This is a genomic window from Paracoccus sp. (in: a-proteobacteria), from assembly GCF_046289755.1.
GTDB lineage: Bacteria > Pseudomonadota > Alphaproteobacteria > Rhodobacterales > Rhodobacteraceae > Paracoccus.
Genome location: NZ_JBKBVD010000019.1, coordinates 1 through 55,279 on the forward strand (window position 1 = coordinate 1; position 55,279 = coordinate 55,279).

Consider the following 55,279-nt stretch of genomic DNA (forward strand, 5'->3'; position numbering starts at 1 on the left):
GATCTTCGCCCACTGGCGATCCGTGATGATGTAGCGGTCAACCGGCATCCAAACCTCCTATTTGGGAAGTTTGAATCAGAAATCAGAACACTTGGGAATCCTGATACTCAACAAGCCCTAGGCCGCCGGTCCCCATTTCGCAAAAGCAGCGGCCAGTTCGGGGCTGTCGGCCATGGCCTCGCGCGGGGACAGGCCCCGGCTGGCGGCGTCCCATGCGGCGCGGATCGCGCGCACGCCTGCCGCCGCACCGCCGGGATGGCCATGGATGCCGCCGCCGCCCAGATACATCAGATCCAGCGTCTGCCCGGTGCGTGCCCATGTCTCGAAGGCCTGCCCGCCCCATTGGCCGGAACAGACCACCGGCAGCGCCCGGTCGGCATCGGAAAAGATCGGCGTCGTCACATCGGCGAAGGACTGCACGAAGCTGTCATCCCCCTCCCAGTATTTCGCGGCGATGCCGTTGATCTGGAACTGATCCACGCCCAGCAGCCGCCAGATCTTCTGATAGGGGCGGAAATCATAGCCCATCCCCGGATGCCGGGTCAGCAGATCCCAGCCGTTGCGATGCGCGTGCAGGCACAGGGCGGAGCGCTTGCGCAGAAACGCCATTCCCCCCGGCCCGATGGAATTGATGTTGACGACAGCCGCCGTGCCGCCCTGCGCCACGACATGATCGTGGCGGCGCATCATCACGTCGGGATCGGCAGCCGAGATGCCGAAGGCATACATCACCTGCTTGCCGGTCCGCTCAGCATGATCGCGGATCACCGCCATCACCGCATCGACCCGCGCGTCAAAGGGCGCATAGGCGGGGTTCATCATCTTTTCATCATCCTTGATGAAATCCACCCCCGCCGCGCACAGACCGGCCACCACCTGCGCGGTCTCATCCGGGGTCAGCCCCAGCGAGGGTTTGATGATCGACGCGATGATCGGCCCCTTGTTCACGCCGGTCAGGCGGCGCGAGCCGTCGATGCCGAATTGCGGCCCCGGATGGCAGGCGAATTCGGGCGGCAGGTCCAGATCCAGAATGCGGATGCCGGTCAGCCCGCGCGCGGCAAAGACACCGCCAAGCGTCACCGTCATCAGCGCGGCCATATCGGTGCCGATGCTGTCCAGCGGATAGGCGATCACCACCCGCGCCCGCTGGAACGGGCCGGGATGGTCGCCCGCCTCGGGCAGTGAGGGGCGGGGCGCAGGTTCCAGCAGGGTCACCTGTTCGACGCGGGCGGCGTGGCGGGCGCGCAGGGCATCCGTCTCGCCGGGCAGTTCGGTGAAGGTGCCGGTGGACTGGTCGGCGGCGATCTTGGCCGCCATGGCCTGCGGGTCGCCGGGGGTTTCGATCAGATAGGTGACGCGGATCATGCTGCTCATGCCGGGGTTCCTTTTAACTGGGTCGTGTGCCGGGGGCCGCCGCCGTCGCGGATCCAGCCGAAATAATCCACCGAGCCCATCTGCCCGCCCTTCAGCGCGATTTCCAGCCCGTCATGCGCGCCCTCGCCATGGCCCGCACACAGGGCCGCGCCGGGGATCGTGGGCGCCAGTGCGGTCAGCGCCTGCAGGCCCAGCTGGCGCATCGCATGCCCCGATGTGTCCCCGCCCGAGATCACCGCCCGGCGGAGGCCGGACCCGCGCAGCACCCCGTCCAGCACCCGGCCCAGCCCCTCGCCGATGCGGCGGTTGGCGGCCTCGGGCGGCAGGCCGCTGGCGGCCAGCGCGGCGCGGAAAAACGTGACCTGCGCGCCATCATGGCCCGCGGCGGAATGGACCAACGGGCTGGCGCCCTCGCTGGCGGCCTGCAGCGCGGCGCGGGTCAGGCGGGTCACCTCGGCGGTCAGATCCGCCTCGCTGCCGCAGGCCGCGCGCGCGTCAAAGCCCAGAACCGCAAAGCCGTTCTGCCCGGCCCAGTCCAGCTGCGCCGCCGTCACCGGCGAGACCGAGCCCGACACCGCCGCAATCTGCGCCACCGCGCCCGCCGAGCCGGGCGGGGGAACCACGGCAATCTCGCCCGTCTCCTGCCAGTGGCGCACCAGCGCGTATTCGACGCCCTGACTGCCCGCCACCAGCCCCATCCGGTCGCGGTTCTGCCAGATCAGCCGCCCCGCTGCGGCCTCGCTGGCCGCGTCCATGCAATCGACCGACAGGATGCGCGCGCCATCTGCCAGCGCCGCCTCCAGCCGCGCCTGCGGATCGCCCGCCAACGCCTCAAGGTCGATCAGCGCGCCGGGCAGGTCGGTCTGCCCCGCCAGATGCGCCAGCAGATCGGATTCCGCCATCGGCGTGACCGGGTGATGCGCCATGACCGGATGGCGATCAAGGCGGAACACCCCCTCGGGCGTGCCCGCGAAGAGATGCCCGAAGGCCTGATAGCGCCGCATCGCGGGCGCCGCCGTCAGCAGCGGCACCGCCTGCGCCGGGCGCACAGCCAGCCCCGCCGCGATCGCAGCCCCGATGGACCCCACACCGGGCGCGGAATCGAAGGTCGAGCAGATCTTGTAATGCAGGATCGCAGGCGCCAGCGCGTCCAGAAAGCCCAGCAGCGGCGGCAGGTCGCGCGCCATCCGGTCCGGCGCATATGTCCGCGCCGTGGTGGCAAGGCCGATCCCCGCGCAACCCGCGAACCGCGCCAGCAGCGCCGGCGGGGGCAGTTCGGTGAACAGGACCGAGGGCAGGCCAGCGAATTCCAGCACCTCCATCACCGCAGCCGCGCCGGTGAAATCATCGCCCAGCCACGCCACCCTCGGGTTTTGCCCCATCGCCCCCTCCATCGCGCTTGACAAGTTCGTTTGATTATCATCTCATCATACCAGTTACGCAAGACGATTCCTGCTGGGAGGGGAAAGATGACCAAGATTGCTCTGCTGGGGGCGGGCGGAAAGATGGGTGTGCGGCTGGCCACCAACCTGGCCCGCACCGATTTCGAGGTCGCCCATGTCGAGGTCAGCCCCGTCGGGCGCGACCGGCTGAAGGCCGAGGTCGGCGTCGACTGCATCGACCGCGCGGTGGCGCTGGAGGGCGCCGAGGTGGTGATCCTGGCCGTACCCGATACCGTGATCCGCGCCGTCGCGGCCGAGGTCGTGCCCACCCTCGCGCCGGGCACCATGGTCGTGGTGCTGGACGCCGCCGCCCCCTTTGCGGGCCATCTGCCGGAACGCGCGGATGTCACCTATTTCGTGACCCATCCCTGCCACCCGCCGATCTTCAACGACGAATCCACTCCCGAGGGCCGGGCCGATCACTTCGGCGGCGTCGCGGCACAGCAGGGCGTCGTGAATGCGCTGATGCAGGGCCCGCGCGAACATTACGAACTGGGCGAGCGCGTCGCCCGCGCCATCTATGCCCCCGTCGCGCGCAGCTATGAGGTGACCGTCAGGCAGATGGCCATGCTGGAGCCGGGCCTGTCGGAAACCGTCTGCGCCTCGCTGCTGTCGGTCATGCGCGAGGCGCTGGACGAATGCGTCGCCCGCAGCGGCGTCAGCCATGAATGCGCCCGCGATTTCCTGCTGGGCCACATGAATATCCTGGGCGCGGTGCTGTTCAACGAACGCGAGGGCGCGTTCTCGGATGCCTGCAACAAGGCCATCGAATTCGGCAAGCCCATGCTGATGCGCGACGACTGGAAGCGCGTCTTTGACTGGGACGAGGTGACCGCCAGCATCGAGCGGATCACCTGAGCCTGCGCGGCGGGTCGGGGAGGCCCGCTGCTTTTCACACCACAGGGAGGATACTGAAATGAACAAGCTGATGATGACAGGCTCGGTTCTGGCGGCGATGCTGGCGGCGAGTCCGGCGCTGGCGCAGGTCACGATGAACCTGGCCTTTACGCCGCCCTCTGACAGCCATTACGGCGATGCGGGCCGGGCCTTTGCCGACAAGATCGCCGAACTGTCCGACGGCGCCTTCGAGATTTCGCTGCGCCCCGCAGGCGCGCTTGGCGGCGAGCGGGACGTGATCGAGGGGCTGCAGATCGGCACGGTCGAGCTGACGATTTCCTCGACCGGCCCCATCGGCAATTTCGTCCCCGAGGTCTATGCGCTGGATTTCCCGTTCCTGTTCACCGATTACGCCAGCGCGCACGCGGTGCTGGACGGCGAGATCGGGCAGGAGCTGCTGGCCAGCTTCGAGCCGCATGGCATCGTCGGGCTGGCCTGGGCCGAAAACGGGTTCCGCCATATCACCAACTCGATCCGTCCGATCCGCGAACCTGCCGACATGGCGGGCCTCAAGCTGCGCACGATGGAGAACGAGGTCCATATCGCCGCCTTCCGCGCCGCCGGGGCCGCGCCCACGCCGATGAGCTGGACCGAGGTTCTGACCTCGTTGCAGCAGGGCACGATCGACGGGCAGGAAAACCCGATCCCGATCGTGACCGCCAACAACATGTGGGAAATTCAGGACAATATCACCCTGACCGGGCATGTCTATTCGCCCGCCGTGGTCGCCATGTCGGGCATCCACTGGTCCACCCTGACCGAGGAACAGCAGGGCTGGTTCGTTGAGGCCGCGCAGGCCGCAGCGGCAGCCTCGCGCGCCACGGTCGCCGCGAATGAGGAATCGGGCATCGCGCTGATGAAGGAAAACGGCATGGAGGTGGTCGAGGAGATCGACAAGGCCGCCTTTGCCGCCGCCGTCCAGCCCGCCTATGACGAATTCGCCGCCCGCTATGCGCCGGAACTGATCCAGCGCATCCGCGACGCCCAGCAATAAGCCTCCGGTGGCGGGGCCGCGCGGTCCCGCCCCTTTCCCTCGGAGCAGATCATGAAACATGTCGAGGCTTTGGGCGAGGTCATCGTCCGGCTGGCGCATAACCTGGCGGCCTTGCTGCTGGCGGTGGCGACCGGTCTTGTCTTCTTTCAGGTCATCACCCGCTTTGGCCTTGGCCATTCCGCCGGCTGGTCTGAAATTCTGGCCCGCGGCCTGATCATCTGGTCAACGCTGCTGGTCGCGGCGGCTGCCTTCCGGCTGGGCGCCATGATCCCCATCGACTTTCTGCGCGGCCTGCTGCCCTTGCACCTCCAGATCTGGGTGATCCGGCTGGTCACGGTGATGACGCTGACGCTGCTGGTGGTGCTGGTCTGGCAGGGCTGGGCGATGACGGTGCGGGTGCAGGCGCAGCGCGTGGCGATGCTGGGCACCTCGATGAGCTGGTTTTACGCGGCCATTCCGGTGGGGGCGCTGATGGCGATCCCCGGCGTGCTGCTGCGCCATCTGGAACAGGAACGGGACACCCCATGAACGCAGCCCTTGCCACGGCCCTTGTCGGCCTGTTCGCCCTGTCGGTGCCGGTTGCGGTGTCGATTGCGCTGGCCTCGATCATCGCGGTCTATTTCTTCTCGAACCTGCCGCTGCTGGTGGTGCCGCAGCGGATGTTCACCGGGCTGGACAGCTTTCCGCTGATGGCGGTGCCGTTCTTCATTCTGGCGGGCGCGATCATGACGCGGGGCGGCATCTCGGCCCGGCTGGTCGATCTGGTCAAGTCGATGATCGGCAATGTGCAGGGCGGGCTGGCCAGTTGCTGCGTGCTGACCTGCATGCTGTTCGCGGCGATTTCCGGCTCATCCGTGGCCACGACATTCGCGGTGGGCGCGATCCTGATCCCGGCGATGCTGAAGCACGGCTATCCGGTCGGCATGGCGGGCGCGGTGCAGGCATCCTCGGCGGAACTGGGCGTGATCATCCCGCCCTCGGTGCCGCTGATCCTCTATGCCGTCTCGACCGAGACCTCGATCACGCGGCTGTTTCTGGCCGGTCTGGGGCCGGGCCTGCTGATCGCGGCCGGGCTGGTGGTGATGGTGCAGATCTGGTGCCGGGTGAAGGGCTACGGCAAGCAGGACGGCGCCGGGCGCCAGCCGATCCTGCCCGCATTGCGCCGCGCCTTCTGGGCGCTCTTGATGCCCATCATCATCGTGGGCGGCATCTATGGCGGCATCTTTACCCCGACCGAGGCGGCGGCGGTGTCGGTGGTCTATGCGCTGCTCTTGTCGCTGGTCATCTACCGCGAGATGTCGTGGCGCGATCTGCCGGGCATCTTCCGGGCGGCGGCGGTGTCCTCGGGCGCGGTCATGCTGATCATCTCGGCGGCGGCCCTGTTCAGCTTTCTGATCAGCCTGTCGGGCCTGCCCGGCATGGTCGGCAGCTGGGCACAGGACAATTTCGCCAGCGCGCTGACCTTTCTGCTGGGCGTCAACCTGCTGCTGCTGGTCGTCGGCATGTTCATCGAGACCAGCGCCGCGATCCTGGTGCTGGCGCCGATCCTGACGCCGGTGGCGATCAGCTTTGGCATCGACCCGGTGCATTTCGGCATCGTCATCGTGGTCAATCTGGCGCTGGGGATGATCACGCCACCGCTGGGGGTGAACCTGTTTGCCGCCGCGGCGGTGGCTAGGGTGCCGGTGCAGGCGCTGTTCGCCTCGCTGGTCTGGCCGATCCTTGTGGTGCTGACCTCGCTGGCGCTGATCACCTATGTCCCCGCCATCTCGCTGGGGCTGGGCTGGTGGATGATGCCCTAGGGCATCATCTCATCATACCTGTTGACTTGATGATGATTCGGCAGCAGCGTTGGGAGTGTCAGAGAGGATCGGGCAGGCTGCCCGGCTGACCACAGGGAGGATATCATGAAACCGAACCGCAGGCTGACGCTGTCAGCCGTTGGCCTCGCTATGGCCATCGCCATGCCGGGCGCCGCAGCCGCCGAAGGGCTGATCGCCATCATCACCCCCAGCCATGACAACCCGTTCTTCAAGGCCGAAGCCGTCGGCGCCGAGGCCCGCGCGCAGGAGCTGGGCTATGAAACCGTCGTGATGGTCCATGACGACGACCCCAACAAGCAGTCCGAACTGTACAACACCGCCATCGCGCGTGGCGCCAAGGCGATCATTCTGGACAATGCGGGGGCCGATGCGACCGTCGCCGCCGTCCGGCGCGCAAAGGATGCGGGCATCCCCTCGTTCCTGATCGACCGCGAGATCAAGGAAAGCGGCATCGCCGTCAGCCAGATCGTGTCCAACAACTATCAGGGTGCGCAGCTGGGGGCCGAGGAATTCGTCCGCCTGATGGGCGAGACGGGCCAGTATGCCGAACTGCTGGGCCGCGAGGCCGACACCAATGCGGGCATCCGCTCCTCGGGCTATCACGACATCATCGACCAGTATCCCGACATGGAGATGGTCGCCCAGCAGACCGCCAACTGGTCCCAGACCGAGGCCTATACGGTGATGGAGACGATCCTGCAGGCGCAGCCCGGCATCAAGGGCGTGATCTCGGGCAATGACACGATGGCGATGGGCGCATGGGCCGCGCTGGAGGCGGCGGGCCGCACCGATGTGATCGTGGTCGGGTTTGACGGCTCGAACGATGTGCGCGATTCCATTCTGGCGGGCGGCATCAAGGCCACCGTGCTGCAACCGGCCTATCGGCAGGCGCAGCTGGCGGTCGAGCAGGCCGACGAATACCTGCGCACCGGCGCGACCGGGCTGGAAGAGAAACAGCTGATGGATTGCATCCTCATCAACGCGGACAATGCAGGCCAGCTGGAAACCTTCGCGCTGGCCGAATGACGCCGATGCAGTGACGCCACAGGGCCCGGCGCCTGCGCCGGGCCAGTTCAGGATGTGACCGATGACCCATGCCTTGACCGCGCTTCTGGTCGGCACGCTGACCCTTGGCCTGCTGCCCGGCTGCAAGATCGTGCCGAACCCCGACCCCACCGCCGAAGGGGCCGAGGCGCCGATGGATGACGATCAGCGCATGGCCGCGCTGGCCGCGCAGATCTTTGACGACCGCCTGCCCGCGCATGTCAGCGACCATGCCGTCGAGGCCGCCACGCTGCGCGAGGTGCTGGCGCAGGGGCTGGACGCCGCCGGTCAGGTCCATGGCCTGCGCGCCGGGGCCGAGGGCAGTTCGTGGAACTTCATCCTCCGCGCGACGGGCGAGGTGGTCGGGGCCGACCGGGAATCGCGTGCGGCAAGCGTGGTGCTGGACACGGATGGCGACGGGGCGGGCGATCTGACCGTGCAGCTTGGCCCGGTGATCCGGGGCACGGCTTTGCGCGACGCGCTGGATTTTCTGGTCTTTACCGAGTTCCGCGACCAGATCGAATTCGCCAAACTGGCCCGTGCGCTGAACGATCAGTCGCATCAGCGCCTGTCCTTGCCCGAAGGCGATATGACCGGCCAGCGCCTCAGCGTCGAGGGGGCGATGACCCTGCCCTCGGCCGATGCGGCATGGGTGGTCGTGCCGACCGCACTGGCCGCGCCATGACGGTGGGTCTGCAGATCCGCGGCGGCAGCAAGGTCTATCCCGGCACCAGGGCGCTGAAATCGGTGGATTTCGACCTGCATATGGGCGCGGTCAATGTGCTGGTGGGCGAAAACGGCGCGGGCAAGTCCACGATGATGAAGGTCATCGCAGGCGTCGAGCAGCTGACCGAGGGCCGCATCCTGATGGACGGCGCCGAGGTGCGGTTCAGCGGCCCCGACGATGCGCGCCGCCACGGCATCGGGATCGTGTTTCAGGAGCTGAACCTGTTTCCGAACCTGACGGTGGCCGAGAATATCTTCATGGGCCGCGAGAAAACCCGCGCGGGCGTCGACATCGACATGAACGCCCAACGCGCCCAGACGCGGGCGCTGATGGCGCGGCTGGAACAGCCCATCGACCCCGACACGATGCTGGGCGATCTGCGCGTGGGCCAGCAGCAGATCGTCGAGATCGCCAAAAGCCTCGCGCAGGATGCCCGCATCCTGATCCTGGACGAGCCGACCAGCGCGCTGTCCGCCGCCGAGGTCACCATTCTGTTCCGCGTCATCGACGATCTGCGGCGGCAGGGGGTGGGCATCGTCTATATCTCGCACCGGCTGGAGGAGTTGCTGCGGATCGGCGATCACATCACCGTCCTGCGCGACGGCGCCATCACCGGCGCGCGGCCCATGGAGGGCGTCGACCTGGGCTGGATCGTGCGTTCCATGATCGGCGAGGCCAGCAAGGATTACGCCAAGGCCGAGGGTCACCCCTTTGGCCCCGAGATCTTCCGCGCCGAGGATGTCTGCCTGCCCCGCCCCGGCGGGCTGGCCGTCGATCATGTCAGCCTGTCCCTGCGCGGCGGCGAGATTCTGGGCGTCTACGGGCTGATGGGCGCGGGCCGCAGCGAGTTTCTGGAATGCGTCATCGGGCGCCATTCCCACGCCACGGGCCGGCTGTTCATCGAGGGCCGCCCCCTGACCGCGCGCGGCGTCGCCGCCCGCATCCGCAACGGCATCGCCCTGATCCCCGAGGATCGCAAGAATGACGGGCTGGTCCAGATCCTGTCGATCCGCGAGAATATGACCCTGTCCAGTCTGGGGGCGGTCACGACCGCAGGCGTGCACATGAACCTGACCGCCGAACGCCGCAGCGTGACCGCGTTCGTGAAACGGCTGACGGTCAAGATCGCCTCGATGGAAAACCCCGTCTCCAGCCTGTCGGGCGGCAACCAGCAAAAGGTGGTGATCGGCAAGGCGCTGATGACCAAACCCCGCGTGCTGCTGATGGACGAGCCCTCGCGCGGGATCGACATCGGCGCCAAGGCCGAGGTGTTCCGCGTCATGCGCGATCTGGCCGCGCAGGGGCTGGGGATCATCTTCGTCACCTCGGATCTGGAGGAACTGATGGCCCTGTCCGACCGCATCATCGTCATGTCGAACGGCCGCGTCACCGGCCGCTTTGACCGCAAGGACGCCACCGAAACCCTTGTGGTGGCCGCATCGGCCAAAGGCCACGCCCCCACCCCCGCACAGGAGCCCGCCGCATGAGCGATACAGCCTCCCCCGCCCGGTCGGTCCCGCAATCGACGCAGGCCCTGCTGGTGCTGCTGAAGGCGCGGACCTTCATCGCGCTGATCCTGGTCTTTGCCTTCTTCGCCTTTGCCGCGCCGAATTTCCTGTCGACCGCGAATATGGTCATCATGTCCAAACATGTCGCGCTGAACGCCTTTCTGGCCATCGGCATGACCTTCGTGATCATCTCGGGCGGGATTGACCTGTCGGTGGGGTCCATCGTGGGTCTTTGCGGGATGGTCGCGGGCTATCTGATCCTGAACGGCATCGATATCGGGCTGGGCTGGTCGATCCAGTTCAACACGGTCGAGATCTGCCTGATCGTCATGGCCGCAGGCGTGGCCATCGGCGCGATCAACGGGTTTCTGATCACCAAACTGAACGTCGCGCCCTTTATCGCCACGCTTGGCACGCTGTATGTCTGTCGCGGTGCTGCGATGCTGTTTTCGGACGGGCGGACATTTCCGAACCTGTCGGGCAATGCCGAATACGGCTCGGACACGTTCCGGCTGATCGGGGCGGGGAATTTTCTGGGCCTGCCCGTCTCGATCTGGATGCTGGTCGTGGTGGCGGTGGTGGCGGCCTATATCGCGCGGCGCACGCCGCTTGGCCGCTATATCTATGCGGTCGGCGGGAATGAGCGCGGGGCGGCCCTGTCGGGCGTCAATGTCACCCGCATCAAGCTGTTCGTCTATATGTTCAGCGGGCTCTGCGCGGCGCTGGTCGGGCTGATCATCAGCTCGCAGCTGGTGGCCGCGCATCCGGCGACCGGGCAGTCGTTCGAGCTGAACGCGATTGCCGCCGCCGTGCTGGGCGGCACCTCGATGTCGGGCGGGCGGGGGCGGATCGGCGGCACCATTGTCGGCGCCTTTGTCATCGGCGTGCTGTCGGACGGGCTGGTGATGATGGGGGTGTCCTCGTTCTGGCAGACGGTCATCAAGGGGCTTGTCATCATCGCCGCGGTCGTGGTCGATCAGGCACAGCAGAAACTGCAGGCGCGGGTCGCGCTGCAATCCGAGGCGGGGGCATGACATGCTGAAAGGCGCACTGATCGGTTGCGGGTTCTTTGCGCAGAACCAGATGCACGCATGGCAGGCCATCCCCGGCGCGCAGATCACCGCGCTTTGCGACCGCGATCCGGCGCGGCTGGAGGACACCGCTGCCCGCTTTGGCATCACGCGGACCTATGACGATGCCGCCCGGATGATCGCTGCCGAGGATCTGGATTTCGTCGACATCGCCACCACCGTCGCCGCGCACCGCCCGCTGGTCGAAATGGCGGCGCGCGCGGGCCTGCATGTCATCTGCCAGAAGCCCTTTGCCGAAACCATGGAGGATGCCCGCGCCATGGTCGGGGCCGTCGACGCCGCAGGCCGCATCCTGATGGTGCACGAGAATTTCCGCTGGCAATCGCCCATCCGCGCCGCCATCGACGCGCTGCGCGCGGGCGCCATCGGTCAGCCCTTCTTTGGCCGGGTCAGCTTCCGGTCGGGCTATGACGTGTTTTCCGGCCAGCCCTATCTGGCCACCGATCCGCGCTTTATCATTCAGGATCTGGGCATCCATATTCTGGACATCGCCCGCGCGCTGTTCGGCGATGTGACGCGTCTGTCTGCCGCGACCACCCGCATCAACCCCGCCATCCGGGGCGAGGATGTGGCGACGATGCTGCTGGATCATGCCGGCGGGGTGACCTCGGTGGTGGATTGCTCTTATGCGACGCGCCGCAGCCCCGAGACCTTCCCCGAAACCCTGCTGGAGATCGACGGCGATCAGGGCACATTGCGGCTGGATGCGGGTTACCGGCTGGTGATCCAGAACGGCGGCGCGGAAGACGTCCGCGATGTCGCCCCGCCGCTGTTGCCCTGGGCCGAACGGCCCTGGCACAATATTCAGGAAAGCGTGCAGATCATTCAGGGCCATTTTGTCGACTGCCTGCGCACGGGCCGGGCGCCCGAAACCTCGGGGCGCGACAACCTGCAAACGCTGGCGCTGGTCGAGGCCGCCTATGCCTCGGCCCGCGATGGCAGCCGGATCGCGCTGTGATGCGCGCGCTGAATTGCGGCCCCGCGACGGTGACGCTGGAAGAGGGCCAGCTGCGCCATCTGCGCCTTGACGGGGCCGAGGCGATCCGGGGGGTGGTGTTTCTGGTCCGCGACCGCGACTGGGGCACGGTGGTACCGCAGATCAGCGACATGCGGATCGCCTCGGATGCGCAGGGCGCCCGCGTGACCTATCGCGCGACCTATGACATGGGCACCGGGCGGCTGACCGCCGACATCACGCTGACCCTGACCGCCGACAGCCTGACCGCCGAGGCCCTGGCGCAGGCGACAGGCGAGGTCTGGACCAACCGCGCGGGCTTTACCGTGCTGCACCCGATCGAGGGTGTCGCAGGCGCCCCCGTCACCCTGCGCCATGCCGATGGCCGCACCGAACACGCGCGTTTTCCCGGCCTGATCGCGCCATGGCAGCCCTTTCAGGACATCGCCGCCCTGACCCACCGGGCGGGCGGCTGGACGGTCGACTGCGCCTTTCAGGGCGATGTGTTCGAGATGGAGGATCAGCGCCAATGGGGCGATGCGTCCTTCAAGACCTATAACCGCCCGCTGGCGCGGCCCTGGCCCTATCATCTGCCCGAGGAGGCCCTGCGCCAGTCGGTGCAGATCCGCTGGCAGCCCGCCACAGGCGCCGCCCCGCCGGTGCCGCCCCTGCGCGCCACCCATCCCGAGCCGCGCTTTCCACAGACCGCTCTGATCCTGACCGCGCCCGAGGCCCGCCGCGCCACAGCCCATCCGCAGGATCTGACCAGCATCGGCCCGCAGCGCCTGCTGTGCCATCTGGACACGAGCGCAGGGACGGGGCCGCAGGATCTGGCCGCCTTCGCCGCGCTGCAGGCCGCCTTCCCCGATCTGGATTTTGATCTGGAGCTGATCGCCGCCTGCCCGCCCGACACTGATCTGGACGCCGAATTCGCGGGCTATGCGCGGGCGGTGGCGGCGTCGGGGCTGTGCCCGGCCTCGGTCATGGTGACGCCAGCGGTGGACCGGCAATCGGTGCCGCCCGGCTCGGACTGGCCCGCCTGCCCGCCGCTGGAGCAGATCCACGCCGCTGCGCGCGCGGCCTTTCCCGGCCTGCCGCTTGGCGGCGGCAGCGCCAGCTTTTTCCCCGAACTGAACCGCAAGCGCCCGCCGGTGCAGATGCTGGATTTCCTCACCCATGGGCTGTGCCCCATCGTCCATGCCGCCGACGATCTGTCGGTGATCGAAACGCTGGAGACGGTGCCGCATATTCTGGCCTCGGGCCGCGCGATTGCGGGGGCGGCGGAGTACCGGCTGGGCCCCTCGACCATCGCCATGCGCCAGAACCCCTATGGCAGCCGCACGATCCCCAACCCTGACCGCGCCCGCATCTGCATGAGCGATGACGATCCGCGACAGGAGGGCGATTTTGCCGCCGCATGGGCCTGCGGGCTGGCCACGGCGCTGGCACCTGCGGGGCTGACGGTCTGGACGCCTGCCGCGCTGTACGGTCCGCGCGGGCTGTTTGATGCGGGCGGCCACCCCCGGCCCGTTGCGCCGCTGGTGGCGGCGCTGGCGGCCCGCGCGGGCCTGCCGGTCGGGCAGGCGGGCATCCGCGACGGGCTGGCCCGGCTGCATCTGGGCGGGGCGGTCCTGACCGCCAATCTGACGTCGGGGCCGCTGGACGCGGCGCCCGACGGCCCTCTGGCGCCCTTCGGCTGGCGGCTGTGTGATGGCTAGGGGTTTGCGCCCGGCGGCGGCTGCGCCTAGACCACGGGGGCGACAAGGCGATGGGGTCAGGATGAAAAAGGATGAGGCGGCAGGTGGCAGCGACCGGATCGTGCGGCGCAAGCTGTCGGATCAGGTGTTCGAGCGGCTGCGCGAGCTGATGGCCAGCGGTGAATTGCCGCCGGGCGCGCCCATGCCATCCGAACGCGATCTGATGGAGCGTTTCGGCGTTGGCCGCCCCGCCGTGCGCGAGGCCTTGCAGCACATGCACACGATGGGCCTGATCACGATCAGCCATGGCGAACGCAGCCGCGTCAACGAGCTGAGCGCGGGCAGCGTGCTGAGCCGGGTCGATGACGTGGCGCGGATGCTGCTGTCCTCGGAACCCGAACAGCTGGAGCATCTGAAAGACGCGCGCCGGATGTTCGAATGCGGGCTGATGCGCGTGGCCGCCACCTCGGCCACGCCGCAGGATGTGGCCGAACTGCGCCAACTGGTGGCCCTGCAACGCGGCTGCATGGACGATCCCGAGGCCTTTGTCACCCATGACATGGCGTTTCACACCCGCATCGCTGCCGTGTCGGGCAACCCGATCCTGATCGCCACCAGCCAGTCGATGCTGCGCTGGCTGTTTCACTATCACGGCGTGCTGCTGCACTGGTCGGGCAATGAGGACATCACCCTGCGCGAACATCAGCAGATGGTCGACCTGATCGAGGCCCGCGAGGCCGATGCCGCGATCGAGGCGATGAAGGCGCATCTTGACCGCTCAAACATGCTTTACGCGCATGGAAACGGCCAGAACGGCTGAGCCGTTGCGCGGCCAGGGCACCAGAGCTAGGATCAGGGCCAGACCCGCCAAAAGGACGCGCCGCCATGCCCGTATTCAGCAAGATCAGGCCAACCCCTGACCCGGCCATGCCCAATGCCTTTGAACCCTCGCCCCTGTCGCTGCGCCTGTTCACGGATGACGTCTCCAACCTCAGCGGCGCGGAATACCCCACGCCCTATACGGGCGGTCGCTGGAAAATTCTGGTGATCGGCTCGGACCAGCAATATCTGGAAATGGCGGGCGGCAAGCTGTTCTCGACCGGCAACCACCCGATCGAGACCCTGCTGCCGATGATCCATCTGGAACGCGCGGGTTTCAGCTTTGACATCGCGACCCTGTCGGGCGGGCCGGTCAGGTTCGAACATTGGGCCATGCCGCTGAAAGACGAGGTGGTCACCGGCTTTCACCAGCGCCACCTGCCCGCCTTCGAGGCGTCAAAGACGCTGGCGGATGTGGTGGCCGGGCTGGGACCGGACAGCGACTATCTGGCGGTGTTCATTCCGGGCGGGCATGGCGCGCTGATGGGCCTGCCCGACAGCGCCGAGGTCAAGGCCGCGCTGGACTGGGCGGCGGCAAATGACCGTTTCGTCATCTCGCTCTGTCACGGACCGGCGGCGTTTCTGGCGCTTGGTGACGACAATCCGTTCCGGGGCCGCAAGATCGTGGCTTTTCCCGATCTGGTCGACAATCACACGCCCAGGATCGGCTATATGCCCGGCAAGCTGACGTGGAAATTCGGCGAAAAGCTGAAGGCGCAGGGCTTTGTCATCACCAACAGGCTGACCACCGGCGCCACCTGTCAGGATGGCAGGTTGCTGACCGGCGACAGCCCGCTGGCCAGCAATGCGCTGGGAAAACTGGCGGCCTCGGAATTGCTCAAGGCCGCCTGAGGCTTACATATCGGCGTAAAGCTGCCATTCGATGTCGCTGACATGGTCGCTCATGCGGGCATGCTCGGCCTGCTTGATGGCGTGAAAGGCCGCGTGCAGATCGGCGCCCAGAATGCGGCGCATCGCGTCCGAACCCGCAAACGCCGCGATCGCGCCCTCCCAGTTGCGCGGCAGGGCGGGTGCGCCATCGGTCGAGGATTCAGGGCCGGGATCGGCCTGCGCTGCGATCCCGTCCAGCACGGTTCCCAGCGTCACGGCGGCGACCAGATAGGGGTTGGCATCCACCCCCGCCACGCGATGTTCGAAATGGCGCGCGGCGGCGCTGCCGCCGGGAATGCGCAGCGCCACATTGCGGTCATCGCGCCCCCAGCTGTTGGAGGCAGGCGAATAGATCGCCCCCGACAGCCGCCGCCATGAATTCAGCGTCGGCCCCAGCACCAGCATCGTGTCAGCCATCGCTGCCCGCACGCCGCCAATCGCGTGCAGCATCAGGGGTGACGTGGCGCCACCCTGATCGGCAAACAGGTTCGCGCCATCGCCCGGATCGGTCAGCGACAGATGCAGATGCATCCCCGACCCCGACCGCCCGGCAAAGGGCTTCGGCATGAAGCAGGTCCGCATGCCAAAGCGCCGCGCCGTGCTGCGCAGGATCTGCTTGGCCAGCAGGATGTCATCCGCCGCCCGCGCCAGATCGCGGTAACGCAGCGTCAGCTCGAACTGGCCCTGCGCATATTCGGAAATCAGCGTCTCCAGCGGCAGATCGAAACTGGCGGCGGCGGCATAGACGGCGTCGAAAAAGGGCGACATCTCATCCAGCTCATCGACCGACATGCAGTTGGTGGATGACATGCGCCGCCCCCCCAAGGGCGCGCGGGCGGGGCCTCCGGCGGCATCCAGCAGATAGAACTCCAGCTCCAGCGCGCCCATCGGCTGGTATCCCATGGCGCGGGCGCGGGCGATCTGGCCCATCATCGCGCCGCGCGGATCATGCGGGACCGGCGCGCCATCGCGCCCGAACATCTGCAACAGCACCAGCCCGCGCCCGTTGGGCTGGCGCCCCAGAGTGCCCGCCACCGGCCAGCACAGGCTGTCGCCGCCGCCGTCATTCTGGGTGGCGATGGCACCTGCCACGTCATTGCCCTCGACATCCTGCGCAAACAGCGAGGCGGGCATGCCGCGCCCATTGCGGAACAGACCGGCCAGTTCATGGCGGCGGATCATCTTGCCGCGCCCGATCCCGTGCAGATCGGCCAGCGAGATGTCGATGGCCTCGACATCGGGGTTGGCGTCCAGAAAGGCCTGCGCCTCGTCGGTCGGCGCGCCGGTGGGGGACATGGTCATCATTGCCCCCCGACCTGCGCCTGCGTCAGGTCCAGCACGCGCCAGGCCTTTTCGATCAGCTCATCAGCCTCGGCATGGGTCAGGACCAGCGGCGGGGACACCACCATCCGGTCGCCCACCGCCCGCATGATCAGCCCGTTCGCAAAGGCATGTTCGCGGCAGATCATCCCCACACCCATGTCATCGGCAAAGGGTTTTCGCGCGGATTTGTCGGCGCACAGCTGGATGGCGCCGATCAGGCCGGTCATCACCGCCTCGCCCACCAGCGGATGCTCGGCCAGCGCCCGCCATTTGGCCTGCAGATAGGGGCCGATGTCATCGGCCACGCGGGTCACCAGCCCCTCGGATTGCAGGATGCCCAGATTGGCGATGGCCGCCGCACAGGCCGCCGGATGGCCGGAATAGGTGTAGCCATGGGCGAATTCGCCGCCCCTGGCGCTCAGCACCTCGGCCACGCGGTCGGACACGCCCACCGCCCCCATCGGCACATAGCCCGAGGTCAAGCCCTTGGCCATGGTCATGAAATCGGGCGTGATGCCATAGGTCTGGCAGCCGAACCACGACCCCGTGCGCCCAAAGCCGCAGATCACCTCGTCCGAGATCAGCATCACGCCGCGCTCGGTCAGCCCCGCCGACAGTGCGGGCCAATAGCTGTCCGGCGGAATGATGACGCCGCCCGCGCCCATGATCGGTTCCGCGATAAAGCCCGCCACGCGATGCGCGCCGATCCCGTCGACCAGCGCCAAGGTGTCGCGCGCAACCTTCAGCCCGAAATCCTCGGGCGACAGATCGCCGCCCTCGGCCCACCATGCGGGGCGCGGCGCATGCAGGATATTGCCCACCGGCAGGCCGGGCTGCGCATGCATGAAGCCGAAACCGCCCACCGCCGAGGCCGCCACGGTCGAGCCGTGATAGGCCCCCTGCCGCGAGACGATGATGTTGCGGTCGGGCTGGCCCATCACCGCCCAGTAATGGGCGACCATCCGAAAGATCGTGTCGTTCGATTCCGAGCCCGAGCCGGTGAAGAAAAAGCGGTTGATATGGTCGGGGGTGATCTGGGCCAGCAGGCGCGCGGTCTCGATCACCGGCGGGTGCGAGGTCTGGAAGAAGGTGTTGTAAAAGGGCAGCTGCCGCAGCTGACGCGCCACCGCATCCGCGATCTCGTCGCGCCCGTACCCTGCGGCCACGCACCACAGGCCCGCCATCCCGTCCAGGATCCGGTTGCCCTCGCTGTCGGTCAGATGCACGCCCTTGGCATGGGTGATGATCCGCACGCCCTTGGCGTTCAGCGCGCCGGTATCGGTGAAGGGGTGCAGGTGATGCGCGGCGTCCATGGCGCGCAGGTCGTGGGTCGAATTGAGCAGCGTCATGTCAGATCCTCTGATGAAGCGATGGCGGCCAGCGTGTTGCCGCCGTCGACGGGCAGGGCCGCGCCGGTGATGAATTGGGCCGCATCCGACAGCAGGAATGCCACGGCGGCGGCGATGTCCTCGGGGCGCGCGACCCGGCCCATGGGGATGGTCGCGCCGAACCGGGCCAGCGTGGCCGCGCGGGCGGCGCCGGTCTCGCCCACAGCCAGCATCGGCGTGTCGGTGTCGCCGGGGCAGACGGCGTTGACGCGGATGCCCTCGCGCGCGTGGTCCAGCGCCATGCAGCGGGTCAGCTGCACCACGCCCGCCTTGGCGACGCCGTAAGCCACCGCCGACTGTGCCGCGATCAGCCCCCAGTCCGAGGCGATGTTGACGATCGCTCCGCCTCCCGCCTGCCGCATGGGGTCAAGCACGGCGCGCGACATGCGGAACGTGGCGCCAAGGTTCAGGTCGATCACCCGCGCCCAATCCGCGTCCGACGTCTGATCGGCCCGCCCGCGCCCCAGCACCCCCGCCGCATTGACCAGCCCGCTCACCGGGCCAAGGGCCAACGCGGCCTCGATGATCCGGTCGGGCGCGGCGGGGTCCGACAGGTCGGCGGACAGGAACCGCGCATGGGCCGCGACCGCCTCGGGCGCGCGGCGGGCGACCAGCAGCAGCGGCCCCGGCAGCATCGCCGCGATGGCCGCGCCGATGCCGGAGGTGGCGCCGGTGATGATGGTCACGCTCATGCTGCTGCCTCGAATTCGCCATGGGCCAGCAGGAACTCGGCGCCTGCACTGATGTCGCGGCGCATGGCCTCGCCTGCCGCCGGGCCGTCGCCGCGCGACAGGGCATTCGCCACATCCTCGTGGAAATCCAGCTCCAGAATACCCGACAAGGCGCCCTCGAACTTGCCCGCGAACTGGCGCAGGAAGGGGCCGACCTGCAGCCACAGCGTCTCGATCAGAAAGATCAGCGCGTCCGAGCCGGAGGCGCGATAGACCAGAAACTTGAACTCGTAGTTCTGCTCCAGATAGCTGTCGATGTCCTGATCCAGCGCGGCCTGCGTCAGCGCCGCCCCCGCCTGCCGGATCGCGCGCAGATGCGCGTCGGACGCCGCCCCCGCCGCCAGTTCCGCCGCCCGCCCCTCGCATGTCACGCGCGCGGCCATCAGATCGGCGAACCGCGCCCGGTCCATGCGCGGCAGGATCATCGAGCCATTCGGCAGCGCCTCCAGCGCGCGCAGGGATTGCAGCCGCGCCAAAGCCGCGCGCACCGGCATGTCGGAACAGCCCAGTTCGGCGGCGACCTTGCGGGTGGTCAGTTTGCGCCCCGGCGGGATGCGGCCCGCCATCAGCGCGCGGGTCAGCTGGCGATAGACCTGTTCATGGACCGGCACCGTCTCCAGCGCGTCAAGGCCGAGGGGCATGGGGCGCGCCGTCATGCGGCGCCCTGCCAGCCGCTGACGACCTTGACCTCGAGGAATTCCTCGATGCCCCAGACCCCGCCCTCGCGCCCGATGCCGGACTGGCCCATGCCGCCGAAGGGCGCGCCAAAGGGGATGTCGGTGCCATTGAGCCGCACCATCCCCGACCGCAGCCGCCGCGCCACGCGCCGCGCGCGGTCCATATCCGCCGTCCACAGATAGGCGGCAAGACCATAGGGGCTGTCATTGGCGATGGCGATCGCCTGATCCTCGGTATCGAAGGGGATGATCGACAGGACCGGGCCAAAGATTTCCTCGCGCGCGATGATCATCTCGGGGGTGACATCTGCAAAGACGGTGGGGGCGACGAAAAAGCCCCGATCCGAGGTCGTGCCGCCCGCAACCAGCCGCGCCTCGGCTTTGCCCTTGGTCAGGAACTCGCAGACCCGGTCGAATTGCGGGCGGTTGGCCAGCGGCCCCATCTGGGTCGCCGGATCGGCGGGGTCGCCCATGCGCAGGCCCTGCGCCACATCCACCGCCGCCTGCACCGCCGCATCGTAAATGCTGCGATGCACCAGCAGGCGCGAGGGCGCGTTGCAGGACTGCCCCGAATTGCGGAACATCGCCTGCGCGGTGTCGCGGGCGGCATGGGCCGGGGCGTCCTCGAACAGGATGCAGGCGCCCTTGCCGCCCAGTTCCAGACTGACGCGCTTGATGCCCTGCGCCGCCGCCGCCGCCACCGCCGCGCCTGCGCGGGTCGAGCCGGTCAGCGACACCACCGCCACATCGGGGTGGCGCACCAGCGCCTCGCCCAGATCGGGGCCGGTGCCGAACAGCATGTTGAAAACGCCGGGCGGCAGGTCGGCCTCATCCATGATCTGGGCAAAGACCTGCGCCGACAGGGGCGCCAGTTCCGAGGGTTTCAGCACCATCGTGCAGCCCGCCGCCAGCGCCGCGCCGACCTTCAGCGTGATCTGGTTCATCGGCCAGTTCCACGGCGTGATCAGCACCGCGACCCCCATCGGATCGTGCAGGATGCGGTCGGTGCCGTCGCCCAAAGCCAACGGTTCCTCCCATGTCACCCGGTCGATGGCGTCGCGGAAATCGCGCAGATGGCCCAGCCCTGCGCCGACCTGCGCGCCTGCCGACAGGGTGGCGGGCGCCCCCATCTCGGTGGTCATGGCGCGGGCCAGATCGTCCTGATGCGCGACATAGGCGGCGATGACGCGGTCCAGCGCCTGCTGGCACTGCGCGGGCGTGGTCGCGGACCAGCCGGGGAAGGCGCGGCGGGCGGCCTCGACGGCGCGGGCGCCATCCGCAGGCCCCGCTAAGGCGACCTGACCGACCGTTTCGCCCGTGGCCGGGTTCACGATGGGCTGCCAGCCCGCTGCCGCCACGGCCACCCACGCGCCGTCCACATATCCGCGATCCAGTTGCATCGACGATCTCCTCGCTTGTTGCCGCAGATGTCTCATTTTTTGCGATCGCAATCAAGACGGATATTTCACGGACCCACATAAAGCGCTTGCTTTCCTTCCTCAGCTGCATCATTTTTGCGATCACGAAATGAGGGGCGCCGATGCAAGACACCAAGATCGCCATTCTGGGGCTGGGCCTGATCGGCGCCGCATGGGCGGCTTTGTTCGTCCATCACGGCGCGCGGGTCGCAGCATGGGACCCCGATGCCGCCGCCCGCGAGGGGCTGGATGGCCGCATGGCGACCCCCCTGCGCCAACTGGCCGAGATCACCGGCCACACCGCGCGCGGCAGCCTCAGCGTGACCGGCGATCTGGCGACCGCGCTGGACGGCGCCGTGCTGGTGCAGGAAAACGCCCCGGAAAAGACCGCGCTGAAACACGCCCTCTATGCGCAGATCGAGGCGCTGACCGACGCCACCATCGCGTCCTCGGCCAGCGGGCTGTGCTGGACCGATCTGGCGCCGGGGCTGCAAAACCCCGCGCAGCTGATTACCGCGCATCCGTTCAACCCGCCGCATCTGGTGCCGCTGGTCGAGACCTATGGCAGCGACACCGCCCGCCTTGAGCAGGCCGAGGCGATCTATCGCGCCGCCCGCCGCCACCCCGTGCGGCTGCAAAAGCCCGCCACCGGCCATATCGCCAACCGCCTCGCCTCGGCGCTCTGGCGCGAGGCGGTGCATATCGTGGCCGAAGGGATCGCCGATGTGGAAGCCGTCGATGCGGCGCTGGTCCACGGGCCGGGGCTGCGCTGGTCGGTGATGGGCGCGCATATGGCCTATCATCTGGGCGGCGGGCCGGGGGGGATGGCCGCTTATCTGGATCACCTCGGCCCCAGTCAGGAACGCCGTTGGGCCGATCTGGGCACGCCCTCGCTGACCCCCGAGGTGCGCGCCGCGCTGACCCAGGGCATCGAAGCCGAGGCGCAGGGCCGCGACATCCCCACGCTGGAGGCCACCCGCGACACAGCCCTGATCGCCATTCTGCACGCCCGCCACATCACCGGACATCTGTAAAGGACCACCGCCATGAACGACCGCGCCAATATCTCGCTTTCCGATCTGGACCGGGGGGCGCTGTTCCATCCCGTCACCTCGATCCACGACCTGCAGACCAAGGGGCCGGTGATCTATACCGGCGCGAATGGCGTCGAGGTCACGCGCGAGGGGGGCCAGACGCTGATCGACATGGGCGCGGGCCTGTGGTGCGTGAATGTGGGTTATGGGCGGCCCGAACTGGTCGCGGCGGGCGCGCAGGCGATGCAGGATCTGAGCTTTCAGCATTTCTTCGGCGGCGCCTCGGCCGAGCCCACGATCCGGCTGGCCGACCGGCTGCTGGGCCTGTTCAACGAGACGGTGCCGGGCGCCGACATGGCGCGGGTGTTCTTTGGCTGCTCAGGCTCGGACGCCAATGACACGGCGCTGAAACTGGTGATCTATTACAACAACCTGCGCGGCAAGCCCGCGAAGAAAAAGGTGATCTCGCGCAAGGGGGCCTATCACGGGCTGACCTATGCCGCGACCAGCCTGACGGGGATCGAGGGCTATCACACCGCCTTTGACCTGCCGATGCCCGGCGTGCTGCACACCAGCTGCCCGCACCATTACGCCTTTGCCCATGACGGCGAGACCGAGGCCGCGTTTACCGACCGCCTGATCGCCGAACTGGAGGCGATGATCGAACGCGAGGGGGCCGATACGGTCGCTGCCTTCATTGCGGAACCCGTCATGGGCACGGGCGGCGTCTTCCTGCCGCCTGTGGGATATTTCGAACGGGTGCAACAGGTGCTGGACCGCCACGACATCCTGCTGATCGCGGATGAGGTCATCACCGGGTTCGGCCGCACCGGCAACTGGTTCGGCTGTCAGACCTATGGTATCCGCCCCGACATCGTGTCGCTGGCCAAGGGTCTGACCTCGGCCTATTTCCCGATGTCGGCCTCGATCGTCTCGCGCCGCATCTGGGAGGTGCTGGAGGGTGCGTCCGAAAAGATGGGCGCGCTGATGCACGGCTTTACCTATTCCGGTCATCCGGTGGGCGCGGCCATCGCCATGGCGAACCTTGACATGATGGAGGCCGAGGATATGCCCGCCAATGCCGCCCGCCTTGGCCCGGTGCTGCTGGAGGCGCTGCGGGCCAAGGTCGGCGATCACCCGCTGGTGGGCGACATCCGCGGCGTGGGCCTGATGGCGGCGGTCGAATTCGTGGCCGACCGCGCCACCCGCGCCCGCCTGCCCGCCGGGGCGCATAAACTGGTGGCGGGACATGCGATGGCGCAGGGGGTGCTGACCCGCGCGCTGCCCTTCCTGCCGGTCACCTCGATGTCGCCGCCCTTGTCGATCTCTGAGGCCCAGATCGACGAGGCCACCACCCGCTATGCCCGTGCTCTGGACGCCGCCACGCCCGAGATGCTGGCGCTGTGAGGATCGGCATCCTGCGCGCAGGCCGGGTGCCGGATCAGCTGGCGCAGCATGGCGACTACGACGCCATGATCCGGGATCTGCTGTCCGGTCAGGGGTTTGCGTTCCAAAGCTGGGCGGCTCTGGAGGGCGAACTGCCCGCCTCGCCCGGCGACATGGATGGCTGGCTGATCACCGGATCTCGGCATGGCGTTTATGAGGACCTTGACTGGATCGCGCCATTGGAGGGGTTTGTCCGCCTCGCATATGACACGGGCGTGCCGGTCGTTGGCATCTGCTTTGGCCACCAGCTGCTGGCCCGCGCGCTTGGCGGGCGGGTCGAGAAATTCGAGGGCGGCTGGTCGGTGGGGCTGACGCGGCACGATACGGGCGACCACCTGATGACCTGGCATCAGGATCAGGTGATCGTGCCGCCGCCGGGTGCGGTCACGCGGGCCTCGACCGGGCATTGCCGCCACGCGGTGCTGGCTTACGGCGACCGGGCCCTGGGCATTCAGGCGCATCCCGAATACGGGGCCGCGTTTCTGGACGGGCTGCTGCGCCTGCGCGCAAGCGCCCTGCCGCCGGGGCTGGCCGAGGCCGCGCGCGCGCGCCTGCGCGACGCCCCGCCCGATCAGGCGCGCTATGCCGATCTGATCGCTGAATTCTTCCATCGTGACAGGAGCCATGATGCGCATCACCTCTCTGGGGGCCAAGGCCGATCTGCCGCAGCCCCGGCTTGAATTCGCCCTGTCGATCCGCGCCGATCTGGGGCCTGCGGTCGAGTTTACCACCTCGCACGGGATCACCCGCGCCATGTTTCCGATCACCGGCGGAGACATCGCGGGGGATGGCTGGCGCGCCACCATCCTGCCCGGCGGCGCCGATTTTGCGACCCGCCTGCCCGATGGCAGCTATGCCATCGAGGCGCGGTATTTCGCGCGGACCGAGGACGGCGCCATCCTGTCGGTCCTGAATGCGGGGCGGATGTGGGCGCAGCCGGACGGGTCCTATGACGGGCGCACACGGGCCGAGATTCAGGCGCCCGACGGGCCGCAGTCAGCGCTGTCGGATGCGGTGCTGTTCGGCACCGCCCATGCGGCGGCGGGTGACGACGATCATGTCTGGATCGAGCTGTGGCGGGCGGTTCTGTAACCGCCTGCCCCCATCTTACGCCTGATAGGTGATGCGCCCGTCGCAGATGGTCAGGCGCGGCGCCAGATCCGCGATGGCCTCGGGCGCCACCTCATGCGGATCGGCGGGCAGCAGCACCAGATCGGCCAGCATGCCGGGGCGGATGCGGCCCACGCGCCCCTCGGCAAAGCCCGCATAGGCGCCGCGCCAGGTATAGCCCTCCAGCAATTCGTCCAGCGTCACGCGCTGGTCGGGCATGGGCGCGCCCCATGGCTGGCGCAGCAGGGCGGCCTGAATGGAGACCAGCGGCTCGACCGGCACGATCGGCCAGTCGGACGAAAAGCAGAAATCCGCCCCCGCATCCAGGATCGTCCGCCAGGCATAGGCCAGATGCCAGCGGTCGGTGCCGATGGAAGATGCCGCAGGCTCGATCCCCTCGCCGCGCACGCCCGGCGGGTGCAGCGGCTGGATCGAGGCGATCACCCCCAGCTCCGCGAAGCGCGGCAGGTCGGCGTCGGTGATGACCTCGATATGTTCGATCCGGTGGCGGCTGTCGCGGGGGCCATTGGCCTCGGCTGCTGCCTGATACCCGTCCAGCGTGATGCGCACCGCGCCGTCGCCGATGGCATGGACGCTGATCTGCAGGCCGCGACGGTCGGCCTCGATGGCGGCCTTGCGGAAGGCATCCGCCGAGAACAGCGGCGTGCCCTTGTGGCCGGGGCGGTCGGCGTAATCGTCCACGAAAACCGCCGTGCCGCTTTCGATCACCCCGTCCACGAAGATCTTGACCCGGCCCGAGGACAGCATCTCGTCATCGAACTCGGCGCTGATCGCGCTGGCCTCATCCAGCGCGGACAGAGGTTTGTCGGCGGTCAGGTGATAAGGCACCTCGACCCGCGCGGTCAGATCGCCCGCCGCGCGGATCTCTCGCAGCAGGTCCAGCGTATAGTGGTTGCCGTCCATATTGTGGATCGAGGTGATGCCAGCCGCCGCGCAATGGCGCAGACCGGCGCGGATCATCGCCATATCCTCGGCGCGTTCTGCAGGCGTCGGCGGGGTGCCGGGCTCGCGCCCGGACATGCCCAGCATCTCGCGCCCGCCAGAGCTGCGCAGATCCAGCACCGGGCCGAAGGCGCCCTTTTCGTGCAGCGCGCCGGTGGCCTTGCCGTCATCGCCCATGACGACCTCGTTGCCGTCCTCCATCGCGGCGCCATGCAGCAGGCCCGCGCGGTCCAGCGCGATGGTGTTGGCCCATGCGCTGTGGAAGTCGAAGGCCATCACGAGAACGGGGCGGTCTGCGATGATCTCATCCAGCAGGTGCCGGTCGGGTTCGGCGTCGCTGCCCAGAATATCATAGGGCGCGCCCTGACAGATCAGCAGCCCCTCATCGGGATGGGCGGTCGCATAGTCGCGGATCGCGCGGGTCAGCGCCTCGCGGCCCTTTACCCCGGCCAGTTGCAGCAGGGTCAGCCCGGCGCCGCCGCTGAACAGATGCAGATGCGATTCGACGAAACCGGGCAGCAGCGCGCCCCCCTGCGCGTCGATGATGCGGGTGTCGGGACCGGCCAGCGCCATCACCGTTGCCTCATCGCCGACAGCGGCAATGCGGTTGCCCGCGATGGCCACGGCCTGCGCATGGGGGCGGTCGGGGTCCATCGTCAGCACCCGCGCATTGCGGATCAGCAGGGTGGTCTTGTCCATGATCGGACCTTTCGTAACAGGGATCATCTGAGGGTCGGCGCGGCCAGAAACGCGTCGTCAAGGATCTGCCGGGCCAGCGGGCGGATGCGGGCCTGCAAGGTCTGGATATGCGCCTCAAGCGTCATGCCCTGATCGCGGATCAGGTCCAGAAAGGCGGCGTTCCAGACATCGAAGACCAGCCGCCCCAGCTGTGCCGGATCGGGCGCATCGCCGCAGCGCAGGCGCAGGTCATACATCGCCATGAACCCCACGACCGATTCGATCAGCTGGTCGTTGATGGCGGAATATTCGCGCGACAGCTCGGCATTCGGGTGACGGATGACCGAGGCCTCGGCATAGCGCCAGACCCGCTTGCCCGCGATGTCCAGCGTGCGGGCCGAGACCTGGCTCAGCATGTCCACCAGCACGGTGCCGAAATCGGTATCGGTGCGCGGGCGCATGGCGGTATCCGTCTCGCGGAACTTGCGCGAGCCGTCGGCGATCATCGCGATCAGAATGCCGTCCTTGGTCCCGAAATAATTGAACAAAGTGGGCGGCGAGACCTGCGTCGCATCCGCCAGTTCGGCCATGGTGGTGGCGTCGATGCCGTTCTGTGCAAACAGCCGCGCGGCATTGGTCAGGATGTCGGCCCGGCGCTGCGCCTTCTTGCGGTCGCGCAGCCCCGGAGGACTGCCGGGCGGGCTGATCGCATCGTCTGCATGGGACACCGGCTTCTCCATCAAAAAGTTTGTCTCTATAAACTTTTTTATTGACTAAAAGTTTTCTGTCAATACCAATCTGTGTCCAGACCGCATCGTCGGAAAGGCCCCCTCAGATGATTCAGCTTCAATCCGTGTCCAAGATTTACGGCGCAGGTCAAAGCGCCGTCACCGCGCTGTCAGATGTCAGCCTGACGATTGCCGAGAACGAGTTCTTCACGCTGCTTGGCCCCTCGGGCTGCGGCAAGACCACGCTGCTGCGGATGCTGGCCGGGTTCGAGGTGCCCAGCCGCGGCGCCATCGTGCTGGACGGCACCGACATCGCCGACATGCCGCCCAACCAGCGCCCGATCAACACGGTGTTCCAGAACTATGCGCTGTTTCCGCATATGACGGTGGCACAGAACATCGCCTTTGGCCTGCAATCGCTGCGCCGTCCCCGCGCCGCCATCAAGGCCCGCGTGGCCGAGATGCTGGCGCTGGTCGCGATGGAGCATCTGGCCGACCGCAAGATCGCCGCCATGTCGGGCGGCCAGCAACAGCGGGTGGCACTGGCGCGCGCGCTGGCCCCCGAACCCCGCATCCTGCTGCTGGATGAGCCCTTGTCGGCGCTGGACCTGAAGCTGCGCCGCCAGATGCAGATCGAGCTGAAGCGGCTGCAGGCCGAGACCGGCATCACCTTTGTCTTCGTCACCCATGATCAGGAGGAGGCGCTGACCATGTCGGACCGCATCGCCGTCATGGGCGGCGGACTGCTGCATCAGGTGGCCTGCCCGCGCGATCTGTATGACCGCCCCGCCAACCGCTTTGTCGCGGGCTTTATCGGCGAGGGGAATTTCCTGCCGGTCAACATCCTGTCGCGCGATGGCGGGCAGGCGCGGGTCAGTGTCGCGGGCGCGGCGCTGACCCTGCCCGCCGGTGCCCTGCCCGACGACGCGCAGCCGGGGGCCTGTGTGCATGCGATGGTGCGCCCCGAACAGATCCGCCTCTGCGCCCCTGCGGATGCGGGCTGCGGGCTGCATCTGTCGGGCGTGATCGAGAACCTCGTCTATATCGGCACCGACACGCATCTGCATCTGCGGCTGGACGATGGCGCGCAGGTGGTGGCGCGGATCGGCAATGGCGACGCGCAGCTGCGCAGCCTTGCCGCAGGCCACCGCGCCGGTCTGGCCGTGCCGACCGAAGCCCTGCGTCTGGTGCCGGCATGAGCATGGCTGACACCGCCCGCCCGTCCGGGGCCCAGCCCGCCGGACCCCGCCCCGCCGAGGCCCGCCAGTCCCGCCGCGACCGCCGCGCGCGCTGGTTGCTGTCGGCGCCCGCGCTGATCACCATCGGCCTGCTGTCGCTGCTGCCGCTTGCCATCGTCATCCTCTATTCAGTGCTGGAGCGGGGCAATTACGGCGGCGTCACCCCGCAATTCTCGGGCGAGGGCTGGGTCAGCGTCTTCTTTCAACGCGACATTTTCGACGATACTCTGACCCCTGCCGAGGCGCATCTGGCGATCCTGTGGCGCTCGGTCCGGCTGTCACTGATCACCACCGGGCTGACGCTGCTGATCGGCGTGCCCACCGCCTATTTCATCGGCACGCGGCCGGCCCATACCCGCAATCTGTGGCTGTTCCTGATCACCGTGCCGTTCTGGACCTCGCTGCTGATCCGCATCATCGCCATCGGCGAGATCATCCGCCGCGACGGGCTGGTCAACACCGCGCTGCTGCAGCTGGGCCTGATCGACGAACCTATCCAGATGCTGTTCACCGATTTCGCCATCGGGCTGGGGATGACCTATGTCTATCTGCCGCTGATGGTGCTGCCGGTCTATGCCGCCGTGCAGCGGCTGGACCCGCGGCTGATGGAGGCGGCCTATGACCTCTATGCCTCGCGCGCGCGGACCTTCTGGCAGGTGATCGTGCCGCTGATCCGGCCCGGCATCATCGCGGGGTCGATCCTCGTCTTTATCCCGTCGCTTGGCGATTACGTCACCCCGCGCATTCTGGGCGGCGGATCGAACCTGATGATCGGCAACCTGATCGAGCTGCAGTTCGGGCAGGGCCGCAACTGGCCGCTGGGGGCGGCGCTGGCGCTGACGCTGATGGCGCTGATCCTGCTGGCGCTGATCCCCTGTGCGCGGCTGCTGCGCGGAAAGGCGGTGTCCCATGGCTAAGCGCCGCCCGTTCGATCCCCAGACCCTGCCGGGTTTTGCCGCCATCGCCGCGCTGGCATTCGTGCTGCTGTATCTGCCGCTGGTGATCCTTGTCGTCTATTCCTTCAACGCGGGCGATCTGATCGGCCGGTGGGAGGGCATCTCGCTGCGCTGGTATACGCAGGCGCTTGGCAATGCGGCCATTCAGGACGCGGCGCTGCGGTCGCTGGGGCTGGCGGCGGTGGCAGCGGTGCTGTCCACCATCCTCGCCGTTCTGGCCGCGCTGGCCACCACGCGGGCCGACCATTTCCGCCCCCGCCACGCCATCACCGCCGTCATCAACCAGCCGCTGATGGTCCCCGAGATCGTGATGGCGGTGGCGTTGCTGCTGCTGTTCTCGATGATCCGGCAGGCGACCGGGCTGTCGGGGATGGGCTATCTGGTGGCCGCGCATGTGACCTTCTGCATCCCCTTCGCCTACCTGCCGATCCGCGCCCGGCTGGAGGGCATGGACGCCAATCTGGAACGGGCCGCCGCCGATCTTTATGCCAGCCCGCTGACCATCTTCCGCCGCATCACCCTGCCCCTGCTGGCGCCGGGGATCATGGCGGGGTTCATGCTGGCCTTTGTCATCTCGCTCGACAATGTCGTCATCTCGCAATTCGTCAAGACGGCGGGGCAGGAAACCCTGCCCACCTACATGCTGGGCCAGCTGCGGCGCGGCATCTCGGCCGAGATCTATGCCGTCTCGACCATGCTGGTCGGCCTCAGCCTGCTGATCCTGACCCTGTCTTTCCTTGTGAACCGAAAGCGGCCCTAGACCGCGACCCCATCCCGACAGAGGAGACCACCCATGACCAGACTAACCGGCACCCTTGCCTGCGGCCTTGCCACCCTGACCGCCACCGCGGCCCTGGCCGAGGGCGAGCTGCATATCTTCAACTGGGGCAACTACACCCCGCCCGAGCTGATCGAGAAATTTCAGGACACCTATGATGTCCGCGTGACCGTCACCGAATATGACAGCAACGACGCGGCGCTGGCCAAGATCAAGGCGGGCGGCCACGGGTTCGACATCGTGGTGCCGACCTCCAGCTTTCTGCCCATCTGGATCGAAGAGGGGCTGCTGCTGCAGACCCGCCCCGACCAGATGGAGAATTTCGCCAATGTCCTGCCCGAATGGGTCGATGTCGACTGGGATCCGGGCCGCACCTATACCGCGCCCTATCAATGGGGCACGACCGGGATCCTGATCCATACCGGCAGCTATGAGGGCGACATCAACACCTCGGCCATCTTCCTTGACCCGCCCGAAGAGCTGCGCGGCCGCATCAATGTCGTGCCCGAGATGCAGGACGTGATGAACCTGGCGATCATGTATTACGGCGGCGAGATGTGCACCGACGACATGGACATCCTGCGTCAGGTGCGCGACGGGCTGCTGGCGGCCAAGCCCAACTGGACCGGCATCGACTATCCCCCGTTCGAGACCTTCATCAACGAGGATATTCTGGCCTCGACCTTCTGGAACGGCGCCTCGATGCGCATCCGGCAGGCCAATCCGGCATTCGCCTATGGTCACCCGCGCGAGGGCTTTCCGATCTTCATGGAAAACATCGCCGTGCTGGCCGATGCCCGCAATCCCGACAACGCGGCGCTGTTCCAGAACTTTGTGATGGACCCGGAAAACGCCGCGATCATCTCGAACTTTGCGCGCTATTCCAACGCCATCAAGGGCTCGGAGGCGTTCATGGACCCCGACCTGATCGACGCCCCCGAGCTGCACATCCCCGAAGATCTGCGCGCCTCGGCCCAGTTCGCCCGGCTCTGCGCCCCCGCGACGCAGGATCTGTACACCCGGATCTGGACCGAAGTCCTGCGCTGAGGCGATTCGCCCCTTTCTGTACCGTCGCCGCCCGCGCCCGTCGCGCGGGCGGCGTTCGTCATTTCAGCGTCGATTTCTGCCCGAATTGCAGGCAAAATCCGCCCATCCGCACCGCCCGACATGTTTCCTCTAGGTTTGTATCCAATATTGGATACAATTCAGGGAACGACACGGCGCGGCCCACGCGCCTTTTGCAGGGAGATGACGATGACCACCCTTCACGCCCGTTTTCTGTGCGGCCTGTCCGCGATGGCCCTGTCGCTGTCCGCAGGCGCGCTGGCCGCGCAGGATCAGCCCGCCCCGGACCTGCCAGACCGCCTGCTGATCGTGACCGAGGGCGCCTATCCCCCGTTCAACGCCACCCGCCCCGACGGCACGGTCGAGGGGTTCGAGGTCGATCTGGGCAATGCCATGTGCGCGCAGATCGGCATTGAATGCGAATGGGTCACGCAAAGCTGGGACGGCATCATTCCCGGCCTGCTGGCGCAGCAATATGACGCGATCATCGCCTCGCTGTATGTGACCGAGGAACGCAAGCAGCAGATCGCATTCTCGGCCAAATACTATCAGGTGCCCGCGCGGCTGGTCGTGCCCACCGACAGCGATCTGGACATCACCCCCGAGGGGCTGGACGGCGCCATCATCGGCACGCAGCGCGGCACCACATTCGAACGCTTCATCACCGACAATATGCCGGATGCCGATCTGCGCCTCTATGGCACGATGGACGAGGCCTATCTGGACCTGTCCTCGGGGCGGGTCGATGCGGTGATGGGCGATGTGGTCGCGCTGAAGAACGGCTTTCTGGACCAGCCCGAGGGCGCGGGCTTCGAGATGCGCGGCCCCGATTACACCGACCCGCAATGGTTCGGCGAGGGCGCGGCCGTGGCCGTCCGTCAGGGGCAGGAGCCCATCGCGGATGCCTTCTCGGCGGCCATTCAGGCGCTGCGCGAGGATGGCACCTATCAGCAGATTTCCGACAAGTGGTTCGGCGTCGATGTCTATGGCGGCTGATCTGACGTGATCCCCGATCTGCACGGATATGGCGGGCTGCTGGCGCGCGGCGCGGCGCTGACGCTTGGCGTCTCGGCGCTGGCCCTTGTGGGGGTGCTGGTCCTTGGGCTGGCGCTGGCCATCGGGCGCATCTGGGGCGGGCGCCTGCTGCGCGGCGTCATCGGGGTCTATATGACCGTGGTGCGGGGCGTGCCCGAACTGGTCCTGCTGCTGCTGATCTATTACGGCCTGCCGACGCTGGTGCAGGATGCGGCTGGCGCCATGGGCCATGACATGCGGCTGGCGCTGAACCCGTTTCTGGCGGGGGTCGCCACGCTGACGATGATCTATGGCGCCTTCGCCTGCGAGGTTTACCGCGCCGCTTACCTCGCGGTGCCCGCAGGCCAGACCGAGGCCGCGCAGGCCCTTGGCCTGCCGCCGCGCGTGGCGTTTCTCAAGGTGATCCTGCCGCAGATGATGCGGCTGGCGCTGCCGGGTCTGGGCAATGTCTGGATGGTGCTGGTCAAGGCGACCTCGCTGATCTCGCTGATCCAGCTGCCGGAGCTGATGCGCAACGCAGACATCGCCGCGCGCACCACGCGCGAGCCGTTCACCTTCTTTCTGCTGGCCTGTCTGGTCTATCTGGCGATCACGCTGGTCTCGATGGTGGTGCAGTCGCGGCTGGAACGCCGCGCCGCACGTGGCCTTGTCGGAGGGCGCGCCTGATGGAGTTCATCGCCACCAACCTGCCGCGTTTTCTGGATGCGGCATGGATCACCCTGCAACTGGCCGCAATCAGCTGCGCGCTTGGCTTTCTGATCGCGGTGCCGGTGGCGCTGGCGCGGCTGTCCGGGAACCTGATCCTGCGCGCCCTGTCCACCGGCTATGTGATCTTTTTCCGGGGCACGCCGCTGCTGGCGCAGATCTTTCTGATCTATTACGGCGCGGGCCAGTTCCGCGCCCCTCTGGACAGCATCGGGCTGTGGGGCCTGTTCCGCGACCCGTGGTTCTGCGCCATCCTGACGCTGACCCTGAACACCGGCGCCTATACCTCGGAAATCCTGCGCGGCGCCATCAGCGCCATCCCGCGCGGAGAGATCGAGGCCGCGCGCGCCCTGGGCCTTGGCCGCTGGCTGCGGCTGCGGCTGGTGGTGATGCCGCGCGCGATCCGCATCGCCTGGCCCGCCTATACCAACGAGGTGGTCTATCAGATTCAGGCGACCTCGCTGGTCTCGGTCATCACCATCATGGACATCACCGGCGTCGCCCGCGCCATCGGCACCCGCGATTTCCGCTTTTACGAGGCCTTCGGCATGGCCGCGATCATGTATCTGGCGCTGGTCTATGGCTTTCTGCTGATCGCAGGCCGGATCGAGCATCGCCTGACCGCCCATACCCGCCGCAGCCCCGCCCCCGCCCGGCTGATACCAGACCTGACACGCTGACCAAAGGACCCGCCCATGCGCGATTTCCAGACACCCGGCCGATCGGCCGTCCGCACCACGCAGGCGATGGCCGCGACCTCGCATCCCCTGTCCACGCTGGCGGCGCTGGACGTGCTGCGCGAGGGCGGCACGGCGATGGACGCCGCCATCTGCGCCGCCGCCGTGCAGGCGGTGGTGGAACCCCAATCGACCGGCATCGGCGGCGATTGTTTCGTGCTGCATTGCCCCGGCGGGGGCGACCGCGTGCTGGGGCTGAACGGATCGGGCCGCGCGCCCGCCGGGGCCTCGATCGAGGCGATGCGCGCCATGGGCCTGACCGCGATGCCCACCTATGGCCCGCATTCGGTCACCACGCCCGGCGCCATTGACGCATGGTTCCGCCTGTCCGCCGATCACGGGCGCCTGCCCATGGCCCGCCTGCTGGAACCCGCCATCGGTTATGCCGAAGAGGGCTATGTCATCCATGACCGCGTGGCCTATGACTGGCAGATCGCGGCTGCGCGGCTGGCGCTGGACCCGACCAGCGCGGCCACTTTTCTGCCCGGCGATGCGGCCCCGCGCGCGGGCGATCTGCATTGCCAGCCCGCACTGGCCCAGACCCTGCGCAGCATCGCCCGCGAAGGGCGCAACGTGTTCTACGAAGGCCCCATCGCGCAGGCCATGGTCGCGCATCTGCGCAGCCTTGGCGGGCTGCATGATCTGTCCGATTTCAGCGCCACCGACAGCAGCGCGGTCACGCCGATCTCGACGCTGTATCGCGGCTACCGCGTCCATCAGGTGCCACCGAACAATCAGGGCCTGACCGCGCTGGTCATGCTGGACATCCTGTCGGGCTATGATCTGGCAGCCCTGGACCCCGACGGCCCCGAGCGGATGCATCTGGAAATCGAGGCCGCGCGACTGGCCTATCACGCCCGCAACCACCATCTGGGCGATGATGCGGGGATTGTGGACCGTCTGCTGGCGCCGGGTCAGGCGCAGGCGCTGCGCGACCGGATCGCGCCCGACCGCCGCATCGCGGAACTGCCGCAGCCGGAACTGGCTTTGTCCGACACCGTCTATATCAGCGTGGTGGACCGCGACCGCAATGCGGTCAGCTTCATCAACTCGACCTATCATTCCTTTGGCGCCGGGATCACCTGCCCCGAAACCGGAATCGTTTTCCAGAACCGCGGTGCCAGCTTCCGGCTGGACCCCGCCCATCCCAATGCGCTGGCCCCGCGCAAGCGCCCCATGCACACGATCATGCCCGGCATGGTCACCAAAGACGGGGCGGCGGTCATGCCCTACGGCGTGATGGGCGGCGATTACCAGCCTGCGGGGCATGCGCATCTGCTGGTCAACCTGCTGGATTACGGCATGGACCTGCAACAGGCGGTGGACCACCCGCGCGCCTTCCATGACGGGCGCGTGGTGCAGGTCGAACGCGGCGTGCCCGCCCACAGCATCGCGGGCCTGCAGGAGCGCGGCCACGAGGTCACCTTTGCCTCCGAGCCGCATGGCGGTGCGCAGGCCGTCTGGATCGACGCGGATCGCGGCACGCTGACCGGCGCCTCGGACCCGCGCAAGGACGGGATCGCGCTGGGGTATTGACCGGGCGAACCGGGCGGGCCCCTAAGGGTGCAGCCCGCCCGCCATGTCGCGCAGATGGTTGCGGGCGCGCATCAGGTCCAGCACATTGGCCCGCGCGTCTGCGATATGGGCGGTGATGACCACCTCGGCGCGGGCCTCGTCGCGGGCGCAGATCGCCTCGACCAGCGCGCGGTGCTCGGCGCGGGCGGCCTGCCAGTGGTCCAGCGCGGTCAGGTCCATCCAGACATAGACCTGACAGCGGTCCAGCAGATCGTCGATGATCCGCGACAGGATGCGGTTGCCACCCGCCTCGGCAATCGCGCGATGCACATCCATGCCCAGCTGAAACTCGCGCAGTTTAAAGCGCGCCTCGTGATCGGGCAGATCGGCCAGCGCCTCGCATTCCGCCACGATGCCGCGCAGGGTCCGGTGGTCGGCCTCGGTCGCGTGGCGGCAGGCCAGCACGACGGCCTGCACCTCCAGCACCTCGCGCAGCTCGAACGCCTCGCGCGCGGTGCGGACATCGAAGGCCGCCACGGCAAAGCCGCTTTTGGCGCGCCCCTCGACCAGCCCGTCGCGTTCCAGCCGGTTCAGCGCCTCGCGGATGGGGGTGCGGCTGACGCCCAGACGCTCGGCCAGTTCGGCCTCGGTCACGCGGGCGCCGGGGGGCAGCTGCCCGGTGATGATCAGGGATTTGACGGCGTCATAGGTGGAATGTCGTAGCCGGCCACGGCTGATCTGGGTCATCTGCGGGTCCTGCCTGCTGCGCGCCCAGACTAGCCCGGAACGCACCGCCAGAGCAAACCGATACGGGCGCTAAAGTGCCGCGCCGACATAGCTTTCGGCGAAGGCGGCGCGGGCTGCGGGCGAGGTGGCCAGCTGATCCAGCTCGGCCCGCTGCATCTGGCGGTCATAGTCGCCGTGCTCGGGGAAATGGTGCATCATCGTGGTGACCGACCACGAAAAGCGCATGGCCTTCCACACCCGGCGCAGGGCGGTTTCGGAATAGCTTTCCAGCCCGGCGTCAATGCCGTCGCGGTAATGCGCGATCAGCCCGTCGGACAGGTATTTCACATCCGATGCGGCCAGATTCAGCCCCTTGGCGCCGGTCGGCGGCACGATATGGGCGGCGTCGCCGCACAGGAACAGACGGCCCCAGCGCATCGGCTCGCTGACGAAGCTGCGCAGCGGCGCGATGGATTTCTCGATGGACGGTCCGGTGACCAGACCGGCGGCAATACCGGCGGGCAGACGGGCGCGCAATTCGTCCCAGAAGGCCGCGTCGGACCAGTCCTCGACCCGGTCGGTCAGCGGCACCTGAATGTAATATCGGGACAGCGCGCTGTTGCGCATCGAGGCCAAGGCAAAGCCGCGCGGATGGCTGGCATAGATCAGCTCGTCGCAGACGGGCGGCGTCTCGGACAGCACGCCCAGCCAGCCGAAGGGATAGACGCGTTCGTATTCGCGGCGGATGCCCTCGGGGATCGAGCGGCGGCTGACGCCGTGAAACCCGTCGCATCCGGCGACATAATCGCAATCCAGCCGCTGTGTCTGCCCATCCGCCGTAAAGGTCACGAAAGGCGCCTCGCCCTCCAGATCGTGCAGCACGACATCGGACACGCCGTGCAGATGGGTCGCACCGATCGCGTCCTGCGCCTGATACAGATCGCGCGTCACCTCGGTCTGGCCATAAACCATCACCTCGTGCCCGCAGCTTTCGCGAAAGTCGATGCGGATCATGTCCTGATCGTGCGACAGGTAGCAGCCGTGATGCGGCTGGCCCTGCTGGCGCATCCGTTCGCCGACACCCGCCTGTTCCAGCAATTCGACCGTGCCGCGCTCCAGCACGCCGGCGCGGATGCGGGTCAGGACATGGTCGCGCGACTGACGTTCCAGAACCACGGTGGCGATGCCCGCCCGGTTCAGCAGTTGCGACAGCAAAAGCCCCGAAGGCCCGCCGCCGATGATCGCGACCTGAGTGCGCATGGTTCATTCCCCCTGTTCGTGGCCCTCAGAATAGCGGCCCGTGCCCCCTGGACGGAATGGACGATGCGGGCAAATCATGGCACTATCCGGCCATGTCCGCGACCGACCCCATCCCCGCCTGGCAGCTATACGGCGAGCGCGCCCCCTTCCCCGACATCCTGCATCTTGAGCGGGTGCGCGACCGTGCGGCGGGCCTCGACTGGCGCATCAGCCCGCACCGCCACGCGCATCTGGCGCAGGTGTTTCTGCTGGAACGCGGGCGGGCCATGTTTTCGCTGGATGGCGACGGGCAGCAGCCCGATCTGCCCTGCCTGCTGTTCGTGCCGCCGGGCGTCGTGCATGGCTTTGCCTTTGCGGCGGGGACCGAGGGCTGGGTGCTGACCCTGCCCGTCGCCAGTCATCCCGATCTGTTCGCCGACCCGGCGGAACTGGCCGCGCTGACCGCCCGGACCCTGATCGCCCCGGCGTCGCCCCCTCTGTCGCGCGCCTTCGAGCAGCTGGCCGGGGCATGGCAGTCCAGCCGCCCCCTGCGCCGCGCGCGGCTGCGGGGGATGCTGGCGGGGCTGTTCTGCGACATCTTTCAGGGTCGCGCGGCGGATGATGCGCCCGGCGCGGGTCCGACCGACCCGAGGCTGGCGCAGTTCACCGACCTGATCGCACGCCATCATGCGCAGCACTGGACGATCGACCGTTATGCGCAGGCGATGGGCATGTCGCCGCGCAACCTGTCGCGGCTGTGCCGGGCGCGCACGGGCCACAGCCCGCATGCGCTGCTGGAGGCGCATCTGATGCGCGAGGCGGCGCGCCTGCTGGCCTATACCCGGATGTCGGCGCAGGCGGTGGCCTATCAGCTGGGCTATCAGGACCCCAGCTATTTCAACCGCCGCTTCCGCGCCGTCATGGGCCTGTCGCCCGGCAGCTATCGCCGCAAGCTGGAGGAATAGGCGGCAGCAAAGGCCCGCGCCTCGTCCGGGGCGCAGCCCAGGGCGCGGGCATGGGTCAGCGCGGCCCAGTCATGGCCCGGCCATTCCGCGCCCGCCAGATCCAGCAGGTCGCGCCCCTCGCGCAGGGCCACAGCGCACAGCGCGCCGACCCGCGCAGATGCCGCCACGCGGTCCAGCACGCCCGTTTCGGTCACGGCAAAGGCCAGCGCCTCGGCATGGATGGTGCCGTGGCTCGCGGTCAGATCGCGCGCCATCGCCTGCGGATCGGGCGACAGGCGCGCCAGCACATCGGCGGTCAGCCGCAGCATGGCGCCGGTGCTGACGCAAAGCTGCGGCAGGGTCAGCCATTCGGTGAACCACGCCGCCCCGTCGCGGCCCTGCCGGTGCAGGCCCGCCGTGCCAAAGACCGCCGCCAGCCCCATCACCTGCCGCGCCAGCGCCACCAGCGCCGAGGGCCCGACCGGGTTCTGCTTTTGCGGCATGGTCGAGGATGCCCCGGCCCCGTCGATCCGCACCAGCGCAATGCCCGACTGGGTCATCAGCAGCAGATCCTCGGCCAGCTTGCCAAGCGACGCGGCCAGCCCCGCCGCCCAATCCGCCAGATGCCCTAGCCCTGAACGGTCGCTGTGCCAGCCCCGCCCCGGATCGGCCAGATCCAGCGCCCGAGCCATTCCGGCGCGCACCGCAGGCCCCTGCGGCCCCATTGCCGACAGCGTGCCCGCCGCCCCCGACAGAGACACGCGCAGAACCTGCGCGCGCAAGCCGTCCAGCCCGCGCGCGTGATCCGCCAGCGGCCAGCCCCAGCCCGCCGCGACCGCGCCAAAGCTGGTGGGCGTGGCCACCTGCCCATAGGTCCGCGCCGCCATCGGCAGATCGGCATGATCGCCCGCCAGCGCCGCCAGCTGGCCGGTCACGCCTGCCAGCCGCACCTGCCACAGATCCAGCATCGGGCGCAGGCGCAGGGCCAGCCCGCTGTCCATGATGTCCTGACTGGTCGCGCCCCAATGCAGATACTGCCCCTGCGCCGGGTCGATCTGCGCCCGCATCGCCTTGACCAGCGCGGGCACCGGCACGCCGTTCTGGGCCGTCGCCTGCGCCAGCGCGGCCGCGTCGATCCGCAGCCCCTCGCAGGCCGCAGCCAGCGCAGGCCCCGCGTCAGAGGGGATCACGCCAAGCGCGGATTGCGCCTGCGCCAGCGCGGCCTCGACCGCGATCATGGTGTCCAGTTCGGCCTTGGCGGTAAAGAACGCCTCGGTCTGCGGGTCACCGAACAGGGCGGCATAGATCGGGTTCGCGGCAAGGCTGGTCATGGCGCCTCCGGGCAATATCGGGACAGATCAGACATCAAGGAACACCGTTTCCCGGTCGCCCTGCAGGTGGATGTCGAAGTGATAGACCCCGTCGCGCAGGGCCGCGATCAGCGTGTCGCGGCGCTGGGGTTGCTCGATCAGCGCCAGCACCGGGTCGCCTGCATTGTCCTGATCACCGAAATACATCCGCGTCTGCAGCCCGGTATTGATCCCGCGCGAGACCAGCCACAGCGACAGATGCGGTGCCTGCATCCGCCCGCCCGGACCCGGCACCACGCCGGGCAGGATCGTGTCGAAGGCGAATAGGCCGCTGTCGAAATCGGGCACCACCCGCGCCCAGCCTCTGAACCCCTCGGCGCAGCCCTCCTGCCCCGGATAGATCCCGCTCGCATCGGCCTGCCACACCTCGATCAGCACATCCTTGACCGGCGCGCCCATGCCGTCAAGGACGCGGCCCTGAATGCGGACCCGCGCGCCCGGCATGTCGTCGTCGGCGACGGAATGCCCCAACTCGGCGCGATAGATGTCAAAGCCAGCCGCCCCCGGCACCAGCCCGATATGGACATAGGGGCCCGCCGTCTGGGATGGGGTTTCGCGCAGATAGTCCAAGGATTGCGGCATGTCAGTTCCCCTCCGGGCGGTTCTCGAACAGGGTCGAGCGGCTGCCGCGCAGCACGATGTCAAAGCGATAGGCCAGACAATCCAGCGGCACGGCGGCATTGAGGTCCAGCGGCGCGATCAGCGCCTCGATCGCGCGCGGATCGGGGATCGCATTGACGATGGGGCAGCGGGCGATCAGCGGATCGCCCTCGAAATACATCTGGGTGATCAACCGCTGCGCGAAGGCATGGCCAAAGACCGAGAAGTGGATGTGCGCGGGCCGCCAGTTGTTCACCCAGTTGCGCCAGGGATAGGCACCGGGCTTGATGGTGCGAAAGGCGTAATACCCCTCGGCATCGGTCAGCACGCGCCCGCAGCCGCCGAAATTGGGATCGACCGGCGCCAGATAGCTGTCCTTCTTGTGGCGATAGCGCCCGCCCGCATTGGCCTGCCAGATCTCGACCAGCGTGCCGGGCACGGGGCGGCGGTTCTCATCCAGCACGCGGCCATGGACGATGATCCGCTCGCCCACCGGGTCGCCCGTGGTGGCATAGTTGCGGATCAGGTCGCAATCGCCCGCGTCGATGTCGCTGTGGCCAAAGCGGGGGCCGGTCAGCTCCGACACCGTGCCCTCCATCGACAGCAGCGGCAGGCGCGGCGAACGCGCGACCGAGGTTTTATAGTCGGGCGCCAGCGCCGGCGGGTGCCAGGTGCGGTCGCGCTGGAACAGAGCTTGTGTCATGGGTTCCTCCCCTTCTCGTCGGCCTCGGCAAAGATCTCGCGCGCCAGTTTGATCGCGTGATTGGCGCGCGGCACGCCCGCATAGATGGCGACATGCAGCAGCGCCTCCATCACATCGTCGCGGCTGGTGCCGGTGTTCGGGATGGCGCGCAGATGCAGCGCCAGTTCGCCGTCATTGCCCAGACCCGCCAGCAGCGCGATGGTCATCATGGACCGTTCGCGCAGCGGGATCGTGCCGCGCGACCAGACATGGCCCCAGGCGGCATCGGCGATCAGCGCCTGAAAGGGCGCATCGAACGGCGTCTTCTGCGCCTCGGCGCGGGCGACATGCGCGGCGCCCAGAACCCGGCGGCGCGTGGCCATGCCGGTATCGGTCAACTCGGTCGGGGGCAGTTCGGTCATCTTGCGTGGCTTTCCAGAAAGGGGCCGATGGCTGCGGCAAAGGCCGTGGGCGTCTCGACACAGGGCAGATGGCCCGCGCCGTCAATCAGGTGGAAGGCGGCGCCGGGGATCAGATCCGCCGTGGCGCGCACCAGTTCGGGGGGCGAGGCGCCGTCCCCGGACCCTGCCACCACCAGCACCGGCAGGCGCAAAGCCGCCGTGGCCTGCGTCTGATCGGCCGTGGCCAGCGCGCGGCAGGCGGCGATATAGCCCGCAGCCGGGGTACGGGCCAGCATCGCGCGCCACAGCGCCAGTTCGGGCGTGGCGCGGAAGGGGGCGGCGAACCAGCGTTCCATCACCGCGTCGGCAATCGCCTCGGGCCCGCCCGCCGTCACGGCGTCGATGCGCGCCTGCCAGCTGTCGGCAGTGCCAAGCCGGGCGGCGGTGTTCGACAGCACCAGCGCGCGGACCAGATCGGGCCGGTCGGCGGCCAGCCGCTGCGCGATCAGCCCGCCAATGGACAGGCCGACCATGACCACGGGGCCGCCCACCGCCGCGATCAGCGCGGCGGCGTCTGCGGCGTGATCCTCGATCCGGTCAGCGCGACCCAGGGCCGACAGCCCGTGCCCCTGCTTGTCATAGCGCAGATAGCGCAGACCTTGCGGCAACAGCGGCAGCACCGCGTCCCACAGGCGCAGGTCGGTGCCAAGCGAATTGGCCATCAGCACCACCGGCGCGCCCAGGGGGCCGTCAAGAAGGTAATGCAGGGCGCCGTAGGGACGCATCAGGGCTTGCATGTGAACTCCTCCGGTCCATAATCTAGCATGGCGGAAACGGGGGTCATAATGCAAATTCAGCCGCAGTTGATGCCGATATGATTATGCATCCGGGCGTCAAGCTGCGCCATATCCGCGCCTTTCTGGACATCGCGGCCAGCGGCAACCTGTCGGCCTCGGCCCGCGCGCAGGGGATCACGCAGCCCGCCCTCAGCCGCAGTCTGGCGGAACTGGAGGCGCTGCTGGCCACCCGCCTGTTCCTGCGCGAGCGCCGCCGCCTTATCCTGACCGAGGCGGGGGCGCTGTTCCGCGCCCATGCCGCCACCGCCATGCAGGCGCTGGAGGCGGGTGCCGCCGCCCTGCGCGCGGATGCGCCGGGGGGGCGGCTGCGGGTCGGCATCCTGCCCACGGCGGCGACGCGGCTGTTTCCGCGCATCGCGCTGCGGTTCCGGCAGCTGGCGCCGCAGGTGACGCTGGCGGTCGAGACGGGGCCGCATCCGCATCTGACCGCCCTGCTGCGCGCGGGCGGGATTGATCTGATGATCGGGCGCATGCCTGCCGCCGCCGATCTGGCCGGGCTGCGGTTCGATCATCTCTATGAGGATCAGATCGTGCTGGTCTCGCGCGCGGGCCATCCGATGGCGGGCCGCCCGGCGGTCGAGGCGCTGGCCGCCTGCCCGCTGATCCTGCCGCCGCAGGACGCGCTGATCCGCCGCGCGGTGGGCGACTATCTGCTGGCGCGCAACCTGTCGGCGCTGCACCCCGCCTTCGAGACCGCGGCGCTGGCCGTGGGGCGCGGCATTCTGGCGGGCTCGGACGCGCTGTGGTTCATCTCGCAGGGCGTGGTCGCGGATGAGCTGGAGCGGGGCCAGCTGATCGCATGGCCGACCGGCGCGGGCTTTCTGACCGGCGCGGTGGGGCTGACCCGGCGGCAGGCCAGCCCCCCGGACCCGGCGCTGGAGCTGCTGACCCGTCTGGCGCATGACTGCGCCGGGACGGACTAGCGCCGCCCGCTGCGGGCACTGATCAGGGCGACGGCCAGCACCCCCACTGCCACGGCCGCGATCATCAGCGTGGCCAGCGCGTTGACATCGGGGCTGACCCCCAGCCGGACCTTGGAAAAGATCACCATCGGCAGGGTGGATGCCCCCGGCCCCGACACGAAACTGGCCACGACCAGATCATCAAGGCTGAGCGTGAAGGCCAGCAGCCAGCCCGACAGCAGCGCCGGCGCGATCACCGGCAGGGTCACGTCAAAGAACACCCGCGCAGGCCCCGCGCCCAGATCGCGCGCGGCCTCTTCCAGCGCGTCATCCATCCCCGCCAGCCGCGACTGGATCACCACCGTCGCATAGGCCGCGCCAAAGGTCGCATGCGCGGTGATGATGGTCAGCATGCCGCGTTGCCCCGGCCAGCCGGTCAGCCCCTGCAGGCTGACGAACAGCAGCAGCAGCGACAGCCCGATGATGACCTCGGGCATGACCAGCGGCGCGGTGATCATCGCCCCCAGCAGCGGACGCCCGCGAAAGCGCGGGAACCGCACCAGCGCCAGCGCCGCCAGCGTGCCCACCGCCACCGCGATCGTGGCGCTGAAGAACGCCACCCGCAGGCTGAGCCAGGCCGCCGACAGGATCTGCGGATCGCGCAGCAATTCGCCATACCAGCGGGTCGAGAACCCGCCCCAGACCGTCACCAGCTGCGAGTCGTTGAAGCTGAAGATGATCAGCGACAGGATCGGCGCATAGAGAAACGCAAACCCCAGCAGCCCCGCGATCAGGGCGATGCGTGACCGGCGCATCATGCCCCCTCTCCCCGTTCCTGCGCGCGGCGCAGCACCATGATCGGCACGACCAGCACCACCAGCATGACAATCGCCACCGCCGAGGCCATCGGCCAGTCGCGGTTCGAGAAGAACTCGTTCCACAGGACCGCGCCGATCATCAGCGTGTCCGGCCCGCCCAGCAGGGCCGGGATCACGAATTCGCCCACCGCCGGGATAAAGACCAGCATCGAGCCCGCCAGAATCCCCGCCTTTGACATGGGCAGGGTGACGGTCAGGAACACGGTCGCGGGGCGCGCGCCCAGATCGGCGGCGGCGTCCAGACAGGACTGATCCAGCTTCACCAGATTGGCGTATAGCGGCAGGATCATGAAGGGCAGATAGGTATAGACGATCCCGATCAGCACCGCGAAATCGGTCTGCAGCAGCACCAGCGGCTGGTCGATCAGCCCCAGCTTCATCAGCATGTTGTTGATGACGCCATTGGAGCGCAGAAACCCGATCCACGCATAGACCCGCAGCAGGAACGAGGTCCAGAAGGGCAGGATCACCAGCATCAGCAGCAGATTGCGGCGTCCCTCGGGGGCGCGCGCGATCATCCAGGCCATCGGATAGCCGATCAGCAGCGCGCAGATCGTCGCCAGACCCGCGATGCGCAGCGATTCCAGATAGGCCGCCAGATACAGCGGATCGTCCAGCAGGAACTGATAGCTGGCGAAATTCAGATCAATCGACAGCACCCCCTGCGCCCATTCCCAGATCGGCAGAAAGGGGGGCTGGGCAATGGCGGGCTCGGACAGAGAGATCTTGGCGACCACCAGAAACGGGATCAGAAAGAACAGCCCCAGCCAGATCATCGGCACCGCGATCACCGCCGCCCGGCCATGTCGGCGCAGCCACGGCGCCCTCATGTCAGCAACACCACGGCATCGCTGCCGCCCCAGCCCAGATGGACCGCATCGCCCGTCTGCGGCAGATCATCGCCCGCGCGGGTGCGGTTCGACTGCGCCACCCGCAGCACCATCCCCCCCGCGACCGCCACGCGATAGACCGACAGGTTGCCCAGATAGCCGACCCCCTCGACCGTGCCGGTCAGGCGGTTTGGCAGATCGGGCAAGGGGCTGCACGACAGGGTGATCTTTTCGGGGCGGATCGCCACCGCCGCCCGCTGGCCCATGGTGCAGGCCATCCCATGCGCCACCATGATCTGCGCGCCGGTCCGGTCGCAGGTGATCACGACATGATCGACCTCGTCCTCCGAAATGCGGCCCTCGAACAGGTTCACGGACCCGATGAAGCCCGCGACAAAGCGGCTTTGCGGATATTCATAGACCTCGCGCGGGGTGCCGGTCTGCACGATGCGCCCGTCTGTCATCACCCCCACGCGCGAGGACAGGGTCATCGCCTCGTCCTGATCATGGGTGACGATCAGGAAAGTGATGCCAAGGGTTTTCTGGATCTCCAGCAGGTGAAACTGGGTTTCCTCGCGCAGCTTCTTGTCCAGCGCGCCAAGGGGTTCGTCCAGCAGCAGCAGCTTGGGCTTTTTCACCAGCGCGCGGGCCAGCGCGACCCGCTGGCGCTGGCCGCCCGACAGCTGATGCGGCTTGCGTGCCGCGTAATCCGACATCTGCACCATCGCCAGCATGGCGGCGACCCGGTCGCGGATCTCGTCCTTGGGGCGGCCGTCGCGGTGCAAGCCATAGGCGATGTTGCGTTCCACGCTCATATGCGGGAACAGCGCGTAGGACTGGAACATCATATTGGTGGGGCGACGGTCGGGGGGCATCGCGGTCATATCCTGCCCGTCGATGCTGATCCGGCCAGAACTGACCTCCTCGAACCCCGCCAGCATGCGCAGCAGCGTGGATTTGCCGCTGCCCGACCCGCCCAGCAGGCAGAACAGTTCCCCCTGCGCGATGTCCAGCGACACGTCATCGACCGCCATGACCGTGCCGAAGCGTTTGGAGACGTTCTGAATGCGCAGAAAGGGGTGCGGGTCGGGGGCAGGCGCCGGCATGCCGCTCACCGCCCGGTCTTCAGCGTCGTCCAGGCCCGCGTCAGCAGCCGGTCATAGCGCGGCGTATGCGGACGCAGGGTGAACAGCTTGGCGCGCACCGCATCCGCCGGATAGATGCCCGGATCGCCCGCCACCTCCGGGTCGACCAGCGGCGTCGCGGCCATATTGGGGTTGGCGTAATAGACCGCATTGGTCAGGGCAGCGGCCACCTCGGGGCGCAGCAGGTGGTCGATGAAGGCCAGCGCGTTGTCGGGGTTCGGGGCATCGGCCGGGATCGCCAGCATGTCAAAGCCCAGCTGCGCGCCCTCGGGCGGGATGGAGTAGGCGATGCGGATGCCCTGCCCGGCCTCGTCGGCGCGGTCGCGGGCCTGCAGCACGTCGCCGGAATAGCCGATCACCACGCAGACCTCGCCATTCGCCAGATCGCTGAGATATTGCGAGGAATTGAAATAGCGCAGATGCGGGCGCAGCCCCCCCAGCAGCTCCATCGCGCGGTCCAGATCGCCCTGATCCTCGGACGAGGGGTCCAGTTCCAGATAGTTCAGCGCGGCGGCCACCACCTCGGTCGGGCTGTCCAGCACGGCGATGCCACAATCGGCCAGTTTCGCCGACAGTTCGGGGTCGAACACCATGTCCCAGCTGCCGATCTTCTCCGCGTCAATCCGCGCCCCGACCTTGTCGATGTCATAGCCCAAGCCGGTCGAGAACATCAGATAGGGCACGCCATAGGTGTTGCCCGGATCGTTCGTCTCCAGCGCCGCCAGCAGTTGCGGGTCCAGATTGGCGTAGTTCGACAGCTTGTCCTTGTCGATCGGCATGAACACGCCCGCCTGGATCTGCCGCGCCATGAACTCGACCGAGGGAACCACCACGTCATAGCCGGTCGATCCGGTCAGCAGCTTCGCCTCCAGCACCTCATTGGCGTCGAACACGTCGTAATTGACGCTGATGCCGGTCTCGGACTGGAAATCCGGCACGGTGCTGTCGGCGATATAGTCGGACCAGTTATAGACGTTCAGCTGTGTGCTTTGGGCATGGGCGGTCGTCGTCATCAGGGCCAGCATGAGGGCGCAGGATCGGGTCATGGGTCTCTCCGTTGGGGGGAAGCGCCCGGTCCGTCGCCCCTGCGGGGTCGCAGCCGGGCTTTTTATGGATTGTTCAGATGCCCAGCTTGTCGCGCAGGGCGTAATACCACGAGCCCATCACCGAATAGGGCACGCGGAAGGTGCGCCCGCCGGGAAAGGGATACCAGGGTAGGCCCGCGAACATGTCGAACCGGGTCTGATCGCCGTCGATCACCTCGGACAGGATGCGCCCGAAGGTGTGGGTGCCGGTGACGCCATGGCCGCTATAGCCATGCGCGAAATAGGTATTGGCGCCGATCCGGCCCATCTGCGGGACGCGGGTAAAGGACAGGGCGAAATTGCCGCTCCAGCTATACTCGACCTCGATGCCGCGCAGCTCGGGGAAGATGCGATACAGATTGCGGCGCAGCTTGGTCTGGATGTTCAGATCATCGACCCCGCCATAGACCGAGCCGCCGCCGATCAGCAGCCTTTTGTCCGCGGACAGGCGGTAATAGTCGGGGATGTAACGAATATCCTCGACGCAATGGTCGGTGGGCAGCAGGCGCGCGGCCATTTCGGGCGACAGGGGCCGGGTCGCCATGATCTGCGTCGTCACCGGCATCACGCGCCATGTCAGCGTCGGCACCACATCGCCCAGATAGGCATTGCCGCACAGAACCAGCGTCTTGCACTCGACCCGGCCCTGCGCGGTCTGCACCACCGGGGTCGGGCCGGTCGTCTCGACCGAGGTGACCGGTGACATCTCGAAGATGGTGCCGCCGTTGGCCTCGAACGCCTCGGCCTCGCCCTGCGCCAGATTGAGCGGGTGGATATGGCCGCCCTTATGGTCAAGCTGGCCGCCGATATACATGTCAGAGCCGATATGCTGGCGGATCTGATCCGGACCCAGCATCTGCTGACAGGTGATGCCATAGCTTTCCCACAGCCGCTGACGGCCCTCCAGCTCCTTCATGTCGGCGGCGGAAATGGCGGTCAGGATATTGCCCTGCTTCAGATCGCAGTTGATGGCGTATTTCGCGACGCGGGACCGGATGATGTCGCCGCCCTCGGTCACCAGACCTGCGACAAAGCGGGCGGTGTCGGTGCCGAACTGGCGGCCGATCTTGGACAGGCTGGCATTCAGCCCGTTCACGATCTGCCCGCCATTGCGCCCCGAGGCGCCCCAGCCGACCCGCGCGCCCTCGACGATGGTGACCTTATAGCCCTTTTCCGCCAGATGCAGCGCCGTCGACAGGCCGGTAAAGCCCGCCCCCACCACGCAGATGTCGGTCTGATGGCTGCCCGCCAGCGCGGGCCGGACCCGCGTGGGATTGGCGGTGGCGGCATAAAGGCTGCCAACATGGGCGCCGGTGCCGGCATAGGGCTTGGACATCGCGTTCATCGGGCACCTTTCGGGGTTGCGGTGGTCATAATGTGATAGCGTTTGAATGATTGATACATCATGACAGCCTTGTGTCAAGCGGCACGACCGCTATGATCGGTCAACCCCATGCAAGGCATTCCGATGGACCTTCCCGTCACCGACCTCCCGCCTCTTGATCCCGACGATGAGATGACGACGCAGGAACATACCTATCTGCGCCTGCGCACAGCGATCATGACCGGCGCGCTGCCGCCGGGGCACAAGCTGACCATCCGCGGGCTGGCCGATCAGCTGGGCCTGTCCCAGACCCCGGTGCGCGAGGCGATCCGCCGCCTGTCCTCGGAAAACGCCATCGAGGTGCTGGAGAATCGCCGCCTGCGCGTGCCGGTGATGACGCCGGGGCGGTTCGACGATCTGGTGCAGCTGCGCGTGGCGCTGGAAACCCATGCGGCGCGGCGCTGCCTGCCCCATATCTCGGACCATGTGATTGATCAGATGACGGCCATCGACGCCGATCTGGACGATCTGGCCCGGCAGGGCGAGGCGGTGGGCATGACCCGGCAGAACCACGCCTTTCACCGCGCGATGTATTGCGCCTGCCCCGATCACGCCGTCATGGCGCTGATCGACAGCATCTGGCTGCAGCTGGGACCATTCCAGCGTCAGCTGATGGCCGTGGCGCAGCATCATTACAGCGTCGATCACCACAAGCAGATCCTGACCGCGCTGCGCCTGCGCGACGCCGATGCGCTGACGGCGGCGCTGCAGTCGGACATCCGCGACGGGCTGACGCTGGCGGGGCGCGACCTGCTGGCCGCCGCGCCTAGCCCGCGAAAACGTAGGCCGTCTTGACCGAGGTATAGAACTCGGCCGCCATGCTGCCCTGCTCGCGCGACCCCATGCTGGAGCCCTTTCGCCCGCCAAAGGGCACGTGGTAATCCACCCCCGCCGTGGGCAGGTTCACCATCACCATCCCCGCCGCCGAGCGGCGCCGGAATTCGCGCGCATGGCGCAGGCTGGTGGTGCAGATCCCCGAGGACAGGCCAAAGCTGGTGTCATTGGCCACCGCCAGCGCCTGATCGAAATCGTCGACGCGGATCACGCTGGCGCAGGGGCCGAAGATTTCCTCGCGCGCGCTGCGCATGTCGTTTCGGGCGCCCAGAAACAGGGCGGGCGCCTGAAAATACCCCTCGGTCGGCAGGTCCAGATGATCGCCGCCGATCACCTCGCAGCCCTCGGACCGGGCCAGCGCCACGTAATCCAGATTGCTGCGCAGCTGGCCCTCGCTGGCGACGGGGCCGATCTGGCTGCCCGCGTCCAGCGCCGGGCCGACCCGCAGGGCCTGCATCTGGCGGGTCAGTTCCGCAACAAAGCGGTCATGGATGCCCGCCTGCACGATCAGCCGCGACGAGGCCGTGCAGCGCTGCCCGGTCTGGAAATAGGCGCCGTTCAGGCAGGCCGCCACCGCCACCTCCAGATCGGCATCGTCCATGACGATCATCGGGTTGCGGCCGCCCATCTCCAGCTGGACCTTCTTCATCGCGCCCGCGCAGCCCTGCGCCAGCCCGCGCCCCACCGGCACCGAGCCGGTGAACGAAATCCCGGCAATCCGCGGATCATCGACCATCGCCTGCCCCAGCACGCGGCCCGGCCCGACCAACAGATTGAACACCCCCGCCGGGCAGCCCGCCTCATGGATGATCCGCGCCAGCATCCATGCCGTGCCCGGCGTCAGCTCTGCCGGTTTCAGGATCACCGCATTGCCATAGGCCAAAGCGGGCGCGATCTTCCAGGCCGGGATCGCGATCGGGAAATTCCACGGCGTGATCAGGCCGACGACGCCCAGAGGCTCTCGCGTGATCTCGACATCGACGCCGGCGCGGACCGAGGCCAGCGCCTCGCCGCGCATCCGCAGCGCCTCGCCTGCGAAAAAGCGAAAGACATGGGCGGCGCGGCGCGTCTCGGCCAGCGCGTCGGGCAGCACCTTGCCCTGCTCGCGCGCCAGCATATGCGCCAGCGCGGCTTCCTGCGCGGTGATGGCGGTCGCGATGCGGTCCAGCAGATCGGCGCGGACCTGCGGCGAGGCCTCGGCCCATGCCGGGGCCGCCGCATGGGCCGCCTGCGCCGCGTCGTCCAGATCGGGCGCGGTGGCGCGGGCATGGCGGCTGATCAGGTCGGACGGGTCCGAAGGGTTGCGGTTTCCGGTCAGGTCCGGGGCGCTGCGCCACGCGCCGCCGATCAGATTGGGGCAGATGTCCGACATGGTGAGGTTCCTCTGGCCTGGCCCCCTGCGGGGCGTTTGCCCATCGGTATTTTTTGCGATCGCATTTTGCAAGTTTTTTGTTTATTCCGGTAGGAAGCCAGCTATACATACAAACATCGTCACCATAATTGCGATCACGAAAAGGCCCGCCCATGACCCCTGCCCCCCGCATCGCCCTGATTCACGCGCTGGAGGAATCGGTGGCGCCGATCCGGGCCGCCTTTGCGCGCCTGTGGCCCGAGGCGCAGACCACCGATCTGCTGGACGCCTCGCTGTCGGCAGATCTGGCGGCGGCGGGGCGGCTGGATCAGGCGATGACCGACCGCTTTCTGACGCTTGGCCGCTATGCGGCGGCGGGCAGCGGCGCCACGCCCGCGCGCGCGGTGCTGTTCACCTGCTCGGCCTTTGGCCCCGCGATTGATGCGGTGCGCGCCGCGCTGCCCATCCCGGTGCTGCGCCCCAACGAGGCCGCCTTTGCCGAGGCGCTGGAGACGGGTCGCCGGATCGCGCTGGTGGTGACCTTTCCGCCCTCGCTGCCCGCGCTGATGGCGGAGCTGCAGCAGATGGCCGATGCGGCGGGGCGCAAGGTCCAGATCACGCCGGTTCTGGCAGACGGCGCGCTGGCGGCGCTGAAAGCGGGCGATGCGCAGGGGCATGATGCCGCGGTGCTGGCCGCCTGCCGCGATCTGGGCGCGCAGGATCTGCTGCTGCTGGGCCAGTTCAGTCTGGCGCGCGCCGCCCCGGCGCTGCGGGCGGAACATGACTGCCCGGTCGTGACCACGCCCGACAGCGCCGTGCGCCGGTTGCGGACGCTTATTGAAGCGGGGTGACTTGCGAAAGCCCGGTGACTTACGAAAGCCCGGTGAGCTTGCGCAGCAGCCGGACCAGATCGGCCTCTTCCTGCGAGGTCAGCGAATGGGTGAAATAGGCGTCCTGTCCGAAAAACGCCGCCTCGTGACCGCGGATGAAGGTGCAGCCCTGCGAGGTCAGCCGCAGATGAACCGAGCGTCGGTCGGCTTCGGGAATGCTGCGCGCCACGCGGCCCGATTCCTCAAGCCTGCGGATGATCTTGGTCATATGCGCGGGCTTGATCCGCAGCGCATGCGCCAGATCACCCTGCCGCAGGCCGGGATTGAGGCCGATCACCCACATCACCGAAAACTCGCCCGGCCGCAGATCCTGCCCCGCGAAACGGTCGAAAAAGGCATTGAACGCCTCCAGCTGCCCGATCCGCAGCAGAAACCCCAGCGAGGCCGCAAGCCCGCCCAACTCGATCTGGTCAAAGGGCGCGCGGGTCATCCGCGCCCGGCCTGATGGTGGCGGATGTGGCGGATCCGGTTCTGTGTCATGCGCGGCCCCTTTGCTGTCATATACCTGCGATACGCGACTACAAAAATGTTGTAAATATTATCCGTGGAAACTAAAATCGGGGGTGGGAGCCGCGGCCATGCCGCAACGGAGGAAAATCCATGAGCCATGAACCGACCGGCACCGGCCGGGCCGCCTGTCACCCGCTGCGTCCGGTCGCCGTCTGGACACCGCAACTGCACCGCGAGATGCGCGCCGATGGCAGCCAGATCATCTGGCAGGCCGAGCCGCTGGACCCACCCGCGCGGCACATGTCGGACCGGGTGAGCCACTGGGCGCAGGCCGCGCCCGCGCGCATCTGGATGGCCGAACGCAACGGCGCCGGGACCTGGGATGAGGTCAGCTATGGCGCGCTGGCCGACCGGCTGCCGCGCATCGGTCAGGCGCTGCTGGATCTGGGGCTGTCGGTCGAGCGGCCGCTGGTGATCCTTGACGGCAACAGCATCGGACATGCGCTGATGGCGCTTGGCGCGCAGCATGCGGGCGTGCCTTCGGCTGCGGTCTCGACCGCCTATGCGCAGTTTGGCGGCGGCGACAAGCTGGCGGGGATCGCGGCGCAGATCACGCCGGGCGCGGTCTATGCCCCCGACCCCGCGCTGGCCCGGATCGCGCGCGATCTGCTGCCCGGCCTGCCCGTGCTGGAGCAGATCCCCGATGCCCCCGCGCGCGCGCAGGTCCATCAGGCCCATGCCGCGCTGACGCCCGACAGCATCGCCAAATTCATGTTCACCTCGGGCACGACGGGCGCGCCCAAGGCGGTGATCCAGACGCAGCGGATGCTGTGCGCCAATCAGGCGATGATCGCCGACTGCTACCGCTTTCTGACCGAGGAACCGCCGGTCTTTGTCGATTGGGCGCCGTGGAATCACGTCGCCTCGGGGTCCAAGGTCTTCAATATGGCGATCCATTTCGGCGGCACCTTTCATGTCGATGCGGGCAAGCCCACGCCCAGGGGCATGGCCGAGACGATCCGCAACCTGCGCGAGGTGGCGCCCAGCTGGTATTTCAACGTGCCGACCGGCTTTGACGCGCTGTGCGACGCGATGGAGGCGGATGCGGCGCTGCGCGACCGGTTCTTCAGCCGGTTGAAGATGGTGATGTATGCGGGCGCGGGCATGTCGCTGCGGACATGGGACCGGCTGCAGGCGCTGTCGGTGGCGGCGACGGGGGCGCGCACGCTGATGGGCAGCGGGCTGGGCGCGACCGAGACCGGGCCTTTCGCGCTGGCCTCGGTCCGCGATGTCGCGGGGCCGGGCAATATCGGCCTGCCCGCGCGGGGCGTCGTGATGAAGCTGGTGCCCCATACCGGCAAGATGGAGCTGCGGCTGAAAGGCCCCAATATCACCCCCGGCTACTGGCGCGCGCCCGATCTGACCGCCGCCGCCTTTGACGAGGAAGGCTTTTACCGCATGGGCGACGCGCTGCGCCCGGTTGACCCGGACGATCCCGCGCAAGGTTTCGTGTTCGACGGGCGCACGGCCGAGAATTTCAAGCTGGACACCGGCACCTGGGTCGCGGTCGGGCCGCTGCGGGCGGCGCTGGTCGATGCTCTGGGCGGGCTGGCGCAGGACGCGGTGCTGACCGGCGAGAACCAGCCCCGGATCGGCGCGCTGCTGGTGCCGGGTCTGCCCGAGATCGCGCGGCTGTTCGGCCCAGGCACGGCGCTGGACGACCCGCGCCTGACCGAGCTGCTGCGCGCGCGGCTGGCCGAATTCGCGGCCCGTGCGACGGGGTCGTCCACGCGGGTCATGTGCGCGATGTGGCTGGCCGATCCGCTGGACCCGGCGGCGGGCGAGGTCACCGACAAGGGCTCGGTCAACCAGCGCGCGGTGCTGATGCACCGCCCCGCACTGGTGGCACAGCTGCATGAGGGCGGGGCGGGGGTGGTGACCCTGCCCTGAGGCCCTGCGCTCAGGGGGTCCGGCCCCGCAGCCGGACCCCGATGGCCTGCGCCAGCAGATCGCCGGTTTGCGCGGCGAACTCATGCGCCTCGGCCCGCACATCGGCCATGGCGGCCAGATCGCGGGCGCGGGCCTGCCACGCCTCTGCCTGCGCCGCGACTGCCGCATCGCCGGGGGCCAGCTGCGCGGTCAGCGCGACCATCTGGCCAATCGCGGCGCCGTCCTGATGTCGCAGGCCGCGCGTGGTCAGGGTCAGCGCGTGGATGCCGTTCGCGCCCTCATAGATCGAGGTGATCCGCGCGTCGCGCCAGACCCGCGCCATGCCGTATTCCTCAAGATAGCCATAGCCGCCAAGGATCTGGATGCCCAGATCGGCGCCGCGGATGCCCGCTTCGGTGCCGGTGATCTTGCACAGAGGCGTCAGCAGCCCGACCAGCGCGGGCCGGTCGCCGCGCGCCATCTCGGCCAGCGCGATATGGCACATGGCCCGCGCGATGCGGGCATCGTGATGCTGCGCGGTCAGCATCCGCTGCACATCGGGGTGATCAGCCAGCACCGCGGGCGTGCCATCGGGGCGCCGCCCCTGCTGGCGGTCCGCCGCATAGGCCCGCGCAATCGCATGGGCGCGGGCCGCGTGGCCGACGCCCTGCAGTGCGACATCCAGCCGGGCGTGGTTCATCATCGTGAACATCGCGCGCAGCCCCTGCCCCTCGGCGCCGATCACTTCGGCATGGGCGCCGTCGAACTCCATCTGGCAGGTGGGCGAGGCATGCAGGCCCAGCTTTTCTTCGATCCGGGTGACGGTGATGGCATTGCGCGCGCCGTCCCGATCAGAGGGGCAGAGAAACAGCGACAGGCCATGCACACCATCCTCGGGCGTGCCGGTGCGGGCCAGCACCAGATGCAGGATGGCCTGCGACATGTCCTGATCGCCGCCCGAGATGAATATCTTCTGCCCCGTGATCCGCCAGCCCGCGCCGTCATGCCGCGCCGCACAGCGGATGCGCGACAGGTCCGAGCCCGCGCCCGCCTCGGTCAGACACATCGTCGACAGCGCCTGACCCGAGATCAGGGGCGGGATGAACCGCGCCTGCTGATCGGCGCTGCCATGGGCCAGCAAGGTCTGGATCGCGCCGGGCACCAGCCCCGCCAGCATCTGCAGCGCGTGATTGGCGCCTGCGAAGACCTCGGTCACAGCGGCGGCGGTCAGGTGGTCCATGCCCTGCCCGCCCTGCGCCTCCGGCGCGGTCAGGCCCTGCCAGCCACCTGCGGCCAGCTGGCGATAGGCCTCGGCATAGCCATCGGGCATGCGCACGCGACCGTGGTCCAGCCGACAGCCCTGCCGGTCACCGGGGCCGGTCAGGGGCGCCAGCACGCCCGCCGCAAAGCCCGCGAAATGCTGCACCACCTCGCGGGTCAGACCGGGGTCAAAGCCCGGCACATCACCCGCGAACATCTCCAGACTGGCCAGAATATCCTCCACCGGCGCGGCAAAGGGGATCAAGCCGTGATCCCCAGCAGGCGCAGGGCGTTGTCTTTCAGGATCAGCGGGCGCACCTCGTCGCGAAACTCGGCCTTGTCGAAGGCGTCCAGCCATTTGTCGGGCGCGATCATCGGCCAGTCGCTGCCGAACAGCATCTTGTGCTTGAGAATCGTGTTTGCGTATTGGATCAGGATCTTGGGGAAATATTTCGGCGACCAGCCAGACAGGTCGATATAGACATTGGGCTTGTGCTGGGCCACGGCCAGCGCCTCTTCCTGCCAGGGGAACGAGGGATGCGCCAGAATGATCGGCATGTCGGGAAAATCGACCGCCAGATCGTCCATGAACATCGGGTTCGAGAATTTCAGCCGCATCCCGTTGCCGCCCCGCATCCCCGAGCCCACCCCGGTCTGGCCGGTATGGAACAGCGC

54 protein-coding genes (1 of these 54 cut by a window edge) are annotated in these 55,279 nt (G+C 68.0%); 29 read left to right on the top strand and 25 right to left on the bottom strand.

The window, feature by feature from the left end; all coding sequences use genetic code 11:
* Positions 1-117: 117 nt before the first annotated feature.
* Entirely contained in the window at positions 118-1,374 is a 1,257-nt protein-coding gene (gene oiaX, locus ACK41U_RS08970) for a 3-oxo-isoapionate-4-phosphate decarboxylase OiaX (protein ID WP_409678633.1), read from the bottom strand.
* Positions 1,371-2,756 carry a four-carbon acid sugar kinase family protein gene (locus tag ACK41U_RS08975; RefSeq protein WP_409678636.1) on the bottom strand — a complete coding sequence of 462 codons (1,386 nt, stop codon included), beginning with the start codon at positions 2,754-2,756 and terminating at the stop codon, positions 1,371-1,373. Before ACK41U_RS08975 ends, oiaX begins: the two co-directional genes overlap by 4 nt.
* Positions 2,757-2,843: 87 nt before the next feature.
* On the opposite strand from ACK41U_RS08975, the gene ACK41U_RS08980 reads away from it, so the two are divergent.
* The 12 genes from ACK41U_RS08980 to hchA all read left to right on the top strand — a co-directional run bounded on the left by ACK41U_RS08980 (position 2,844) and on the right by hchA (position 15,283).
* Positions 2,844-3,674: a phosphogluconate dehydrogenase C-terminal domain-containing protein gene (locus ACK41U_RS08980; protein ID WP_409678639.1), complete on the top strand. Its 831-nt coding sequence runs from the start codon at positions 2,844-2,846 to the stop codon at positions 3,672-3,674.
* Between the two features lie 58 nt (positions 3,675-3,732).
* On the top strand, positions 3,733-4,707 hold the full coding sequence (locus tag ACK41U_RS08985; protein ID WP_409678642.1) for a TRAP transporter substrate-binding protein: 975 nt from the start codon (positions 3,733-3,735) through the stop codon (positions 4,705-4,707).
* Between the two features lie 51 nt (positions 4,708-4,758).
* The gene (locus tag ACK41U_RS08990) at positions 4,759-5,235 is read left to right on the top strand and encodes a TRAP transporter small permease (protein WP_409678644.1); all 477 of its coding nucleotides are present in this window, start codon (positions 4,759-4,761) and stop codon (positions 5,233-5,235) included.
* On the top strand, positions 5,232-6,509 hold the full coding sequence (locus tag ACK41U_RS08995; protein ID WP_409678647.1) for a TRAP transporter large permease: 1,278 nt from the start codon (positions 5,232-5,234) through the stop codon (positions 6,507-6,509). The genes ACK41U_RS08990 and ACK41U_RS08995 overlap by 4 nt, the downstream gene beginning before the upstream one ends.
* A gap of 105 nt (positions 6,510-6,614) precedes the next feature.
* A complete protein-coding gene (locus ACK41U_RS09000; protein WP_409678650.1) occupies positions 6,615-7,556 on the top strand; it encodes a D-ribose ABC transporter substrate-binding protein in 942 nt (313 codons plus the stop codon).
* A 61-nt stretch (positions 7,557-7,617) separates the two neighbouring features.
* Positions 7,618-8,259 carry a DUF2291 family protein gene (locus ACK41U_RS09005; protein WP_409678653.1) on the top strand — a complete coding sequence of 214 codons (642 nt, stop codon included), beginning with the start codon at positions 7,618-7,620 and terminating at the stop codon, positions 8,257-8,259.
* Entirely contained in the window at positions 8,256-9,788 is a 1,533-nt protein-coding gene (locus ACK41U_RS09010; RefSeq protein WP_409678656.1) for a sugar ABC transporter ATP-binding protein, read from the top strand. The genes ACK41U_RS09005 and ACK41U_RS09010 overlap by 4 nt, the downstream gene beginning before the upstream one ends.
* The gene (locus ACK41U_RS09015) at positions 9,785-10,843 is read left to right on the top strand and encodes an ABC transporter permease (protein ID WP_409678659.1); all 1,059 of its coding nucleotides are present in this window, start codon (positions 9,785-9,787) and stop codon (positions 10,841-10,843) included. The genes ACK41U_RS09010 and ACK41U_RS09015 overlap by 4 nt, the downstream gene beginning before the upstream one ends.
* A gap of 1 nt (position 10,844) precedes the next feature.
* Positions 10,845-11,858, top strand: coding sequence for a Gfo/Idh/MocA family protein (locus tag ACK41U_RS09020; protein ID WP_409678662.1), 1,014 nt, complete (start codon positions 10,845-10,847; stop codon positions 11,856-11,858).
* Positions 11,858-13,573 (top strand): hypothetical protein, encoded by a 1,716-nt coding sequence (locus ACK41U_RS09025; protein ID WP_409678665.1) that lies wholly within the window; start codon positions 11,858-11,860, stop codon positions 13,571-13,573. The genes ACK41U_RS09020 and ACK41U_RS09025 overlap by 1 nt, the downstream gene beginning before the upstream one ends.
* Before the next feature lie 61 nt (positions 13,574-13,634).
* Positions 13,635-14,372 (top strand): transcriptional regulator NanR, encoded by a 738-nt coding sequence (gene nanR / locus ACK41U_RS09030; protein ID WP_409678667.1) that lies wholly within the window; start codon positions 13,635-13,637, stop codon positions 14,370-14,372.
* Positions 14,373-14,437: 65 nt separating this feature from the next.
* Positions 14,438-15,283 (top strand): glyoxalase III HchA, encoded by an 846-nt coding sequence (gene hchA / locus ACK41U_RS09035; RefSeq protein WP_409678670.1) that lies wholly within the window; start codon positions 14,438-14,440, stop codon positions 15,281-15,283.
* A 3-nt stretch (positions 15,284-15,286) separates the two neighbouring features.
* Here hchA and ACK41U_RS09040 read toward each other — a convergent pair whose 3' ends face one another.
* From ACK41U_RS09040 to ACK41U_RS09060, 5 genes are read right to left on the bottom strand one after another with little or no spacing between them, the layout of a single operon-like run.
* A complete protein-coding gene (locus ACK41U_RS09040; protein ID WP_409678673.1) occupies positions 15,287-16,624 on the bottom strand; it encodes a glutamine synthetase family protein in 1,338 nt (445 codons plus the stop codon).
* The gene (locus tag ACK41U_RS09045) at positions 16,624-17,994 is read right to left on the bottom strand and encodes an aspartate aminotransferase family protein (RefSeq protein ID WP_409678676.1); all 1,371 of its coding nucleotides are present in this window, start codon (positions 17,992-17,994) and stop codon (positions 16,624-16,626) included. Before ACK41U_RS09045 ends, ACK41U_RS09040 begins: the two co-directional genes overlap by 1 nt.
* Positions 17,991-18,725: an SDR family NAD(P)-dependent oxidoreductase gene (locus ACK41U_RS09050; RefSeq protein WP_409678679.1), complete on the bottom strand. Its 735-nt coding sequence runs from the start codon at positions 18,723-18,725 to the stop codon at positions 17,991-17,993. The genes ACK41U_RS09045 and ACK41U_RS09050 overlap by 4 nt, the downstream gene beginning before the upstream one ends.
* Positions 18,722-19,420, bottom strand: coding sequence for a GntR family transcriptional regulator (locus tag ACK41U_RS09055; protein ID WP_409678681.1), 699 nt, complete (start codon positions 19,418-19,420; stop codon positions 18,722-18,724). The genes ACK41U_RS09050 and ACK41U_RS09055 overlap by 4 nt, the downstream gene beginning before the upstream one ends.
* The gene (locus ACK41U_RS09060; RefSeq protein WP_409678684.1) at positions 19,417-20,841 is read right to left on the bottom strand and encodes an aldehyde dehydrogenase family protein; all 1,425 of its coding nucleotides are present in this window, start codon (positions 20,839-20,841) and stop codon (positions 19,417-19,419) included. The genes ACK41U_RS09055 and ACK41U_RS09060 overlap by 4 nt, the downstream gene beginning before the upstream one ends.
* Positions 20,842-20,981: 140 nt before the next feature.
* Here ACK41U_RS09060 and ACK41U_RS09065 point away from each other — a divergent pair, with 140 nt between their 5' ends.
* The 4 genes from ACK41U_RS09065 to ACK41U_RS09080 are packed head-to-tail and all read left to right on the top strand — an operon-like array spanning position 20,982 to position 24,431.
* Positions 20,982-21,893 carry a 3-hydroxyacyl-CoA dehydrogenase NAD-binding domain-containing protein gene (locus ACK41U_RS09065; RefSeq protein WP_409678687.1) on the top strand — a complete coding sequence of 304 codons (912 nt, stop codon included), beginning with the start codon at positions 20,982-20,984 and terminating at the stop codon, positions 21,891-21,893.
* Between the two features lie 12 nt (positions 21,894-21,905).
* Complete coding sequence (locus ACK41U_RS09070) at positions 21,906-23,300, top strand: aspartate aminotransferase family protein (RefSeq protein ID WP_409678690.1); 1,395 nt, start codon at positions 21,906-21,908, stop codon at positions 23,298-23,300.
* On the top strand, positions 23,297-24,019 hold the full coding sequence (locus tag ACK41U_RS09075; RefSeq protein WP_409678693.1) for a type 1 glutamine amidotransferase: 723 nt from the start codon (positions 23,297-23,299) through the stop codon (positions 24,017-24,019). Before ACK41U_RS09070 ends, ACK41U_RS09075 begins: the two co-directional genes overlap by 4 nt.
* Positions 23,967-24,431: a DUF3237 domain-containing protein gene (locus ACK41U_RS09080; protein ID WP_409678696.1), complete on the top strand. Its 465-nt coding sequence runs from the start codon at positions 23,967-23,969 to the stop codon at positions 24,429-24,431. Before ACK41U_RS09075 ends, ACK41U_RS09080 begins: the two co-directional genes overlap by 53 nt.
* 15 nt (positions 24,432-24,446) lie before the next feature.
* On the opposite strand, the gene ACK41U_RS09085 is transcribed toward ACK41U_RS09080, so the two are convergent.
* Together ACK41U_RS09085 and ACK41U_RS09090 are read right to left on the bottom strand one after the other, a co-directional pair.
* On the bottom strand, positions 24,447-26,111 hold the full coding sequence (locus tag ACK41U_RS09085) for an amidohydrolase (protein WP_409678699.1): 1,665 nt from the start codon (positions 26,109-26,111) through the stop codon (positions 24,447-24,449).
* A gap of 23 nt (positions 26,112-26,134) precedes the next feature.
* The gene (locus ACK41U_RS09090; RefSeq protein ID WP_409678702.1) at positions 26,135-26,818 is read right to left on the bottom strand and encodes a TetR/AcrR family transcriptional regulator; all 684 of its coding nucleotides are present in this window, start codon (positions 26,816-26,818) and stop codon (positions 26,135-26,137) included.
* A gap of 107 nt (positions 26,819-26,925) precedes the next feature.
* On the opposite strand from ACK41U_RS09090, the gene ACK41U_RS09095 reads away from it, so the two are divergent.
* The 8 genes from ACK41U_RS09095 to ACK41U_RS09130 all read left to right on the top strand — a co-directional run bounded on the left by ACK41U_RS09095 (position 26,926) and on the right by ACK41U_RS09130 (position 34,868).
* Entirely contained in the window at positions 26,926-28,017 is a 1,092-nt protein-coding gene (locus ACK41U_RS09095) for an ABC transporter ATP-binding protein (protein ID WP_409678704.1), read from the top strand.
* On the top strand, positions 28,014-28,973 hold the full coding sequence (locus tag ACK41U_RS09100; RefSeq protein WP_409678707.1) for an ABC transporter permease: 960 nt from the start codon (positions 28,014-28,016) through the stop codon (positions 28,971-28,973). Before ACK41U_RS09095 ends, ACK41U_RS09100 begins: the two co-directional genes overlap by 4 nt.
* Positions 28,966-29,772, top strand: coding sequence for an ABC transporter permease (locus ACK41U_RS09105; RefSeq protein ID WP_409678710.1), 807 nt, complete (start codon positions 28,966-28,968; stop codon positions 29,770-29,772). Before ACK41U_RS09100 ends, ACK41U_RS09105 begins: the two co-directional genes overlap by 8 nt.
* A gap of 33 nt (positions 29,773-29,805) precedes the next feature.
* The gene (locus ACK41U_RS09110; RefSeq protein WP_409678712.1) at positions 29,806-30,837 is read left to right on the top strand and encodes an extracellular solute-binding protein; all 1,032 of its coding nucleotides are present in this window, start codon (positions 29,806-29,808) and stop codon (positions 30,835-30,837) included.
* Positions 30,838-31,044: 207 nt separating this feature from the next.
* Positions 31,045-31,851: a transporter substrate-binding domain-containing protein gene (locus tag ACK41U_RS09115; RefSeq protein WP_409678715.1), complete on the top strand. Its 807-nt coding sequence runs from the start codon at positions 31,045-31,047 to the stop codon at positions 31,849-31,851.
* Between the two features lie 6 nt (positions 31,852-31,857).
* On the top strand, positions 31,858-32,556 hold the full coding sequence (locus ACK41U_RS09120; RefSeq protein ID WP_409678718.1) for an ABC transporter permease: 699 nt from the start codon (positions 31,858-31,860) through the stop codon (positions 32,554-32,556).
* Positions 32,556-33,275: an ABC transporter permease gene (locus tag ACK41U_RS09125; RefSeq protein ID WP_409678721.1), complete on the top strand. Its 720-nt coding sequence runs from the start codon at positions 32,556-32,558 to the stop codon at positions 33,273-33,275. Before ACK41U_RS09120 ends, ACK41U_RS09125 begins: the two co-directional genes overlap by 1 nt.
* Before the next feature lie 15 nt (positions 33,276-33,290).
* Positions 33,291-34,868, top strand: coding sequence for a gamma-glutamyltransferase family protein (locus ACK41U_RS09130; protein ID WP_409678724.1), 1,578 nt, complete (start codon positions 33,291-33,293; stop codon positions 34,866-34,868).
* A 21-nt stretch (positions 34,869-34,889) separates the two neighbouring features.
* Here the strand turns inward: ACK41U_RS09130 and ACK41U_RS09135 are convergent, their stop codons facing one another.
* Positions 34,890-35,594, bottom strand: coding sequence for a GntR family transcriptional regulator (locus ACK41U_RS09135; RefSeq protein WP_409678727.1), 705 nt, complete (start codon positions 35,592-35,594; stop codon positions 34,890-34,892).
* 69 nt (positions 35,595-35,663) lie between these two features.
* Positions 35,664-36,833 carry a 4-hydroxybenzoate 3-monooxygenase gene (gene pobA / locus ACK41U_RS09140; RefSeq protein ID WP_409678730.1) on the bottom strand — a complete coding sequence of 390 codons (1,170 nt, stop codon included), beginning with the start codon at positions 36,831-36,833 and terminating at the stop codon, positions 35,664-35,666.
* Positions 36,834-36,889: 56 nt separating this feature from the next.
* On the opposite strand from pobA, the gene ACK41U_RS09145 reads away from it, so the two are divergent.
* The gene (locus ACK41U_RS09145; RefSeq protein ID WP_409678733.1) at positions 36,890-37,777 is read left to right on the top strand and encodes a helix-turn-helix domain-containing protein; all 888 of its coding nucleotides are present in this window, start codon (positions 36,890-36,892) and stop codon (positions 37,775-37,777) included.
* Here the strand turns inward: ACK41U_RS09145 and ACK41U_RS09150 are convergent.
* From ACK41U_RS09150 to pcaD, 5 genes are read right to left on the bottom strand one after another with little or no spacing between them, the layout of a single operon-like run.
* Complete coding sequence (locus tag ACK41U_RS09150; protein WP_409678736.1) at positions 37,753-39,087, bottom strand: lyase family protein; 1,335 nt, start codon at positions 39,085-39,087, stop codon at positions 37,753-37,755. The two genes, ACK41U_RS09145 and ACK41U_RS09150, sit on opposite strands and share 25 nt — an antisense overlap.
* A gap of 27 nt (positions 39,088-39,114) precedes the next feature.
* On the bottom strand, positions 39,115-39,708 hold the full coding sequence (gene pcaG, locus ACK41U_RS09155; RefSeq protein WP_409678739.1) for a protocatechuate 3,4-dioxygenase subunit alpha: 594 nt from the start codon (positions 39,706-39,708) through the stop codon (positions 39,115-39,117).
* Position 39,709: 1 nt separating this feature from the next.
* Complete coding sequence (gene pcaH / locus ACK41U_RS09160) at positions 39,710-40,429, bottom strand: protocatechuate 3,4-dioxygenase subunit beta (RefSeq protein WP_409678742.1); 720 nt, start codon at positions 40,427-40,429, stop codon at positions 39,710-39,712.
* Positions 40,426-40,830, bottom strand: a complete 405-nt coding sequence (pcaC, locus tag ACK41U_RS09165) for a 4-carboxymuconolactone decarboxylase (protein WP_409678745.1) — start codon at positions 40,828-40,830, stop codon at positions 40,426-40,428. The genes pcaH and pcaC overlap by 4 nt, the downstream gene beginning before the upstream one ends.
* On the bottom strand, positions 40,827-41,606 hold the full coding sequence (gene pcaD / locus ACK41U_RS09170) for a 3-oxoadipate enol-lactonase (protein WP_409678748.1): 780 nt from the start codon (positions 41,604-41,606) through the stop codon (positions 40,827-40,829). The genes pcaC and pcaD overlap by 4 nt, the downstream gene beginning before the upstream one ends.
* Before the next feature lie 77 nt (positions 41,607-41,683).
* Here pcaD and ACK41U_RS09175 point away from each other — a divergent pair, with 77 nt between their 5' ends.
* On the top strand, positions 41,684-42,589 hold the full coding sequence (locus ACK41U_RS09175; protein ID WP_409678751.1) for a LysR substrate-binding domain-containing protein: 906 nt from the start codon (positions 41,684-41,686) through the stop codon (positions 42,587-42,589).
* Here ACK41U_RS09175 and ACK41U_RS09180 read toward each other — a convergent pair.
* From ACK41U_RS09180 to ACK41U_RS09200, 5 genes are all read right to left on the bottom strand, one after another.
* Positions 42,586-43,386, bottom strand: a complete 801-nt coding sequence (locus ACK41U_RS09180; RefSeq protein ID WP_409678754.1) for an ABC transporter permease subunit — start codon at positions 43,384-43,386, stop codon at positions 42,586-42,588. The two genes, ACK41U_RS09175 and ACK41U_RS09180, sit on opposite strands and share 4 nt — an antisense overlap.
* Complete coding sequence (locus ACK41U_RS09185; RefSeq protein WP_409678757.1) at positions 43,383-44,276, bottom strand: ABC transporter permease subunit; 894 nt, start codon at positions 44,274-44,276, stop codon at positions 43,383-43,385. Before ACK41U_RS09185 ends, ACK41U_RS09180 begins: the two co-directional genes overlap by 4 nt.
* On the bottom strand, positions 44,273-45,382 hold the full coding sequence (locus ACK41U_RS09190) for an ABC transporter ATP-binding protein (protein WP_409678760.1): 1,110 nt from the start codon (positions 45,380-45,382) through the stop codon (positions 44,273-44,275). Before ACK41U_RS09190 ends, ACK41U_RS09185 begins: the two co-directional genes overlap by 4 nt.
* Before the next feature lie 5 nt (positions 45,383-45,387).
* Positions 45,388-46,467 carry a polyamine ABC transporter substrate-binding protein gene (locus ACK41U_RS09195; protein WP_409678762.1) on the bottom strand — a complete coding sequence of 360 codons (1,080 nt, stop codon included), beginning with the start codon at positions 46,465-46,467 and terminating at the stop codon, positions 45,388-45,390.
* Positions 46,468-46,540: 73 nt separating this feature from the next.
* Positions 46,541-47,851 carry an NAD(P)/FAD-dependent oxidoreductase gene (locus tag ACK41U_RS09200; protein WP_409678764.1) on the bottom strand — a complete coding sequence of 437 codons (1,311 nt, stop codon included), beginning with the start codon at positions 47,849-47,851 and terminating at the stop codon, positions 46,541-46,543.
* Positions 47,852-47,974: 123 nt separating this feature from the next.
* Here ACK41U_RS09200 and ACK41U_RS09205 point away from each other — a divergent pair, with 123 nt between their 5' ends.
* Positions 47,975-48,685 (top strand): GntR family transcriptional regulator, encoded by a 711-nt coding sequence (locus tag ACK41U_RS09205; RefSeq protein ID WP_409678767.1) that lies wholly within the window; start codon positions 47,975-47,977, stop codon positions 48,683-48,685.
* On the opposite strand, the gene ACK41U_RS09210 is transcribed toward ACK41U_RS09205, so the two are convergent.
* On the bottom strand, positions 48,657-50,096 hold the full coding sequence (locus tag ACK41U_RS09210; RefSeq protein WP_409678769.1) for an aldehyde dehydrogenase family protein: 1,440 nt from the start codon (positions 50,094-50,096) through the stop codon (positions 48,657-48,659). The two genes, ACK41U_RS09205 and ACK41U_RS09210, sit on opposite strands and share 29 nt — an antisense overlap.
* A gap of 152 nt (positions 50,097-50,248) precedes the next feature.
* On the opposite strand from ACK41U_RS09210, the gene ACK41U_RS09215 reads away from it, so the two are divergent.
* Positions 50,249-50,926, top strand: a complete 678-nt coding sequence (locus ACK41U_RS09215) for an aspartate/glutamate racemase family protein (protein WP_409678771.1) — start codon at positions 50,249-50,251, stop codon at positions 50,924-50,926.
* 19 nt (positions 50,927-50,945) lie between these two features.
* Here ACK41U_RS09215 and ACK41U_RS09220 read toward each other — a convergent pair whose 3' ends face one another.
* On the bottom strand, positions 50,946-51,395 hold the full coding sequence (locus ACK41U_RS09220) for a MarR family winged helix-turn-helix transcriptional regulator (RefSeq protein WP_409678774.1): 450 nt from the start codon (positions 51,393-51,395) through the stop codon (positions 50,946-50,948).
* 170 nt (positions 51,396-51,565) lie between these two features.
* On the opposite strand from ACK41U_RS09220, the gene ACK41U_RS09225 reads away from it, so the two are divergent.
* Complete coding sequence (locus tag ACK41U_RS09225) at positions 51,566-53,365, top strand: feruloyl-CoA synthase (RefSeq protein ID WP_409678777.1); 1,800 nt, start codon at positions 51,566-51,568, stop codon at positions 53,363-53,365.
* 10 nt (positions 53,366-53,375) lie between these two features.
* On the opposite strand, the gene ACK41U_RS09230 is transcribed toward ACK41U_RS09225, so the two are convergent.
* A complete protein-coding gene (locus ACK41U_RS09230) occupies positions 53,376-54,869 on the bottom strand; it encodes an acyl-CoA dehydrogenase family protein (protein ID WP_409678780.1) in 1,494 nt (497 codons plus the stop codon).
* Positions 54,866-55,279: the final stretch of an amidohydrolase family protein gene (locus ACK41U_RS09235; protein WP_409678783.1), read on the bottom strand. It continues 468 nt past the right edge of the window; the window shows 414 of its 882 coding nt (coding positions 469-882); its start codon lies off the right edge, out of view; it ends in the stop codon at positions 54,866-54,868. Before ACK41U_RS09235 ends, ACK41U_RS09230 begins: the two co-directional genes overlap by 4 nt.

Excerpts from the sequence above, each read along its gene's own strand:
- ACK41U_RS09195 (WP_409678762.1), bottom strand. The coding sequence starts at position 46,467 with ATGACCCGATCCTGCGCCCTCATGCTGGCCCTGATGACGACGACCGCC.
- ACK41U_RS09025 (WP_409678665.1), top strand. The coding sequence starts at position 11,858 with ATGCGCGCGCTGAATTGCGGCCCCGCGACGGTGACGCTGGAAGAGGGC.
- ACK41U_RS09115 (WP_409678715.1), top strand. The coding sequence starts at position 31,045 with ATGACCACCCTTCACGCCCGTTTTCTGTGCGGCCTGTCCGCGATGGCC.
- ACK41U_RS09050 (WP_409678679.1), bottom strand. The coding sequence starts at position 18,725 with ATGAGCGTGACCATCATCACCGGCGCCACCTCCGGCATCGGCGCGGCC.
- ACK41U_RS09130 (WP_409678724.1), top strand. The coding sequence starts at position 33,291 with ATGCGCGATTTCCAGACACCCGGCCGATCGGCCGTCCGCACCACGCAG.
- ACK41U_RS09065 (WP_409678687.1), top strand. The coding sequence starts at position 20,982 with ATGCAAGACACCAAGATCGCCATTCTGGGGCTGGGCCTGATCGGCGCC.
- ACK41U_RS08975 (WP_409678636.1), bottom strand. The coding sequence starts at position 2,756 with ATGGGGCAAAACCCGAGGGTGGCGTGGCTGGGCGATGATTTCACCGGC.
- ACK41U_RS09205 (WP_409678767.1), top strand. The coding sequence starts at position 47,975 with ATGGACCTTCCCGTCACCGACCTCCCGCCTCTTGATCCCGACGATGAG.
- ACK41U_RS09225 (WP_409678777.1), top strand. The coding sequence starts at position 51,566 with ATGAGCCATGAACCGACCGGCACCGGCCGGGCCGCCTGTCACCCGCTG.
- ACK41U_RS09110 (WP_409678712.1), top strand. The coding sequence starts at position 29,806 with ATGACCAGACTAACCGGCACCCTTGCCTGCGGCCTTGCCACCCTGACC.
- ACK41U_RS09095 (WP_409678704.1), top strand. The coding sequence starts at position 26,926 with ATGATTCAGCTTCAATCCGTGTCCAAGATTTACGGCGCAGGTCAAAGC.
- pcaG (WP_409678739.1), bottom strand. The coding sequence starts at position 39,708 with ATGCCGCAATCCTTGGACTATCTGCGCGAAACCCCATCCCAGACGGCG.
- ACK41U_RS09060 (WP_409678684.1), bottom strand. The coding sequence starts at position 20,841 with ATGCAACTGGATCGCGGATATGTGGACGGCGCGTGGGTGGCCGTGGCG.
- ACK41U_RS09185 (WP_409678757.1), bottom strand. The coding sequence starts at position 44,276 with ATGAGGGCGCCGTGGCTGCGCCGACATGGCCGGGCGGCGGTGATCGCG.
- ACK41U_RS09135 (WP_409678727.1), bottom strand. The coding sequence starts at position 35,594 with ATGACCCAGATCAGCCGTGGCCGGCTACGACATTCCACCTATGACGCC.
- ACK41U_RS09070 (WP_409678690.1), top strand. The coding sequence starts at position 21,906 with ATGAACGACCGCGCCAATATCTCGCTTTCCGATCTGGACCGGGGGGCG.
- ACK41U_RS09145 (WP_409678733.1), top strand. The coding sequence starts at position 36,890 with ATGGACGATGCGGGCAAATCATGGCACTATCCGGCCATGTCCGCGACC.
- ACK41U_RS09010 (WP_409678656.1), top strand. The coding sequence starts at position 8,256 with ATGACGGTGGGTCTGCAGATCCGCGGCGGCAGCAAGGTCTATCCCGGC.
- ACK41U_RS09190 (WP_409678760.1), bottom strand. The coding sequence starts at position 45,382 with ATGCCGGCGCCTGCCCCCGACCCGCACCCCTTTCTGCGCATTCAGAAC.
- ACK41U_RS08985 (WP_409678642.1), top strand. The coding sequence starts at position 3,733 with ATGAACAAGCTGATGATGACAGGCTCGGTTCTGGCGGCGATGCTGGCG.
- ACK41U_RS09200 (WP_409678764.1), bottom strand. The coding sequence starts at position 47,851 with ATGAACGCGATGTCCAAGCCCTATGCCGGCACCGGCGCCCATGTTGGC.
- ACK41U_RS09080 (WP_409678696.1), top strand. The coding sequence starts at position 23,967 with ATGCGCATCACCTCTCTGGGGGCCAAGGCCGATCTGCCGCAGCCCCGG.
- ACK41U_RS09210 (WP_409678769.1), bottom strand. The coding sequence starts at position 50,096 with ATGTCGGACATCTGCCCCAATCTGATCGGCGGCGCGTGGCGCAGCGCC.
- ACK41U_RS09040 (WP_409678673.1), bottom strand. The coding sequence starts at position 16,624 with ATGACCATGTCCCCCACCGGCGCGCCGACCGACGAGGCGCAGGCCTTT.
- nanR (WP_409678667.1), top strand. The coding sequence starts at position 13,635 with ATGAAAAAGGATGAGGCGGCAGGTGGCAGCGACCGGATCGTGCGGCGC.
- ACK41U_RS09000 (WP_409678650.1), top strand. The coding sequence starts at position 6,615 with ATGAAACCGAACCGCAGGCTGACGCTGTCAGCCGTTGGCCTCGCTATG.
- oiaX (WP_409678633.1), bottom strand. The coding sequence starts at position 1,374 with ATGAGCAGCATGATCCGCGTCACCTATCTGATCGAAACCCCCGGCGAC.
- ACK41U_RS08990 (WP_409678644.1), top strand. The coding sequence starts at position 4,759 with ATGAAACATGTCGAGGCTTTGGGCGAGGTCATCGTCCGGCTGGCGCAT.
- pcaC (WP_409678745.1), bottom strand. The coding sequence starts at position 40,830 with ATGACCGAACTGCCCCCGACCGAGTTGACCGATACCGGCATGGCCACG.
- ACK41U_RS09100 (WP_409678707.1), top strand. The coding sequence starts at position 28,014 with ATGAGCATGGCTGACACCGCCCGCCCGTCCGGGGCCCAGCCCGCCGGA.
- ACK41U_RS08995 (WP_409678647.1), top strand. The coding sequence starts at position 5,232 with ATGAACGCAGCCCTTGCCACGGCCCTTGTCGGCCTGTTCGCCCTGTCG.
- ACK41U_RS09005 (WP_409678653.1), top strand. The coding sequence starts at position 7,618 with ATGACCCATGCCTTGACCGCGCTTCTGGTCGGCACGCTGACCCTTGGC.
- ACK41U_RS09220 (WP_409678774.1), bottom strand. The coding sequence starts at position 51,395 with ATGACCCGCGCGCCCTTTGACCAGATCGAGTTGGGCGGGCTTGCGGCC.
- ACK41U_RS09020 (WP_409678662.1), top strand. The coding sequence starts at position 10,845 with ATGCTGAAAGGCGCACTGATCGGTTGCGGGTTCTTTGCGCAGAACCAG.
- hchA (WP_409678670.1), top strand. The coding sequence starts at position 14,438 with ATGCCCGTATTCAGCAAGATCAGGCCAACCCCTGACCCGGCCATGCCC.
- pcaD (WP_409678748.1), bottom strand. The coding sequence starts at position 41,606 with ATGCAAGCCCTGATGCGTCCCTACGGCGCCCTGCATTACCTTCTTGAC.
- ACK41U_RS08980 (WP_409678639.1), top strand. The coding sequence starts at position 2,844 with ATGACCAAGATTGCTCTGCTGGGGGCGGGCGGAAAGATGGGTGTGCGG.
- ACK41U_RS09015 (WP_409678659.1), top strand. The coding sequence starts at position 9,785 with ATGAGCGATACAGCCTCCCCCGCCCGGTCGGTCCCGCAATCGACGCAG.
- ACK41U_RS09180 (WP_409678754.1), bottom strand. The coding sequence starts at position 43,386 with ATGATGCGCCGGTCACGCATCGCCCTGATCGCGGGGCTGCTGGGGTTT.
- ACK41U_RS09215 (WP_409678771.1), top strand. The coding sequence starts at position 50,249 with ATGACCCCTGCCCCCCGCATCGCCCTGATTCACGCGCTGGAGGAATCG.
- pobA (WP_409678730.1), bottom strand. The coding sequence starts at position 36,833 with ATGCGCACTCAGGTCGCGATCATCGGCGGCGGGCCTTCGGGGCTTTTG.
- pcaH (WP_409678742.1), bottom strand. The coding sequence starts at position 40,429 with ATGACACAAGCTCTGTTCCAGCGCGACCGCACCTGGCACCCGCCGGCG.
- ACK41U_RS09125 (WP_409678721.1), top strand. The coding sequence starts at position 32,556 with ATGGAGTTCATCGCCACCAACCTGCCGCGTTTTCTGGATGCGGCATGG.
- ACK41U_RS09175 (WP_409678751.1), top strand. The coding sequence starts at position 41,684 with ATGATTATGCATCCGGGCGTCAAGCTGCGCCATATCCGCGCCTTTCTG.
- ACK41U_RS09045 (WP_409678676.1), bottom strand. The coding sequence starts at position 17,994 with ATGACGCTGCTCAATTCGACCCACGACCTGCGCGCCATGGACGCCGCG.
- ACK41U_RS09055 (WP_409678681.1), bottom strand. The coding sequence starts at position 19,420 with ATGACGGCGCGCCCCATGCCCCTCGGCCTTGACGCGCTGGAGACGGTG.
- ACK41U_RS09150 (WP_409678736.1), bottom strand. The coding sequence starts at position 39,087 with ATGACCAGCCTTGCCGCGAACCCGATCTATGCCGCCCTGTTCGGTGAC.
- ACK41U_RS09105 (WP_409678710.1), top strand. The coding sequence starts at position 28,966 with ATGGCTAAGCGCCGCCCGTTCGATCCCCAGACCCTGCCGGGTTTTGCC.
- ACK41U_RS09085 (WP_409678699.1), bottom strand. The coding sequence starts at position 26,111 with ATGGACAAGACCACCCTGCTGATCCGCAATGCGCGGGTGCTGACGATG.